This window comes from Bombilactobacillus sp. ESL1187, from assembly GCF_058107155.1.
This window is the reverse complement of sequence record NZ_JBYLTZ010000001.1, coordinates 980,413-1,038,083: the sequence shown is the minus strand read 5'-3', so window position 1 is coordinate 1,038,083 and position 57,671 is coordinate 980,413. Positions and strand designations below refer to the sequence as shown.

The following is a 57,671-nucleotide window of genomic DNA, read 5'->3' as shown; positions in this document are numbered from 1 at the left end:
AGCTTTGCTGATCCCACAGGTAATGAAGAACGGGCTTCAGTCGGAATTGATTATACTAATCAAAATTTATTTTCTTACGCACCTCCCAAACCTACCAAAACTGGGCTCACTGCGAGTGACTTTAGTGCGCCCAACAATGCACTTTATCGCGTACAACAAAATATTCCGAATGCGACTACGGTCGCCAAAGCTTATAACAGTTTTCAAATTCAAGATCAATTAAACTCCCATTTAGTCATCGATCAACAAAATACTCGCGTGGTGGACCAAAATGATCACGTCGTTTCCGGAGCTGGCAAACTATTTCACTTAACTTTTGGTCCTCATAATCAAATTACGGCCACCGCTGATCCCACAGCTTTACAAAATCTTACCGACCCCAGCCAAGCCAATTATTTTTACGATAACAAGTATGTACTCAAAATTTATGGACAACTCGATCCTAAGCAAGCTCTCGATGATTTTCCCAGTAGCGTTGGCACTGATCAAAACACTTACTATGGTGTACCTAATACTGCTCAAGTGTTGCTGAATCAAAACGCAACTGCTACCCCACAAGCCACCGCACAAGTTCTGAGTCCTAATAATTGGTGGTATATCAAAGATCAAACTCTCTATATTCGCGATAATGCTGTGGGCCAATACGTGGGAATGCCACCTTGGAGTCCGCAAAGTTATAATGTGACACAAGTCCATTTCGGGCAAAATGTTACTTTAAATAATACCCAACAATTTTTAGCCCAGATGCCCCAATTAACCGCAGTTACTTTGCCTAGTGATCTGAATACTAGTCAAGCTACCAATTTTTCTCAATTTTTTAGTGGCGACCGTCATTTGGAACAAATCACCGGCCTAGATCATTTAAATTTCACTCAAGCCACGAATATGGCGGGGATGTTCGCGCAAACAGGTCTGGATACTTTAACTTTGCCTAGTAACTTTCAGCAAGCGATCCAAGTGACTAATTTTGATGACTTTTTGACCAACAATCCCCAGCTCACACTCTTAAATTTAGCAACTTTAAAGATGAATCCGGCAGCAACCACGGTGGACTTTTTCGCGAATGATACAGGTTTAGCCAGTTTAACTTTAGGAGCAGACAACAACTTTTTACCTAACACACAAACTAACTTAGCTGCATTACCGCAAGATGACCAGGCGGGCAGCCTGCAAGGTAAAACCGGGAAATGGTTGCACCTTGCTAGTGAGCAAACGTATCATTCTAACGAACTCATTGCCCAATACCAAAGTGACAATCCCCAACATACAAAACAAGCTGCCACTTATATTCCCCAAGTTGGCAACTTATTATACTTGACCCAGATTCCCGCTGATTTAACTTTTGGTCCAATCATCGCTGACAGTAGTTTACTAACCAAGCAATTAAAACCTAATCAAAACCCGCAACAAAACGTGAGTGTCACAGATTTACACGCCAGTTCAATTCAAGGTCAAAATTGGAATGTGCTCATTACTGCTACTGCCTTTACGCCTTCGTCCCAATCCTTACAATTGCAGCTCAATCACCACAACTTAACAACAGATCAACCGTACGAGTTAAATCCCCGCAAGCAAACTATTCACAATCAACAATTCACTTGGGATTTAACGGCTGATTCTCAAGCTGGTTTTACCTTGCAATATGTTCCCGCTACTTTAACAGGCGGCCATTATCAAGCGACGATTCAATATACTATTAAGAATAGCCTCGATTAAGACTCAGGAGTGAAGTGCAATTTTAAAGACGTATAATTTAACAATACTGAACTGGTGACGACTGATAGCGAGCTTAAAGCCATAGCCAAGCCAGCCAAGACAGGGCTTAAACTCAGCCCCCAAAAACTAAAACAACCAGCCGCAATCGGAATGCCTAACAAATTATAAATAAAGGCCCAAAATAAATTAGCCTTAATCCGCCGAAAGATTTTTTGACTCAACACTAAAGCGCGTACCACGTCTTGCAAGTCATTTTTTAATAACACAATCCCTCCAGCCGCAATCGCAACGTCCGTTCCCGAGCCCATGGCAATCCCTACATCTGCTTGGGTTAAAGCCGGAGCATCATTAATACCATCACCAATAAACGCTACCGCGTTGTGCTTTTGTAACTGGGCAATAGTTTGCGCTTTTTGTTTGGGCAACACTTGCGCAATCACTTTTTGCACTCCTACTTGCTGACCAACAGCTTGGGCAACGCTGGAATTATCTCCTGTCAGCATTACAGTTTGGTAATGATGTTGCTTCAACCAATGAAAGACTGCTTGGGCATTGGCTTTTGGTGGATCTTGTAGCGCAATCACGCCCTGAACTTGCTGGGAAGTGCCGACTAACACCAAAGTTTTGGCTTCTTGTTTTAAGTGATTGATTTCTTGTGACCACGGATTTTGGGCGTGAGTAAATAAGGCTTCACTGCCGACTAACACCGTTTGATCTTGTACATCACCCTGCAATCCTAAGCCCGGTAATGTCTTAATAGCCGTCGCTTCTAAGGGTGCTATTTGCTCTTGACGGGCTTTGGTAACAATAGCTTGCGCTAGTGGATGGTCTGATTGCTTCTCTAAAGCCGCCGCTAACCGCAATACTTGCTTGCTATTACCTAAAACGTCAACGACACGGGGCTGTCCTTCTGTAATCGTCCCCGTTTTGTCAAAAACTAAGGTCTGCACCCGATTGACAGCTTCCAAAACAGTACCGTTTTTAATTAAAATACCCACTTTAGCGCCTAAACCAGTACCGACCATTAATGCCGTTGGCGTCGCCAAACCTAACGCACAAGGACAAGCAACGATAATCACGCTCACCGCATAAGTTAGAGCTTGCGTGACACTAGCTTTTAGTCCAACACTCCAAACCCAAAACGTCAATAACGCAACAATTAAGACAACAGGGACAAAGACATTGGAAATTCGATCCGTTAATTTTTGAATCGGTGCCCGACTAGTTTGCGCTTGTTTCACTAAAGCAATAATTTGAGCTAAAAAAGTTTGCTCTCCCACTTTTTGAATTTGTACTTCCAGACTATTATTGCCATTAATCGTGGCCCCAATCACTTGATCACCAATGGTTTTAGTGACCGGTAAACTTTCACCAGTAACCAAAGATTCATCTATAGTTGAAGTTCCTTGAATGATTTGACCATCTAAAGGGACCTTGGCTCCCGGCTTAACTAAAACCACGTCCCCCACTTGTAAGGTGGCTAGTGGCACTTCTTGCCAGTGACCATTTTGCTGTAACAAAGCTGTCGGTGCTTGCAAGTCGAGTAACTGATCCACAGCATTAGCGGCTTTTTGCTTCATATGCTCTTCTAAGACCTGGCCTAACAAAATAAAGACCACGATAAAAGCCGCGCTCTCAAAAAAGACCGCATGCTTCGTTAAAAGCGCATAGACACTATATAAATAAGCTGTCGCTGTCCCGATGGCAACCAACGTATCCATATTGGCATGGTGCAACTTCAATGCCGCCCAAGCACTTCGGTAAAAAGGCCCCGCCGCAAATAATAAAATAATGGTCGTGCAACCAAAGCTAAGCCAGTCAGCTCCGTCAATCATAATGTGTCCCAGCATGAGAAGCATCAAAATTAACAACGGAATTGAAAAAACTACGGCTATCACAAAGCGTTGTCTTAGATTCAACTTCATCTTTTCACCCCAGTTTATTTCACCACAATCTTGCCGTGAAACATTTGCATCCCACAGGAGTACTCAAATTCCCCAGCTTGATCAGTATTAACGGGAATCGTCACCGTTTGATCTTGTGGTAAATGTTGCTTAATACCCCAATCACTAAAAATCACTTCTTCTAAACAGCTGGACGGATCTTTACGAACAAATTCCAACTGTGCTGGTAAATCTTTTTGTAAAGTGACTACTTCAGGTTGAAAGCCGCCGTCGACTTTAATTTTAGCAACCTGGGTCTGTCCCTTAATTTGTGCCGTTTCTTTAGACGTGGTTCTTTGCGCAAAGAACCACCAACTAATTAAACCAATTAAACCTACGACGATGATTGTAATGATTACTTGTAGCATAACTTGCACCTCCAACTTTAATTTACAAATGTAATATAGCACTAAAAACTACAATTGTAAATTTTTAAAACTAGTCATTTGCTCATTGTTCACTCTATTATTTTCCCCCACTTCTCACTGACAATTCATACTCTGGCTTAATTAAACTTTGGTTTAGTGCTAAAATGAGTTGGATACTCAGATCAAAGCATGCGAGGTTAATTATATGATTAAAGCAACGCCGATGACTGATAATTTAAATATTATTGTTACCAAAAATTTAACACTGGATGACCGTAAGCAACTCCAAGAATTTTACCAAATCAAACCGGATATTATTAATTACGTCACCGACTTAGATGAAAATCCCAATTACGACTATGATCCGTTATATCATACGCAATTAATTATTATCCAAATTCCCAAATTGTTAGAAGCCAAAGATTTACAATACACGACTCAACCCGTTGGTTTGTTATTATTCCGCGAAAATTTGTTTACTTTTAATCCAGACAATAGTATTTATTTCGATCAGGTAATTCAGCAAGTTGTTAATAACCGGCCCCAATTAGAACCCCAACAATTAATTTTAAATATTATTTTAAAGTTGATGGATAGCTTTGTGCCGATCATTCATAAAATTACCCAAAAAAGAAATCAATTGGCACATACCTTACGCCAAAAGATTAAAAACAGTGACTTAATTGCGTTATCTTTCTTGCAACAAACCTTAAGTTTATTCTACAGTGGCATTTCCTTAGACGTGAGTGTAATTAAACGCTTGCCTCAGACCCAATTTGTCAAGCACATCAATGAAACCAAAGCCGTCAATGCCGCTTTAATTGATGCCTTAGTTGAAGGTCAACAGGTGCAACAAATGGTAGAAACTGAATTGGGCGTTGTCGAACAAATCTCGAGCACTTTTAATGTAATTGCCAACAACAACCTGAACAGCACCATGAAACTATTAACCGTCTGGTCACTAACCTTAACGATCCCTACGGTAGTTACCGGCTTTTACGGGATGAATGTTGAATTACCTTTTGCCAAATTACATAGTGCTTGGTTACTAATCATTGGCATTATCATCTTGTTGTCACTTTTATTATTACTGTTATTAAAACAACACAAAAAATTATAAGCTGTGCGCACAATTGCTGGCTAAAAGCCCTTCATAACAAGCAAAAAGGAAATGTCCTGGTAAATTTTGAACAAATTTACGAACATTTCCTTTTTTATCTTGCTCTTGAGTGAATAGGTAACTCTCAACTAAAATTTTTTAATTGTCCAAATTATCGCCTGTTGTGCCATGACGAATGCCATAGCCTAAATAAATGATCACGCCAATCGCAAACCAGATTAGAGAAGCAATCCAAGTGATTAATTTTAATTTAGTCATCAAGTACAGGCACAGTAATAACGAAATAATAGGCAAAATAGGATACAAAGGCACCTTAAAGCCATCGTTATGAATATCCTTGCGTTTTCTTAACGGGATAATACCAATGGAAACAAAGGAGAAGGCAATTAAAGTTCCAATGTTCACTAACTCGGCTAAATGGTTCAAATCAACCACGCCACCCATTACCGAAATAATAATCGTGACTACTAGTAAACTATGATTAGGTAAATGATGTTCGTTCACATCGCCTAAAAAGCGTGGCAATAAACCATCGCGCCCGATAGCATAAACTAACCGGGAGCTACTATAAATCATGGTCACCATCATCGTAAACATACCAGCCATCGCGCCAATGGAGATAATGCCGGCTACCCCGTTCAAGTGGAAAAATTGTAAAGCAAAAGCCACAGGATCCGCCACATTTAACTTGGTGTAAGGCAACATTCCTGTTAGAACGGTCGAGACGGCCATGTATAAAATCGTGGCCACAATCAAAGTCCCAATAATCCCAATCGGCAAATTACGCTGCGGATTTTTCACTTCTGGTGCTGAGGACGAGACTGCATCAAACCCCAGATAAGCAAAGAAGACAGTGGAAGCTCCCGCCAAGACACCGTTAGTGCCAAATGGTAAAAATGGTGTCCAGTTCTTAGGCTTAACATAAAAACAACCCACAACAACAAACAGAATAATAATGGCAATTTTGATAACCACCATCCAATCGTTAATCTTCATGGACGTTTGCATTCCGTGCGATAACATCAAAGCAATGAGAACAACCACAATCATGGCTACTAAATTGAAATAAGTTCCTTGACTCGGATTATAAGCACCCGAAATGGCTTTCGGCAAATGAATATTAAAACCACTCAAGAAGGAATTGAAGTACGCTGAAAAACCAACTGAAACCGTCGCAACTGCTAACATGTATTCCAAAATTAACGCCCAGCCAATTACCCAACCGATAAATTGGCCAAAGACGATATTGCCATATGAATAAGCACTACCAGCTACTGGCAGTGATGAAGCAAATTCCGCATAGCACATCGCGGCGGTCGCACAAACAATCGCGGCCAATAAAAAACTCAAAATTACTCCCGGACCGCTCAGTGTTGCGGCAACTGTCCCCGGCATAATAAAGATGCCCGTGCCAATTACTGCCCCAATTCCTAACGCCATTAAATCTTTAGCCGTCATGGTTTTTTGGAATTGTTGATCAGACTCGAGATATTGCTGTACATCTGCTTTTTGGGTCATTTTTTTCCAAATTGACATTTTCACCATTTCCCTTTAATCAAAAATTAATTTTTAGAATAAATTAAATTGTCTGGTCTGTCAAATTTGATTTTTGCTTGGCGGCTAAATTTGATAGGCACCAAAATAAAAGCTTAATTAGTCGACAGACCTAAGCACCCATTATACCAGTTTTTAAAATTAACTATTTTGAAATTGCGTGGTGCTAAATTTATGATTCTAAAAATTACTGGTGCTTATTTTAAATTAAAATAAAATGAGAGCAAGTCTTGACAGTTCGTTCAAAATATATTAAATTAAGTTTATTCCAACAGTTAGGAGTTTTGACCATGAAGTCATTTACTTATCAACAGTTGAATACTTGGTATTATAACTTTCGTTTCTTTAGGTAGTGTTTGCAATCTCCAATACTGGCGAGTGCAAACACTGAACCGTTCGCACCCGCGAGAAATGAAGGCTTATTTGAGATTAGCCCATCAGGCCTTGCAGGTAAAATTGAAACTGCTAGGCCGATATCAAAATTAAATTGAAATTTTTTGAGTCTAGCAGTGAGATAACAACTGCTAGGCTTTTTATTTGGCATTATTAAGAGAGGAATGAATCCTAATGGACATGACAGACTATTTAAATCACAATTTGGCCCAGGTGAAGCCATCTGCTATTTTAGCTTTTTCCACCTTTGCACAAAAAATTCCCAACATCACTAATTTTACGGTAGGTGAACCGGATTTTGATACTCCGGAACATATTAAGCAAGCGGCCATTGACAGTATCAACGCTAATCGCAGCCACTATGCTCCGTCTAACGGCACCAAGGAACTACAACAAGCAGCGGTTAACTTCTTAGCTACTAAATACCAACAACACTTTGAACCGGGTGAAATTATTATTACCGAAGGGGCTACCGAAGCCATTTATACGGCTATTGTTTCCGTGTTAAATCCTGGCGAACAAGTGATCATTCCCACACCGACTTTTCCACTCTACATTGCCGATGTCACCATTGCTGGCGGACAACCAGTCCTAGTTAATACTGCTGCAACCGGCTTTAAGTTAACTCCGGATTTATTGCGCCAAACTTTAGCACAAAATCACAACGTGCGCATGCTCGTCTTAAATTCACCGGCGAACCCTTCCGGTGTAACTTACACCCAAGCAGAACTACACGCTTTGGCGGAAGTTCTGAAAGATCAACCAATTTTTGTCTTGTCTGATGAGATTTACAGCGAACTAAATTATGATCACGAGCACGCTTCGATCGTCAATGAATTGCCACAGCAAACGATCTTAATTACGGGGGTTTCGAAGTCCCATGCCATGACCGGCTGGCGGATTGGCATCATGGCTGCGCCGCAAAAAATCACTGATGAATTGAGCAAGATCCATCAGTTCACAATTACGACGACTGCTACTGTCACACAAGATGCCGCTTACGAAGCCTTGGCTAACGGTTTGGATGACGCTTTAGCTATGAAGGTTGAGTATCAAAAACGCCGGGACTACTTAATTGAGCACTTACAACAATTAGGTTTCACTTGCGCGCAACCGAATGGAGCATTTTATGTCTTTACCAAAATTGCGCCCGATCTTAATCAAGACGATGAAGCCTTTGCTTATGATCTGGCTCAAAATGGACTCGTAGCTGCGGTACCCGGCTCTTATTTTGGTCCTGGTGGTGAACATTACTTACGCTTCAGCTATGCAACAAGCTTAGACACCATCAAAGCGGGTATGCAAAACTTAACTAACTATGTACAACAACAACGACAAGCTAAAGGAGAAAACTAATGAAAATTTTATTATTGAGTGTTCGTGACGATGAAAAAAAGGCGATTAACAATTGGCAAGAACGCCATCCAGAAGTCCAAGTGACAATGTCTGATCAAGAACTCCATCCGGAGACGATTGACTTAGTGAAAGATTATGATGGTTTAGTTATTCAACAACGCAGTCCCATTGAATCCAGTGTTTATCCCGCTTTGAAGGCCGCGGGCCTTCAGCAAATCACTACCCGCACCGCTGGCGTTGATGTCATTGATTTAGCATTAGCTAAACAAAATGGCCTTCAAGTCAGCAACGTTCCTGCTTATTCGCCCCGCTCCGTCGCTGAGCTAACGCTCGCCCATACTTTACGTTTAATTCGGAAGCAAGAGTTGGTTGATCAACGAGTTGCTCAACAAGATTACCGCTGGGCCGGTCTACAAGGAACAGAGATTCACACTTTAACCATCGGAATTATCGGTGCCGGTCGGATTGGTGGCACGTCCGCAAAATTATTTAATTTGCTGGGCGCCCAGGTAATTGCTTATGATACCAAACCTAATCATGAGTTGGATTCGATTTTAACTTTCAAAACGAAAACAGAAGTACTGCAAGAAGCCGATGTATTATGCTTACATGTGGACTTAAACCCCACCTCCGAGGACTTGATTGATGCTCCCGAGCTCAAATTAATGAAACCGACGGCCTATTTAATCAATGAATGCCGTGGACCAGTCGTTGACAACGATGCTTTGATTGCTGCTCTACAAGAAAAGCGCTTAGCAGGTGCTGCTTTGGATGCTGTTTCTGGTGAAGAAAAATTCTTTAACTTTGATTTACGTAACAAACCATTACCAAGCAAACAATTAGAAATCTTGCAGGCCATGGATAATGTCATTATCACCCCTCACGTGGGTTTTTATACTAATGTAGCGGTCCAAAACATGGTAGATATTAGCCTAGACGATACTTTACAGCTCATTAGTACTGGCACATGTGAACACCTCATGAATTAGATCAAGTGATAAGGCAATCCTATTAGATATAGTTTGAGTCACATAAAAAAGGTTCATCCAAATTTGGACGAACCTTTTTTAAAATTTCTATCTGCTCATTAATCCTTTTTATTGTACAAAAAAAGTCACCTCCAGCAAAATGAAAGTGACTTCGCAACAGTCCCCGCAAAAAATGCTAGAGATATTGTAGATTTTTCTTCCTGTCCTTCTAAACTTAATAATTATTTTTTGTCAACAATCTACTAATTTTTGTCTCAGCTTCTATTAATATAGTAGATTTAATTTAATTTGGGCACATAATTCCAACTACCATCAGCCGCATTAATCACTAGCCACGTATAGCCTTCAGCACTGACGGTTTTAAAATAATGCACCGTTTCGCCAGGATTATAATGACCTAAAATCTTGCTTTGCAAACTCGGCGTTAGATGAATACTCGATAAAGTCTGCACCACATAGGTTTGCAAGACATTCGTATCTGCCGTTGGTTCAGGTAATAATAAATAGCAGAGATTCCCCGAAGCACTGCGATATTCTAACCACCAATGATCATTTTGATAAAATTTGCGTTGATATTTAATCAGCGTATGTTCCGGCAATTGACCAATCGTATCCGCCTGCGAATTGGGTTGATCATAAACTGGGATCGCTTTTAAAATATGGTATTCGCCGCTAGTATTAATGATGCGTTTCGATGCAATTAATAAGTAACGCAAATCTTTTGACGCGGAACGATAAGCTAACCAATCACCCGCACTATTCGTGAGTTGTTTTTCATAATGAATGACTTTGCCTGCCGCTAGCGTTCCAATTTTTTTGGCCGTAATTTCGGGCTGATCGTAGACAATCGTCTTCTTTAATAAAGTATAGGCGTGACGTGGTGGTTCATGTTGCACTGGTGTTTGATTAGCTGCTGCTTGACTGGGGATTAATACATAACACTTTTGCCCCCGGGGATTGTAATAAACCAGCCAAGTTTGGCCGGCAATTTGTTCCGTATTAACATAATTAATTGTTTCACCAGCCGCGTACTCACCTACAATCATGCCATCTTCATCAGGCTGCAAGCGAATCGGAGTAACTTGATTGACCGTATAATTACGTGGAACAGCTGCTGTTTCGTTTTGAGGTTGTTGTAAATAATGATACCAATACTGAGCTTGTGTCCCACGTTGCAGTTGCAAAGTAGGCGCTACTCCCCGATAGCTCTTTGCAAAAACCTCCGCTAAAACTTCTGGTTTGGCAGTACTTTGAATATATTGCACCCCCGTCATTTCATAAATGGTTGATGGTTGAAAATGTTGACTGATTTGTAATTCGTAATTTAAAAAGGCACACTGCCCTACAACCGTTTGATAATCCAAGTGCTGGTGCTGACACCAACCCGCTAGTTCCGCTAATTTGGTCCACTGCAACAAACCATAACCTTGATTTTGCAGATTAACTTGCAACTGGCTGACAACAGACATATTGCCTAATACTCCCGCAATCGCCTGTTCACTCCAATCCTTAGCTAATAATTCTTGCCGCACTGTCCGTGCAGTTTTAATTTGAAAGGGCTGATAATCAGCACTATAAACCAAACTGGACATGCGGTAAATACTCTGAGCTGTTACCAATTCTGAGGCATTGTCAGAAGTAGAACTGGTATCAGGGTGATCGTTGGCAGCCGCTGCTTGTTCAGGAGTTAATTTAGGTAAAATGGAAGTTTGAAAATGACGCTTAGAAAAATGCGATGAATTTTTTTTCTTCATTAAATTAAGTTCCTTCAATTAAATTCCTACAAAATAATGAAAGCTCTAGATTTATTTTAATACAAAACAGCAGAAATTGCTGTGCAGTTAAAACAAATAATTAATTATCTAACTAGCAATCATTTCAACAATCCAAGTTTTAAACTTATTTTGACCAATCAAAATCCTAACTGAAACTAATGCACTTCGTTATACTCAACTTATGACAATAATAATTGAGAGGAATGTGGCCCCATGCAACAACACAAATTAGGATTTTTCAGTATTGTTTTACTTGGCGTTAATGGCATCATTGGTTCTGGAATTTTTCTACTGCCACAACAAATCGCTCATTTGGTCGGCAATGGTAGCTTTTTAGTCATTATTTTTGACGCCTTTTTAGTCATCAGTCTTGCCCTTTGTTTCGCCCAAGCGGCGACTTACTTTCATGAAGATGGCGGCGCTTATTTGTATGCCAAAAGTGCCTTTGGCAATTTTGTGGGGTTTGAAGTCGGCTTTATGACTTGGGCCATTTGCATTATTGCTCAAGCAACTATGGGTGCTGCTTTAGCCACCGAACTTCAAGCAATCTTTCCCACTATTTTGCATCCAAAGATTATTGTTACCCTCCTGATTATCACTTTAGCTTTATTAAACATTGGCGGTGTGAAAGTTTCCAAAATGTTGATTAATTGTAGTTCATTAGCTAAATTAATCCCCTTAATCCTTTTTATTGTCGTGGGTAGCTTTTTTATCCACGGGACTAATTTGCACACTCAATGGCCCGCTTCACAAAAGCTCATGCAAAATTTTGCGCCAGCAGCAGTGACCATGTTTTATGCCTGTACCGGCTTTGAAAGTATGGTCTTAGCTGCTGGAGAGATGCAGCACGTCCAAAAGAATTTACCGCGGGCTATTATCGTCGTGATCGGTTGCGTTACTAGTATTTATTTACTCATTCAAATCGTGGCTACGGGCATTTTGGGAGCTCAATTATCCCAAGTTGCCGTACCGCTACAACAAGCTGCACACCAAGTTACCGGTTCGTGGGGACAAGCAGTAATGGCTAGTGGGACTTTGCTGTCTATGCTCGGGGTTCTAATCACTTCGAGTTTTGTCACACCGCGCGCGGCCGTTGCTTTAGCAGCTGATGGTAGCCTGCCACATTGGTTAAATTGGCGCAACCATCACCAAGCGCCAGTGTTGGCCATCATAATTGGCACTGCCTTGACTTTAATCATTACTTGGCAAGGATCCTTCAACTTGTTGGCACAAATTAGTGCCGTTTCGCGTTTTGCTCAATATCTGCCGACTTGTCTGGCCGTTTTAGTTTTTGCTAAAACCAAAACCTTAACCGCTCAACAGTTTAAATTAAAAGGTGGACCCTTTATTCCCTTACTGGCTATTGGCGTTAGTTGCTGGTTACTAACGCGAGTCCCTCATCACCAACTATTGTTAGGCTTAGGTGCATTACTCTTAGGCGTTCCCCTTTATGTCGGCATGAAAATTTACCGTCATTGGCAAGTACGAACTAAATCATAATTTTAACCATAAAAAAAGAAAGCGGCTGGGACACAAATCGTTTAATTAACTAATGTTCACCCTGAACATTAATTTTATTGTCCCTACCTCTTTCTTGACCGTTCAATTTAATTACGCACTACTTTATGATACAAAGCGGCGCCCAGATACAAGATGGTTTCAATAGTAGTAATAAAAAAGGTCACCGGTAAATTGGTCCAATAACCGAGCATTAAACCCAACCACGTTCCCATTAAGGCTAAAACAATGCTTATCATGATTAAACTGTGTACCGACTTGCCAAAGAATTGCGCCGTTGCTGCTGGCAAAGTTAATAATGCAAAGACTAACAGTGAGCCGACAATTTGCGACACAATACTAATCGTTAACGACATCATCACCAAAAAAACTAAATTAATTAACCAACTCAGTCGCACACTATTTTGAGCCCCGACTGGATCAAAGGCATCAAATTTTAACCGTCGATAAATCAACAATAAAACAACACATTCGATAATGGCAATGAGTAAAATTTGGTGTACATCGTGCGTACTGATGCCCACAATACTACCAAATAAAATATTGGTGGCATAAGAAGAGCTGGCTTTGGAAATCGACAAAAACAAAACTCCTAGACCCATAAAAAAAGCGGAAATCAAACTAATAATGGTGCCCTTCAAGGCCTTGGTTTTATTAAAGCAACCCGCAATCAGTGCACTCAAAACTGTAAAACAGAGCATGCCATTTAAAGGACTCCAATTGAGCCATAAGCCAAAACTAGCCCCCGAAAAACCAATTTCAGACATCGTGTGCGTTAAGAAAGATAATTTTTTGGCAGTCACAAAAACGCCAATAATCCCACATAATAATGAAATGATGGTGGCGACGATAAACGCATTTTGCATAAATTCATACTGAAACATTCTAATCACGTCCTTGTAATTCTAAGCGTTTAGCTTGACCATAGTGTTGTAGTAATTCCGGATCATGAGTAATAAAGATAACGGTCGTGCCTTGGTGATTCAATTCTTCAACTACATCCATTACTTCAAACTTAGCTTGTTCATCTAAACTCGCCGTGGGTTCATCCAGAATTAGTAATTGCGGTTGATCCACAATTGCTTGAGCTAAATAAGCGCGTTGCTTCTCACCACCGGACATTTGTCCCATCCGTAATGTTTGCTTTTTCAGTAAATGCACCCGTGTTAAAGCAGTCTGCACTTGGCCCTTTTCCTGAGTAGTCAACCACGGACGCAAAGAATGACTGAGCTTTAGGGTAACAAAATCCTTAGCTGCTAAAGGGTAATCTTCATCCAAATTACGAAATTGCGGAACATAACCAATTTGGTTTAAACTAATACGTTCAATTAACTGTCCTTTAGTTGGCAATAATTGTTTTAAAATCACGCGTAATAAGGTGGTTTTGCCCGAACCATTCGGACCAGTAATACAAAAAAAATCTCCTTGCGTAATCGCAAAAGATAGATTTTGAAAAACAATTTTTTGTTCAAACTGAACACTTAGTTGATCTGCTTGAATCAAAACTTTATTCATGTGCTTGCGCCTCAATTTTTTGAACTTGACGATATTGCCGCTGCATCCATTCTTGGTAAGTTAAATGCGCTGGCTGAGTTTCAGTAACTTTAACAATCGGAACATGATGTTTCTGCGCTAATTGAACTAAATTATCAACCACCGTATTGGTTGTTTGTTGATTAACAACAAAAAAAGCAATTTTGTGTTCGGTAATTAACCGCTGTAACTCTTGCACAGCTTGAGGAGTCGGATCAGAACCTTCTTCAATGGCTTTAGCAAACTGTTTATTAGCTACTTGATAGCCCATTTGGTGTAACGAGTAATTAAAGACGGGTTCACTGACCGCCACTAACTTTTTAGTGCGTTGTGCTTTAATTTGGTGTAACTGGGTTTGTAGAGGTGCTAAGGTTTTTAAATAGCGGGTTTGATTGCGCTCAAAATCGTGACGGTATTGTGGTAATTGGTGACTCAACTTTTTGGTTAATACCACGGACGTTTGTGCTAAAGCCTGCGGGTCATACCAAATGTGCGGATTAGCTCCGAGCGACTTGTGCATCACTTGCCCCACATTAATGGCTTGCACTTGCTGGTTATCTACCAATAATTTATCCATCCAACTGTCATAGCCTAAGCCATTATACACGGCAATTTTTGCTTGACTGGCAGTTTTAGCATCCTGCGTTGTCGGTTCAAAATCGTGCGGATCAGCATTGGGATTAGTAATTAACGATTGAACCTTGGCATGGGAACCAGCAATTTGTCGAGCTAACTGAGCATAAGTCGGCGTAGAAGTAACAATCTGCAGTTTTTGCTGTGTCGCTTGCGGCTGTGAATCTAGCTTTTGACAACCAGTAACGATGAACAAAGTCAAAACTAAAATCAGCCACAACCATCGCCGCTGTTGAACCTTCATCAAAGTAATTCCTCCACTACATAAATTAACATTAGCTAAATAGTAATAATTACTTTTTAGATTGTATCATACTTTATTTTAGTCGTCTAACCAATAACATAGTAATATTTTATTGCGAGTATTTTTCAACAACAACGATCATAATCCATTAAATAATAGTTTTGATAATTATCCCTTCTACCATAAAGAACTATTCTTTCGTAGCTGTATGCTATAATTAAAGCGTTTGAGAAAGCCACTACATAATTTTGAGCAACATAATTATTATCTAGGAGTAATTCAATGGAACCATTACAACTAGCTTTTCAAATTCTACAAGACAATCATCTCAAACTCACCAAGCAACGCCGCAGTTTATTAGAATATTTAGTTCAACACAGCAATTACTACATTTCCTTAGCCCAATTAGATCAACACTTACGGGCAACTTTTCCAAAAATGAGTCATGAAACCATTTATCGTAATGTCAAAGAAATGCAAAACTTAGCGATCGTTGAAACTAAAATGTTCACCAATGGCTTGCGCGTGAAATTCCAGTGTGACTTCACTACCAAAGAACATAGCCACTTCATTTGCCAAATTTGTGGTCGCGCTTATGAAATTCCCTTGCCCAATTTTGAAGTAGCTTTACAGCAATTAAAAAATGCCCAAATTGACTCCTTTCATGTGGAAGTCTTGGGCATTTGTGAAAAGTGTCAGCACCAAAAACTTTAGTACTGCACTCAGATTACTAACTAATTAACCGCAACTATTTGGCCAAAGCTTGCAGAACTTTGATCAGGCGTTGCACACCTTGTTCTAACGTGTCTCTGGAAGTAGCAAAATTCAAGCGAATAAACAGCCCATCAGCGTCAGTTAAACCAAACTCACTGTTCGTTTGGACACCAACGCCACCTTGATCTAAAGCTTGTTGTAATTCTTGTTCAGAAACCTTTAAATAACTGACATCAATCCAAGATAAATAAGTGGCTTGACTGCGCGTTACCTTAGCTGGCGTTTGTTCTTCAATTTGCGTCGTCAAAAACTGTAAATTGGCTGCTAAATAACGCAATAACTCACTCAACCAGTCTTGACCGTTCGTATAAGCAGCTTTTAAAGCGGGCAAAGCAAACGCTGTTGGTAAATCCGGATTCGAAGCATACGCTGCTACTTGTTGCATTGCTGTTTGATAAGTTTCATTTGTAGTGTAGTAATAGGCAAATTGTAAGCCTGCCAAGTTAAACGTTTTGGAAGGTGACTTAAAAGTAATAATGTGATCTTGATATTCAGGACAAACTGTAGCCAATGGCGCATAATGATTGCCGGGTAAAATCAAATCACTATGAATATCATCAGATAAAATAATCACGTGGTACTTCTGACAAATTTGGACAAAATTTTTCAATTCCGCCGTTGTCCAGACCCGCCCGGTTGGATTATGCGGATTACATAAAATCGCCATTTTGACCTGGTTAGCTTTGATCTTATCTTCAAAATCCGCCCAGTCAATTTGATAGCCCTGCATAGTCTTTTTCAAAGGATTAGTGATTAATTGACGTTTGCTCTCCTCCACTGCAATTTTAAAGTGACCGTACAACGGCGTTTGCGTAATAATCGCATCACCTTCGTTAGTTAAACCGCGAATGGCCAATGACAATCCATTGACTACGCCAGCACTATAGCCTAAATTATCTGGATCAATCTGCCAATTGTTTTGTTGTTGCAACCACTGCGCAATTACCTGGGGAATATCCGTCATGTTTGGTTCTACATTGTAACCATAAATTCCTTGCGCGGCTTGTTTTTGAATTGCTTCAACCACGGCCTTGGGTGATTGAAAGTCCATATCTGCAATCCACATGGGAATTACATCGGGATTATCGTAGACATCTTTCGCACCGTCCCACTTAATACTATACGTATTTTTACGTTGATTAACTTGGTCAAAGTTCATATTGATTACTCCTTTTTTCTCAACATTATATGATTAATTTTACTACAAAGATTAGACCATTTTAAAAAAATGAGTTGCTTAAGTCAACATTAATCAAGAATTATTACATTATTTTGTTTTTAATAGTCATTTTTCATCCTAGCCAATCAAGGATCCGCTTGAATGGCTATTTATTTTTATTCGATTTTAAACTATCATTAAAAATGATTAACGTTGCTAGTTATTTTTTAACAATAAAGGAGAAAACATTGCGTTCCAATAATAAAATTTTAGGAACTTTATATGGTCAAGCGATCGGTGATGCGCTAGGCATGCCCACTGAACTCTGGACGCAACAACAAATCCAGGCCACTTTCCCTAATGGAATTAGTGATTTTGTTGCCGGTCCTGCCAACAACGACATTGCCAAATATTTTCAACGCGGGCAATACACCGATGACACTAACCAAGCCTTAGTTATTTTAGAATCTTTGATTCAAACTAATTGGCAACCCGAGACGGACAATTTAGTCCAACATCTTTTAGCCTGGGCAAAAGATGTTAATGCTTGGGAAAATAATATTCTCGGACCTAGTAGTAAAGCTGCCTTAACTTTAGCGCTACATCATCAACCTACAGCTTCTGTGACCGCCACCGCTTTGACCAACGGTGCCGCCATGCGAATTGCGCCGATTGGTACTTTATTTACCCCTGATCAGCAAAATGATTTGGTGCAACTGGTTGTGCAAGTTACTCAGGTTACCCATTCGAGTGATGTTGCTTATAGTGGTGCGTGCTTAATTGCTGGTGCCGTCAGTGCGGCCATGGTCTACACTGATTGGGAACAAATTGTTGATTTTGCGTTGCAAACTAGCGCTCTAGGGTTTCAGCAAGGAGCTCCGACTTGGGCGGCAAACATCAACCAGCGTGTTAAATTAGCCATACACTGGGCCCAAAAATTTCGGCAACAACCACAGCAATTTCGCCAAGCAATCTATGAAGTGCTGGGGACCGGCACAATGCTCTCGGAAAGTGTACCCACAGCGTTTGCCATTGCTTATTATTGGCGTGATGTTCAAAAGTGTGCACTCTTCTGCACTAATTTAGGGGGCGACACCGATACCATTGGTGCCATGGCCACCGCCATTTGTGGCGCTTATCAAGGAGTTGAGGCAATTCCTCCTAACTGGCTTCAACTGATTGATCAACAAAATCCCCAGCATAATTTGCAGAGCATTGCACAAGCAATTAACCAGTTTCGCCAATAAGGAGTAAATCATGACTAAACAAGAACAAATTATTATTCCAAAAAAAGAACGTACCTTGAAACCACTAGCTTTATTTTATAATTGGTTTGCCGCTAACATTGGTATTATGGGATTCGTTTATGGTGCCATTATTGTTAGCTACCATTTGTCAATGTTTCAAGCCGTCTTAGCCGCTTTAATTGGTTCTCTGTCCTTTATTTTTCCGGGTTTTATCGCCATGATTGGGCAAAAAAATGGTATCACGACTTTTAAACTGAGCCGCGCACCGTTTGGTATTAATGGCAATAAAATTCCTAATATCGTAGCGTGGATTAACATGGTCGGTTGGCTCGCCGTTAATATTATTACCGGAACTTTATTATTCGTTGCCATGTTGCAGACTTTGCACTTACCCAAAAATCCCGTCACCATTTTGATTTGTCTGTTGATTTTCACCAGTTTAATTGTCTTATCCGGCTTTTTAAAAGAAGACCTATTAGCCAAAATTCAAACGTGGCTAAGTTGGATTTTTGGAATTTTAACCTTTGTAATTTTTATTTTCTTCTTATTAAAAACCAATTGGCAAACTGCCTGGTCTATGCATCATGGTTCTTGGATCAAAGGTTGGTTGCCTGCAGTCAGCATCATTGCTGCGGGTTCGGGCATTTCTTGGTCTATGGCTGCTGCTGATTGGGGCGCTTACGTCCAACCGCAAACCAATTTGCATAAAACTTTTTGGTCGACGACCCTTGGCGGTGCTTTGCCATTGTTTGTGTTAATGATTGGTGGGATTTTCTTAAGCACTAGTACCCCAACTTTGGCTAATAGTAGCGATCCTTACCAAGTGATGTACAGCGTCTTACCAACTTGGATGGGTGTCTTATACTTCTTGATTGCCGCTGGCGGTTTAGTGCCCCAGTGTATGGTTTCTTTTCGCTCCGCACGGATTAATCTGCAAACCTTTGGCATTAATCTCAAACAATCGAGTTCCTTAATTGTTCATAGTTTGCTCGTTTTTGGAATTGCTATTTATGTTTTATTCTTTTCTGCTGGCTTCTTAAGTAACTTCGAACTTTTCTTAAATTTCTTAGGTATTTGTTTAGTAACTTGGTTGGCCGTCTTTTTAAGTGACTTTTTGTTTAAACGCCAACACGGCTATGACCTCAAGTTGATTCAAACTCAAACTGCTCCCAAATATCGCTGGTTTAATATTCTAACGTGGTTAATTGCTACTGTAAGCGGATTGTTATTTACTAATAATGCTGTTTGGCAGGGACCCTTTGCTTACGGTATTTTTAAAAATAATAGCCTAGGTGTCTTTGTGGCCGCCTTAGTAGCCTTAATCTTAATCGCCATTGAACAGATCTTCAACCAGGGAGGAAAACAAAATGCAGCCTAAAGTCTTAGTTATCGGCGCTGCCTTAGTGGATTTGCTGACCCAAGTATCTAGTTTACCGACTTCTGGCAGCGATATCGGCGCTAGTTCGCCTCAGACCACGGTCGGGGGATGTGCGCTCAATGTTTACAGTGCTTTACAACAGCAACAAATTGCCAGCGATTTACTCGTGCCGCTTGGTCAAGGACCATTTGCCCAAATTATTCAACAGCAATTTCAGCAATGGCACATTGAGCCTTTGTCAGCACGAGGTCACCAAGACAACGGCTGGGATTTATGTTTAGTTGAACCTAATGGAGAACGGAGCTTTTTAACTTTTGCTGGAATTGAATTACAGTGGCAAGCAGATTGGTTTCAGGCTTGTGATTGGGCCAGTTACCAATATATCTATCTTAGTGGCTATGAGTTAGAAAATTCATCTTGTGCTCAGCTAATTTTGCACCAATTACAGACCCATGCCCCGCACACCCCAATTTTATTTGATACCTCACCACGCATTGGCACCATTGAACAAGCTACTTTACAAAAACTCTGGCAATTACCAACTATGGTTCACGCTAATCAAGTTGAATTACAGACCTTGGCGCCCCAAACCACCGATCTCCAACAACAATTAGCGACTATTTTTGCTGTCACCCAACAACCCGTTATCGTAACGTTAGGTGCCCGTGGGTGCGTCATTTACGATGGTCAAACTTATCAAAGCGTTCCTGCTCCAAAAATTAAAACTATCCAAAATACCAGCGGCGCTGGTGATGCTCATTGTGGCGGCCTCTTAGCTGGTTTAATGCAGCAAAAATCGTGGCCTGATACTTTACAGCAAGCTAACCAAGTTGCAGGCACTATTGTTCAAAAACTAAACAGTAATTTTTATTAACCAGCTGCGAGCAAAACCGAATAAAAGCTGAGTACTAACCTAGATTAGACTTTGAAGTTTACTTTTTAACTTGAAAGTCTAATTGTAGTTAGACGCAAGCTTTTGTTTTGCGAGCGCAATTATAACCAACCACGAGCAAAACCGAATACTAACTGCAACTCATGAAACTAGTCAAACACAAATTTATATTATAAAATTAATGAAAAATGTTTAAATATTGAGGGTTATTATTCTATGTTCAATCACAAAACCAGAAAACTGCTACTCGGCATTGTCATTCTAGCAATTATTGCGCGCCTATCATCATCAACCTCGCCCGCTATTGCGGCCATTGGACAAGCTTTTCCACATGCCAATAGTACGGCTGTAGAGTCCATCGCCACGATTGGTGATGCCGCTGCTGTGATTTCCGCTTTAGTCTTTGGTAAATTGTTAGACCACTGGACTTTTAAACAAATTGCTTTAATTAGTGTTAGCATTTTAACGTTGGGCGGCTTATTACCACTTCTTTTTCATCAATCAGTCAATCAATTATTGCTTTGGGGCTTTTTAGCAGGACTAGGAACCGGCGGGATCACGACCATCTTACCTAGTTTACAAGCTTATACCTTACAAGGTGAGCAACTCGCCACCATGCTCGGCAGCGTTGTGGCCTTAGAAAATGGTTCATCAATGGTGATGGTCTTCTTTAGTGGGCTGTTAGCGAGTCACAATTGGCTACACGCTTACTATCTTTTCTTTTTAGCAGCAATTGCTTTAATTATTATTAGTTTTGTCGTACCTAATAAACGTCCAGATCAAAAAGCAGACACCGACGAAAACACTCAAGTTACTCAAACTAAGTTTGGCTCAATTGTCTATTATTTGATTGTGGCCAGCGTCATGATTGCGTTAGAAGCCGTGCTCTATAATAAAAATGCTGTTTATATTCAACATTTCCATTTGGGAACACCCGCTTTAACGGGCCGGATTATGATGTTGGATGGCTTGGCTGCTATTGTGATGGGCCTTGTTATTCGTTGGGTGCGCCAATTATTTAAACAATATCTTTTAGTGGCCAATTTCTTTCTAGTCGCCCTCGGCGGTTTTTTATTACTAAGACTGCACACCACCACTAGCATTGCCATTGCCACCTTTTTAATTGGGAGTGGCAGTGCCCTTACCTTAATGACAGTTCCTTATCTACTCTCTGGCTTAGCCACCGCCAAACATTATCCCCTAGTGATGGGCTGTTTTTCCGCGATTACCAGTCTCGGATTTTCCGGATCCGCTTTATTTTTCAACAATTTAGTTCCTAAATTTAGCCCCAACTTACTAACCGGAACTTACCAATTACAAATTATCATCGCGTTAGTAATGGGCGTCATTATTTTTCTACGCACCTTTTTTCAACAACGGTTAAAAAATTAATTTTACAATCAAGGGTTTTCGTGTCATGATTAAAGTATGTAATTAGAGGAGGATGAGATATTTGGCACAGCCATATAGTGAAAAAGCGGTTGCTGCATTTTTACAATTTTACGTACATCACTTTCAGGATGATGATTTAGAGGTTATTTCTCAATATGATGTCGATCATCATGTCACTGAATTAAATGCTTTTATTGCTCATGATCGCAGCTTTCGAATGAAAGATATTGTTCCAGTTTTAATCAAACAACATTCAGATATTATCAACGCCTTGTTGGAAGACTTGTTAAAGAATGCTGGACTAGAGATGGAACAACTCAATACACCACAATTGTGGGAAAATTGGTATCGTGAAGAAAAAGCTAAAATCAAGGAACCAGAACGTTAAACATAGCTTAAATAAAAAAACTGTCAGTGAACGCCGTAAAAAGTGTTCACTGACAGTTTTTTTTAATGAGAACTATTCCAAAGTTGCCACGACAGCTCCTGCATTGACTGTTTGCAAGTCATTCAATTGAAGTTGTTCTTCTTTTAAATTAGTAAAGATAACAATGACACTCGTATTTTTCTGCTGCTGTTGAATCATGGCCAAATCCATCTGTGCTAAAGTTGTGCCTGCTGTCACACTTTGGCCGGCTTGCACCTTAATCTCAAAAGGGGCACCATTTAATTCGACCGTATCAATCCCTAAATGTAATAAGACTTCATGATCTTGCTGATCCTTTAGAGTAATCGCGTGCTTCGTAGGAAAAATGGATACAATGGTACCATTAACGGGCGCGACTACTTGACCGTCGCTAGGAATCACTGCATAACCTTGCCCCATCATGCCACTTGAGAAGACTCCGTCCTTCAAAGCAGCTAAAGTAATTAATTGCCCATTGGCCGGTGCGACTATTTCATCTGCTACTCTTTTTTTCTTTTTCAAGCCAAACATCTTAAAACCTCCCGTCGATAAATTTCTTAATCCGCGATAAAGCCGTTTTGATTTGAGAGCGCGGCATTGCTAAATTAATCCGTGTAAAGTCTTGACCGTCACCGACAAAGTCCGTCCCCGCTTCTAAGATAACGCCTTGTTGCGTAGCCAACTCTTGCGTAAACTCTGCACCACTAATTCCCAAATCGCTAACTTTGACCCACAAGAGATATGATGATTCCATAGGAATCAATTGTAGCCGCTGATCTGTTAACATTTGTTGGGCTAATTCATAATTCTGTGAAACATAATCGACCATCGCGCGCCGCCAATCGTTCCCCGTTTGATAACCGGCAACAATAGCTGTAATTCCGAAAATATTCGGTGACGTAATCGAATTTTTTTGATAGTTAGCGCGCAAATGTGCACGTAATTGTGGATTAGGAATAATTGAATATGATGTTTTTAAGCCACCGAGATTAAAGACTTTATTTGGTGAAGTCAAAAAGATTAAATTTTGTAAATACTTATCCGGCAAACTCAACGCTGAAGTGTGGTGACCATTATTTAAAATGTGTTCACTATGAACTTCATCGCTAACCATAATTACTTGATGATCCAAGCACAGTTGGGCCACGCGTTCAATTTCTTGTGGCGACCAGATCCGTCCGGAAGGATTATGCGGATTACAGAAAAATAATAAATGTGGTTGTTGAACCTGTAATTGGTGCTCTAAGTCATCCCAAGCAATTTCATAGCGATTATTTTTTAAAATTAACGGACTCATTCCAACCGGCACGTGATTATCGCGAGCGCAGCGGCCAAAAGGACCGTAAGTGGGTGTCAAAGTCATCACACCATGTTGGGCGTCACAAAATTGTTGCACTAAATTATACATCGTCGCCACACTACCATAGCCTAACGTAATCCAGGCTGGATCGACAAAGACTTGGTGTTGCTGTTGTTGCCATTGTACTACGGTTTGATAAAATTCCGGATACGTGTACGTATAACCAAAGGTTCCACGCTGACTAGCTTTCATGAAAGCATCTAAAATTCCTTGAGGGGAACGAAAGTCCATATCAGCAATCCACATGGGAATAAAATCGTCCGGAATAGGACCAAATTCGTGTTCAATAATCGTCCGATCCCACTTGCGACATTTTTCATCATGACGATCAATAATTTCATCAAAGTTATACTCCATCAGCTTGTGTAATTTCTCCTTTACCGATTGATTGCTCTTTTAATACCGCATCAAATTGTTTACGCACTGTGGCAATTTGGGTGCCAATAATCACTTGCACATTTTGTTTATCTAAAATCATAACTCCTAACGCTCCAGCTGCTTTCAATTGTTCTTCATTCACTAAATCTGTATCCTGAACAATCAAACGTAAGCGGGTCACGCAGTTATCGACGTTCACAATATTAGCGGCACCACCAACACCTGCCAAAATTTGTGGCACATCGAATTGCTCACCTGAATCCTCTGTATCTGTTGCACTAGCGTGCTTTTCACGACCAGGAGTCTTTAAGTTATACTTTTCAATGGCCCATTTGAAAACAAAGTAGTAAATAGCGAACCAAACCACTCCGACAATTGGGACAATCCACCAACGAGTAGCGGGGCCTTGCAAGACACCAAAGATCAGCCAATCTAAAATACCACCATCAGTATTACCAATCCCAACATTTAATAAGGCCATCACCATATAACCTAAACCAGACATAATACTATGGAAAATATACAAAGCTGGTGAAATAAATAAGAATAAGAATTCAATTGGTTCCGTAATTCCCGTTACAAACGAAGCAATCACTCCCGAAATCAACAAACCTTTGACTTTCTTCCGATTTTCAGGGAAGGACGTTTTATAAATCGCTAATGCGACTGCTGGTAAAGCAAACATCATCGTAGGCATATAACCTTGCGATAAGAAGGCGGTCGCATGGTGGCTAATCGGCAAGCCGTGTTGCAATTCCTGATAAAAGATATTTAACGCTCCGACAACGTGATGACCGGCCACCACTGCGGTCCCACCAGCTTGCGTAAAACGAATCATCGCTAACAAAATATGATGCAAACCTAGTGGAATCAATAACCGTAAACAAGTACCGTAGATAAATGGTCCAAAGACACCGGCTTTTTGAATCAGCCAGCCTAAGCTGTTAATAGCTGTTGAAAAGATCGGCCAAATCATGGGAATGACTAAGCCCACTAAAGCCATAACCAAGGCTGTCATAATCGGCACAAAACGCGTGCCACTAAAGAATGCAAACGAATCTGGTAACTGCGTTTGATAAAAATGAATATGAATAACATACACAATTAAACCGACAATAATTCCACCTAAAACACCCATTTCAATAGTTTGAATCCCAAAGGTGTTCGATTGACCGGCAGCTTGCATTTTGCTGACAGGAACTAGTTGATGGGTAACTTTTAAATAAAAGTTAATGGACATATTCATCACAAAATAGCCCACAAATCCTGCAAAAGCAGCGATACCTTTTTCTTCACGGGCTAAACCTAACGGAATCGCCATCGCAAACATAATTGGTAAATAAGTAAAGGCAAAGCCACCAATTGTCGACATAAACTGAAAGATCAAGTGAATTGGTGTGATCTTTAAAAATGGTAATAATTTAAGCATACTCGGGCTGGAAAAGGCACTCCCAATTCCTAATAACAAGCCCATAAATGCCAATAACGAAACTGGTAACATGAAAGTTTTACCTAAACCTTGGAAAAACTCCCAAGCAGTAACTTTTTTCTTTGGTTCTTCTTGTTCCGACATCTCGTTACTCCTTCTCTTTTTTTGAATACGATTACAGAATAAAACAAATTTACTGGCGAAAATAGCCCTTTCAAGGATAATGTCGGAATTTACATTTTTTGTAAATGGTTACAATTTTAACAATAAAAAACGAACGACCTAGTAAATCTGGTAACTACAAACAATATTGGTAAATATACTCATCAATAATTAACTCCACTAACCGTAAAAGTGGAATGCGCGTCGACAAATCCAAATCTTGATAATAAATGTTCGGAACTGGCAGCTCAAAAGCTTCGGTGACTTTCCCCGCCAAAGAACTCTGAACATTGCCAATAATGCCAACCGTATTAACCAACCGTTGCTGTAAAATTCCCGCACAACGCCCCATCACCGCGGTTTCTCCGGAACAAGAGATCAAAAATACCAAATCGCTAGGATCAATCGTGGAGACCACCCGATCAATCTCATCCCATTCGGAACGACTCGAAGAATTTTTACCTGCAAACATTAAGCGCCGCGCACCATCCACTGCCACCGTATAAGACGGTCCCAGTCCTAAAAATTCAATATGGTGCGCTTGATTAATTAATTGCGTCACCCGCTTTAACTGTAATAAATCTAAGTCTTCGCGCCCAATCAGAGGAATTGCACCCGAATGCTTTAAAAAATCCCTTTTGGTGATTTGCTCTGCTTGCTCGCCTTCCAACGCTTTGCGCAAATAAAACTTAAATTCCGTTAAATTTTGATAACCCAATTTTTTGATCGTCCGACTAACCGTTGCTGTCGAAACATAAGTTTGCCGCGCAATTTGGGCAATATCCTGCTTTAAAAATTCAGATGCTGCGCGTTTCAAGTAATCAAACACTTGCCGTTCTGCGGTACTTAAAGTTGCACTTTGTCGTTCAATATTTTTAAAAAATAAAGTCATCGCCGTCTCCTTTTGACCATTGTAAAAAAATTCACTTATTTATTATAAAGATTTTGAGCTTTAACTGCAGCAAAATCAATTATTTTATCACTAAAAAAGTCTTCATCATAATCAGTAAGTTCCTAACTATTGATGAAGACTTAATTATATTTAATAATCCAGCACTAAGCAGCCTTAGCACCCATGCTTTGTTGTAATCTTCCCGTCTGATAGTTTAATTGTAAACCGTTTTGCGTATTAAAGACCCATATGTTCAATCTCAATCCTGGAACATCTTTTAAAGAAATAGCCTGCACATGAACCCCTCGCGGCACTAATTCCGTTCCAGAATATAATGGTGTTGCTTGATAATAAACAACATCATCCGGATAATGCTTCAAATAATTGCGCGTCAAAGTTTCGGAGTAAGCCATCCCTCCCGGTGTTTTTTGACTATTGGTGCCAACGTTTTGTGCTCTCGTACCCCAAATAACATTGTCACTATTCATTGATCCCCCCAATGACCAAGCTAATAAATGACTTTTATTGTAAGCATAGCCGTGATAACCATCTAAAGTAACAATCCGATTATTGCTTTGATGACCACTCCATTTTTGCATTGTCTGGTTAAATTGACCATCACTATATTGTCCCGATACCTTTGTAGTAGCCGGAAAATTAGGGCGCTTCATAACTGCCGCAGAATGCTTAATGACATCTTTTTCACGTACAAAGCTGGTAACAGTCTGAGTACGACCAAAACAATCAAAACCTTGATATGTTGTAACTTGTTGATCTTCATTACTACTTTGATAGAATTGCAAATTAGCAGTCTGAGTTTTAATATCTTGCTGGTCTGAAACATTAAATACTGGTTGGTTATCATTCAAAATCGCATAATTTTGTGGATACTGTTTAACTGTATACTTCAATTGTATTAATTGCTGATTTGTTAAAGTTGTAGCTGAAATATTACTGATATTAACAAACCCCAACAACCATAAAAATCCTAACATTAAGAACATTATTTTTGCCACAGGATGCCAATGCTTACTTTGTACTTGAAACATGTCAATCTCCTCTCAAATATATAGTAAATATATACACTGAAAAGCCCGACCATGCAAATAGTGGCAAGCGTTGATGTTTTGAAATAATACCGTTTTGTAATATACAATTTTCAACTAATTTAAAACAAGCAATGAGTAAGAAATTTGTTTAAGATAATTCAATCAAAAGACCGCTAATTTAAATTAATAAAATTTTTCTAGCAATTAATGTTAGCCTTTTCATTTTTTAACAATAAAACTATAATAAAGTTAGATTAAATAAGAAGAAGGCTAAAACATGAACCAAGAGATGATTAATTTTTTAGTAGCACGTAAATCCATTCGTAAATATGATCCGACCCAAACTATTTCCGATGAAACTATTAATAAAATGTTGGAGTTGGCAGCCACGGCACCTTCTAGTAACAACGCGCAGCCCTGGAAAGTCGTGGTGATCAAAGACAAAGCTAAGTTAAAAGTTTTACGCCAGTTGGCTTCTGACCAAGAGCAAGTCGAAACAGCCTCAGCACTGTTCTTTATTTTAGGCGATTTATCCGCTTATCAAACCGAAACTCTAACCGATTTTTCCATTAATCATGGCTTGTTAAACGCCCATGATCAAACGGCCATTACTTCATATCAACAGGGCTTAGAAAACTTTTATCAAACACACCCTGAAGATAAAACTGCGCAAGGTGTTAATTTAGACACTGGTTTATTTGCGATGAACTTAATGCATGTGGTGCGGTGTTTTGGCTATGATTCCGTGGCGATGCGTGGCGTTGATTTTCCTAAAGTCATGGATTACTTAAATATTGATTCCCATTTAATTCCGATTATGTTCTTATCCGTCGGCGTAGCTGCCGAACAAGGGAACGATAAACAACGCTATCTTGTATCGGATTTTGCTCGGATTATTGAATAAGTTTCAAAACTAATTTATCATATAAAACAAACTATAATACTCAGGGAAGTGCAAGCATGATTACTTACAGTAACCAAGTCAACGTACCAGTTGAAACCTATATTGATCTTTTAAAAAGATCCACTTTAGCTTTGCGCCGCCCAATTGAGCAACCCAAAAAGATTGCGCAAGTCTTAAAGGATTCTGATATTCTCTGGACTGCTTGGGATCAAGACCAACTAGTCGGGGTAGCCCGCGCCTTAGTTGATTCTGGCTATGATCTTTGCTACTTAAGTGACCTAGCCGTAGATGCTAATTATCAAAAACAAGGTATTGGTCAAACATTAGTTAACAAATTAAACACACAAATTGGTCCGCACACCAAACTTTATTTATTAGCGGCACCCAAAGCAATGGAATATTATCCAAAGATTGGTTTCGAGAAAGTGGAGAATGCTTTTCAATTAAGAAAATAATCCTTAGTTTATTTAGATTGAAATGATTCATTCAATATGTAAATAAAATAAGATTTTAACTCTAGGTTAATTGAAACAACCTGGTTAAAATCTTATTTTTTATTGCTATCCATTTTATAAAAATTATTATACCAAAAAAGCCATTTTCTCTCGAAAACGACTTTCAGCAAACTATATTTTATAAGAATTGCCGTAAGATTTCACGCAATGGTGGCATCTTAGGAATTTGGAACTTGTCTTTGAAATATTCAAAACCAAACTTCAAATAACCTTCAGCTTCATCTTTAATAATCTTACCTGGTAATGGAGCTTCATCATAAACCGCAGCATTAATTAAAACTGGCTTAGTAGGGTTCTTGTATTGTTCCATAGCTTGAGCAAATTCTTCATCGTTAGTAACATTGATGCCAATACCACCACAAGCTTCAGCAAATTTAGCAAAATCAATATCTGCCAAATCAATGCCGTAATTTTGTTGGCCCGCAGATTGTTGTTCATATTCAATGAAGGCTAACAAATGATTATTTAACACAACAACGACCATTGGCAAATCATATTTAACTGCAGTAACAAAGTCTTGCATGACCATGGCAAAAGCACCATCGCCGCAAACTGCATAAGTTGGGCGTTGTGGCATCGCAATTTTAGAAGCAATGGATCCCGGTAAAGCACAGCCCATAGTTCCTAACCATGCAGAAATGGTATATTTTTGCGTGGACTTAACATCAACAAACCGGGCACCAAATGAAGTTGAAGTCCCCACATCAACGGACCAAACCGTATTAGCTGGTGCCACTTCACTCATTTTAGCAAACATCTTGGATGGTAAAACGCCATTATGCTTCTTGTTCTTAACGTCGTTCATCCAAGCGCGCCAAGTTTGCATATTCTTTTGACAAGCTTTTAAGAATGGCCGATCGCTGATCACTTCGCCACGGGTATTTAATAAGGTTAATGCATCTTTGGTATCTGCCACGATCGCCAAATCAATATTATGACGGTGACCAATTTTACTTGGGTCATTATCAATTTGAATTGTTGGAATCTTTTGGTTGATATAAGGTGCATAAGGATAATCAGTTCCGATTAACATTAATAAATCGGCGTTAAACATTGCTTCATAAGCAGGTTTCGTACCTAATTTACCGATTTGTCCTAACGCATTGGGATGATCATCATCAATGGTTCCCTTAGCGGGCATTGTTTGAATAAATGGAATGGAGTAACGTTCCACAAATTCTTTAGCTTGTTCTTGCGCTTCTTTAGCACCGACACCAATCAAAGCTACTGGCTTTTTGGCTTTTTTGATCATGGCTAAAGCTTGATCAATATCTTTCACATCAGCACTAGGAGCATCCAAACGGAATTGATCAGCCGTTGGTTTAAACGTATCAGAAATTTTATGATCCGGTACATCATCTGGAATCGTCAAAACTGCAACGCCTTTATTCGTATAAGCGGCCCGAATTGCTTCGTCCATAACTGCTGGTAAGGTTTCTGGGTTAGTTACCAAACGATTATAAACAGCAACGTCTTCGAACAATTGTGGTGTATTGACTTCTTGGAAGAAACCAGTATTTAATAAATGAGATTGAATTTGACCCAAAATAGCCACAACTGGTGCGTGATCCATCTTAGCATCATATAAACCATTTAACATATGAATGGCACCAGGTCCACCAATGGACAAGCAAACACTCACTTGACCAGTTAATTTGGCATGCGAAGCAGCAGCTAACGCAGCAACTTCTTCATGCCGAACTTGTGTAAATTTAATTTGATCGCGTTTGCGATACAAAGCTTCAATGGTTGTATCTACAGAATCCCCAGGTAAACCATATACATTATCAATGCCCCAAGCTTGCATAACTTGAACCATTTTATCGGCAGCATTAATTTTCATTATATCTCTCCATCTCCGATTAAATCTGAACAACATCTTGAAATTACATTATTCTACTCTACCACGAATCAATCACAAACAAAAGTTAAATGCCCAATCCTAATTAATTAGGAAAAATTTAATATTTTCACATTCATTTGTGAAGACAGCTACAATCTCCCCCTTCCTGCAAAATTTGGACCACCAATTCTAAAGAATCAACTTAGCACTTTTCCTCAACACCAAACTTTGATATGCTAAGATGTTATTTAGAGGATTTAGCTACTGCCATCAAGGTGACAGTACTGATACTAGTTGGCTCTTGGATTGAAGTTTGATAAGTACTAGCTTGCCAAACTTGAATCCGCCGACCAATTTGAATCGGGTGTGCTTCTGCAAATAATTCACCTTGCTTCACCGAACGTAAATGATTCGTTTGAATTTGTGTGCCGACGGCTACTTGCTCAGCTGGTAAATTTAAATTAGCGCCTAAACTAGCCGCGGTTTCGGCTAAAACACTATTCATACCTCCATGCAACTGGCCGTACGGTTGTAAGACTTGTGCTGTAATGAGTAATTGCAATAAAACCGTTTGGGGAGCTTGGTGTAGGATTTTGATCCCGAGATATTGAATTAAATCGATTGTTCTGACCTCCAGAAAGGAAAATTTTATGACGAATTGGCAAACTATTAAGAATTATTCAGAAATTTTATTTGAGCGACAAGATAAAATCGCCAAAATTACAATTAATCGCCCCCAGGTGCGTAACGCCTTTACTCCGGACACGATTCAAGAAATGATTGAGGCCTTTAACTATTGCCGTGACGACGCAAGTATTGGTGTAATTATCTTAACCGGTCAAGGCGATTTAGCCTTTTGTTCCGGTGGTGACCAAAAAGTGCGCGGCAACGGTGGATACGTTGGTAAAGATAAAATTGCCCGGCTCAACGTCTTAGACTTACAACACTTAATTCGCGTGATCCCGAAGCCCGTGATTGCCATGGTCAAAGGCTGGTCCGTTGGTGGGGGTAATATCTTACAATTAGTCTGTGATTTAACCATCGCGGCTGATAATGCCCAGTTCATGCAAACAGGACCAAAAGTTGGTAGTTTTGATGCCGGTTATGGCTCCGCTTATTTAGCCCGAGTCATTGGCCATAAGCGCGCCAAAGAAGTCTGGTTTTTATGCAAACCTTATAGTGCCCAAGAGGCTTTTGAAATGGGTTGGATCAATAAAGTCGTTCCGTTGGCCGACGTTGAAACGGAAACGCTAGCTTGGTGTCACGAAATTTTAAAGAAATCACCAACCGCCATTCGCTTTATTAAGGCTGCTATGAATGCTGATACGGACGGCCTAGCCGGTCTGCAACAAATTGCTGGCGACTCCACCATGTTATTTTATGAGACAGATGAAGGTAAAGAAGGTCGTGACGCTTTCTTAGAAAAACGCGAACCCGATTTCGATAAGTTCCCCAAGTTCCCATAACAAGCTGTGAACAAAACTGGTTAAAAGCTGAAGACTAACCTAGCCCAATTTAAAAGTCGTTTTTTGACTTTGAATTTGGCGTAGTTAGATACATTCTTTTGCTCTTTGGAGCGCAATTATCAAGCTGCAAACCTAAACATTTGATGATCTTCATCGCACACCTAGTAACCAAAGACTGAAATCCAACAGTGGTTCCAGTCTTTTTTGAGGCTCAGCCTTTAGAAAGAAGTTTTTAATGCAAAACTGGTTAAACAAACGAACGCAATTATCACCTAACAAAATAGCCTTATATTATCAAGACCAGTACTATACATTCCAACAAATTCAACAATTAGTCAAACATCGTGCCCAAAAATTGGCCAACTTATCCATTCACCCACAAGATCATGTGGGGTTATTTGGACACAATACTCTAGATACTTATTTGAATATCTTAGCATTGCAACAATTAAATGCGACCATTGTCTTTTGCAATATTCGCTTAGCCGCGACCGAATTAGTCCAACAATTACAAGATGCTCAAGTAAAGTTCTGTCTGAGTGATCAAAACGACTTACAATTGCCAACAGATAAGGTTCAAATCATTACTCCACATTCTTTATCCACATTAGCGCCCCAACCCTATTCCACTTTCAGCATTCAAAGTGACGATGTGGCTAGTTTGATGTATACGTCGGGAACCACGGGGCAACCGAAAGGTGTGTTGCAAACTTATGGTAATCACTGGGCCTCTGCCATGAACACTTTATTGAATTTTCAAATTACGGCCAGTGATTGTTGGCTGTGCGTGGTACCATTGTTTCATATCTCAGGCTTTTCTATTTTGCTGCGCTCTTTAATTTACGGCATTCCGTTGTATCTAGCAGATAAGTTTGACGCTACCAAGGATAATCAATTACTTTGTCAACAACCAATCACGATTATGTCAGTGGTCCCCACTATGCTCCAGGAGCTCTTGCAAGTTAAAACTACTGCCTACAACTCCCGATTTCGCTTAATGTTTCTCGGGGGAGCCCCCATTGATCAAAAAACTTTACAAGTTTGTCAAGACCAACATATTCCGGTAGTGCAATCTTATGGCATGACCGAGACCTGCTCCAATGTTGTAGCCTTAAATACTCCAGATGCACAACGTAAATTAGGCTCTTGTGGTCAAGCTTTGTTCAGCAATCAAATTCGCATTGCGCCAAACGGTGAGATCCAGCTCCAATCTCCAGCATTAACCCCGGGTTATTGGCAAAAGCCGGAATTATTTCAACAAAAATTAACCGCTGATGGCTGGTTTAAAACGGGCGACATTGGCTATCTGGATGATGAACAATTTTTATTCGTGCAAGGCAGAATTGATGATATGTTCGTTTCTGGTGGTGAGAATATTTTCCCCGCCGAAATTGAAAATCTGTACCAACAATTACCCCAAATTCACAATATTTGTGTGACCCACCAGTCTGATCGTCACTGGGGTAGTGTTCCCGTTGCTTATGTCGAATTGAACCAGCCCGTCACTGCCGCACAATTAACCGCCTATGGTCGCCAATATTTAGCACACTATAAAGTTCCCGTGGAATTTCGGCAAGTCGCAGCTTTACCGAAAACCAGCAGTGGTAAACTAAAACGGCAGGGACTCGAACAACTAAAATTCCAATTGCTTTAACAAAAATTGCCCTTGATTATGAACGTGATTCACACAAAGAGGAGTTATTGACTATGAAACAATATTATCGCCAATTTAATTGGTATCGCTGGCTCAGAATTATTTTTCTCGCAGTCACCGGAATTGTTATTTTAATTAATCCCGATAAAAGTTTAAACGCGATTTTATATTTAATTTCTGCTTACCTGATCGGTCTAGGATTAATCGCTTTACATGATGGTTGGCTCTTATCCAAAAGTCATAGCGACAATAATAGCCCGTACACCACTGCGGTAGTTTCTTTTTTACTAGCAATTCTCATCTTTCCCATTGCCCACCTCTTGCTTCCACTCTTACCCGTTATTTTAGGCATTGTCTTATTAGTTAACGGCGTCAATCAATTTTTTAACGCCCGCAGCAATCGCAAATATATCAATGTGACTCCGTGGTGGGACTACTGCTACTCTTTGTTATTAATTATTTTAGGCATTGCCTTAGTCTTTAATCCCTTTGATATGTTGCGCTTTTTCTTTCGTTTATTAGGCGGCGGTTTAATCATTTTAGCCGTCATGGAATTTATCAATACCCGTATTTATAAAAATAAGTAGTAAAAAAAAGATTCGCCAAAGTAGGCGAATCTTTTTGATTACTTCAATTTTGTAAAATTTATTTCTTTGGTTCAAACACTAAGTGTTCATTAACAAAGGCATTTAAGCCCAAATCGCTTAATTCCCGACCATAGCCAGAGTTTTTGACGCCACCAAATGGTAATTCTGGTAAAGAAGCCCAGCCAGAATTAATAAAGGACATCCCCGTTTCAATTTTCGCAGCCACAGCTTTCGCATGATCGACATCACCTGAAAAGACCGTATTGCCTAGGCCGTAACTTGAATCGTTCGCCAAATCAATCGCTTCTTGTTCGGAATTAACTTTATAAACCGAAGCAACCGGACCAAACATTTCTTGATTAAAGATCGGATTATCTTTGTCAATGTCAGTTAAAATTGTTGGTTGGAAGAAGAAACCTTTGCTGTCAATTGGTTCATTACCATAAACTAATTTGGCACCATGTTCGATAGCCGTATCAACTTGTTGCTGTAATTTTTCTTGCGCACTCTTTGAACTCAAAGGTGCTACAACCGTTGTGGGATCCATGGGATCACCAATTTTAGCATTCGCAAAAGCTTCCTTTAACATGGCAACAAAACTGTCATACTTATCGGCCATGACAATGAAACGTTTGGAAGAAGTGCAGACTTGTCCCGCATTATACAACCGTGCATCCGGGGCAATCTTCTTTAATTCAGCGTCATCAGCATCACTTAAAATAATGAAGGCGTCGTTACCACCTAATTCCAAAGTCGACTTCTTCAAGGCGTCACCGGCTTCTTTCGCTACTGAAGCGCCACCACGTTCAGAACCAGTTAAGCAAACCCCAGCTACGCGCGGATCATGAATGGCTTTTGACACCAAGTCATAACTAATAAAGAGGTTGGTTAATGCGCCTTTCGGGGCACCAGCTTTTAAAACTAAGTCCGCTAATTTTTGGGCTGAAGTTGGGCAAATCGAAGCATGCTTCAAAATCATGGGGTTACCAACAATAAAGTTCGGAGCAAAGACCCGCACTACTTGATATAGTGGAAAGTTCCAAGGTTCAACTGCCACAATAATTCCAGTTGCTTGTTTTAAGTAATAAGCTTTACCAGCAGGGGTTTCTAATGGAACTGACTGCATTAATTCTTCACCGTGCTGCGCATAGTATTCGGCAATGGCCGCACACAATTGCACTTCGCCTTTAGCCTCCGTCAATAACTTACCCATATCATAGGTCATTGCCTTTGCTAACTCATCTTCATTTTCTGTGAGCGCTTGCGCAATTTGGTGTAAAATTTGGGCACGTTCAGCCACTGGTTGGTCGCGCATTGTTTTGTAGAGTTGGTGACCAGTAGCTAGTGCTGCTTCAAGGTCAGCTGGTGTTGCATCATCATACTGTTTTAATAGTTCACCTGTATAAGGATAGATTGTTTGATATGCCATAAGAGACACTCCTTTCAAAATTCACAATATCATTATAATACTATCTGTGCTATTCAGCGACACTAAAGCGTTTATTTTTAGGTCATAATATCGTTTACTAAGTTTTAACTTATAAAAAATATAATCAAATTCAATTCACAAACTTGAAAAACCAGCTTTTATTTTCAGGATATCTTAATCAGACTGAGCCCCCGAATTTTTTTGTAAATTTAAACGTACAATGTCACAGCGTATTTTATCCTTAACTCTAAATAAGAACATAAAAATTAATTTTGATTATTTTTAGTGGACAAAAGCCACTACTTGTTATTATAATAAGCCAAAAGGGAGGTGATATGGGAATGGATCCCAACTCAGCTGAGTTAATTCGGCATTTCAACCGACATTATACTTTACTATTAGGCATCCTAGATAAGCAAGTTTTTGATACTGACTTAACTTGGCCCGAGAGTCGAATGCTTTTAGAGATTAGTTTTCATTATCCAGTCACGCCGATGAAGCTGTCTCGGTCGTTACATCTGGATAAAAGCTATACTAGCCGTTTAATCAATCAACTTGTGCGCAAACAGGAAATCACAAAAGAACCTTCTTCAACGGATTTACGTTCGGTGGATATCTTCTTAACTTCCCATGGTCAGCAAACTGTGGCTTACCTTAATCAAAAATCGGATGCACAAATCCAAAAAATTATCGCTTCTGTTCCTGAACAGCAGCAGACCCAGTTGTATCAAGCTTTTAAATTAATCAATACGATTTTGTTTGAGAAATGAGGTAAATTTTATGTGGCAGGCAAAAAATTTCGAGACATTAACTCCTTACGAACTATACCAAATCTATTTTTTAAGAACTAAAACTTTTGTCGTTGATCAAAAACGAATCTATCAAGAAGTTGATGCTCACGACTTAACGGCTTGGCATGTCTTTAACATTGTTGATCAGCAAGTTATCGCCTATGCGCGCATTTTTCCAGAAGGCGACCATCTTACTTTCGGCCGTGTGGTAACTGATCAAAAATATCGTGGTCAAGGCTTAGGACGAGAATTAATGGAACAGATCTTCCAAACCATTACAGCACAATTTCCCGGCAAACCAATTGCTATTGAAGCACAACAACAAGTTGAGGCGTTCTATCAAAAATTCGACTTTGTCAGTCAAGGACAACCGTTCATCTTTGAGTCAACACCACACATTAAGATGGTTCATTCAGCATTGTCCTAACGCCATCGAACTCCAGACCAAATTGCAACTAATATGACCCCCGAAGTTGTCCTAGCTTCGGGGGTCACAGCGTTACTCACATTTAGTTATTGTATTGAAAAGCATTTTTAAAAATTATTTTTGACCGTAATATGCATTATCACCATGTTTTCGGTAATAATGTTTATCCAACAAATATTGCGGCAAATGACAATTAGCTCGGGTTAATTGCATCGTATGATAGTCTTCAGCGGCCACTGTTTCCAGCACTTTGGCATTATAGACAGCATTTTGAGCATCATTTCCCCAAGCAAACGGTCCGTGTTGACTCACTAATGTTCCCGGAGTCGCCTGATAATCCAAGTGGCGCTCCTTAAAAGTTTCTACAATGGCTTGACCGGTATTTTCTTCATAACCCGCTTCAATTTCTTGTTGGGTCAAAGCCCGCGCTGCCGGAATATCATTGTAAAAAGTATCCGCATGGGTCGTATTTAAAGCTGGAATATCCATTTTAGCAGCCGCAAAAGCAACTGCCCACGGTGAATGGGTGTGCACAATCCCACCAATTTTGGGAAAAGCATTATACAAAACCACATGCGTAGGAGTATCACTTGAAGGATTCAAGTCACCTTCAACGACTTGCCCTTGCAAATTAACCACCACTAAATCTGCTGGTTGCAAAGCATCATATGCTACTCCCGAAGGCTTAATGACAAAGAGACCTTGCTTACGATCAATGCCCGAGACGTTACCCCAGGTAAAAGTCACTAAGTCTAATTTCGGTAATTGCATATTGGCTTCATAAACTTCTTGTTTTAATTGTTCTAACATGTTAACCCCCCTCAATTAAAAATTTGCTGACAACTGGGATTTCAACTAATCCTCAACTTTTAGCACCTGTTTTATAGAGCAGCTTGCTTTAAGCCCACTTGCGCAAACAATTGGTCAAAAAATTCCTTCGCTTGGCGCACTTTAGCCACGGGATCAGCAGCTTTTTGACTCCACATTTCTACTGTAAAACTTCCAGCATAACCGAGTCGCTTAAAAGCGCGTAAGCACCCTTCAAAATCTACGTCACCTTGACCAAAGGGTACTTCTTTGAACTGGCCCGGACTAGTAGTAGTTACTTTTTTAGTATCTTTTAAATGAACCGCCACAATTTGTTTCATATTGATCTCTAAATCAGTAATAACATCATTTTGCGGCCATGCTGAAATATTGCCAATATCCGGATATCCTTGCAGCCATGGACTAGCAATTTGCTGTTTAACTTCTTGAATTTTACTCAAGGAATTTAAAAACGGATCATCCATCGTTTCAATGGAGAGCATGACTAATCTGGAGGCTGCCATATCGACACAGCGTTGTAAATTTTCAATAAATAGTTCATGACTTAACGGAGTCTTTTTATCATAATAAACATCGTAGCCCGCTAATTGAATATTTCGAATGCCTAAGTCTACCGCTAAGTCGAGTGCTTGTTGCATCATAGTCAGCGCCTTTGCTTGAATTGCCGGATCCTTCGCTCCCAAAGGGTAACGCCGGTGTCCAGACAACATTAACGTATTAATATGACTATGCGTTGCCCACAAAGCTTGCCGAAATTCTTGCCGTTCCTGACGGCTCCACGTTAAACGTTTTAAGCGCTCATCACTTTCATCAATCGAAAATTCCAAAAAGTTAAACCCTAATTCATGTACCAATTCAAACGTTTGTTGCCACGTTAAATTTTGCGGTAATGCTTTTTCGTAAATACCTAATGGATTAGTAATCATTTTGTACCTCCCAATTGTTGCTGTAACTGCACTACGGCTGGCCAACTAGTATTTAAAGCTTGCACTAATTCTTGATAGACTTGATATTTGGCTTGATACACAGCACTAGCTTGTAAATCTGGTTCAAAGCGTTGCTTAACGTGTGTCATTTGGTGAACGGCCGTTTTAAAGTCGGGCCAAGCCCCTTGAGCCACCGCACAACAAATGGCACCTCCTAACCCGCCTAATTCCGTAGCTTGCGGAATTTCCACAGGTAATTGCAAAACATCCGCAAACATTTGCATCCATTGCATTGAATTAACCGCTCCACCAGACAAGCGAACAACTTGTGGCTGCGTGGTGACTTGTAATAACTGTTGGACATGGGTCTTATGTGCAAAACAAATACCCTCATAAACTGCCCGAATCAACTCAGATTTACTGGTATTACTCCGTAAACCGATTAAGGCTCCCTGCGCATCGGGATGCGCATTACTCCCGTACAGAAATGGCAAGAAGAAGACCTGCGCATAACTCGGATCGGTAACCTTTAAAAAATCTTCTAAATAGTCATAGATTGAACGCTGTTGTTTCTTTGCGTTAAGCGTTTCATCAGCTAACAACATTTTAATCATTAAAGCCAAATTGCCGGCTGATGTCGGGCTAGAGGCTTCGACTAAATTTTGTTGTGTCACAAAGAGCGAATTCATCAAACCTAATTGTTGGGGGGCACGCGCCGAACCCACTAGTAAGTTCATATTCCAAGTACCTGCAATCATACTTAATAAACTTTCATCCAAAACGCCCGTCGCTAACGTACAAGCATCAATATCAAACATGCCCCCAAAAACTGGTGTTTGGGGCTTTAAGCCGGTCACTTGCGCGGCAGCTGCGGTTAAATGCCCACACATCGTGGTTGCTTGCACTAATGGTGGCAAGGCTGCTTTGATTTCGGGGATCCCAAAGAAGTCAAGTAGGCGCTCATCATACTGTTGCGTTGTCAAATTGAGCAAGTTATTGCCCGAAGCATCACCGATTTCTTGATAGATTTCTCCCGTTAACAGGTAGCGAATAAAATCCTTATTGGAGAAAACGGTCCCAATTTGTTGATAAACGGCCGGTTGATTTTGTTTGAGCCAAGCTAATAAAACGGGCGCTTGACTAGCCATGACGTGTTGTTGACTAATGGGATAAATTTGAGTAACTTGCGCTTCAAATTGTTGTGCTAGCTCAATAGCTCGCTGATCAGTCGATAAAATACCATTATGAAAAATTTGCTGGTGACGATCTAAGAGATATAGCCCTTTGCCATGTCCTACAACCGTCACTGCGGCAATTTGTTCAGCGCTTAAGGCTGCTTGTGTCAGAGCTTGCCTAATGGCTTGACCCAAATGTGCCAATAAATCTTGCAGTTTAATTTCTTGAAAACCCGCATCTGCTCGGACTTTTTGAGTGGGAAACGCACTAACTGCTACCTGTTGCCCGTTCAGGTCACAAATCACTACTTTGGTTTTGGTACCACCATTATCAATCGTTAAATAATACTGCATGACCTATTCCTCCTAATCCAGCAAGATTTGGTAAACTGCCACTTCATTCGCCTCGCGATTAGCCGCTAACAAATAAGATTGTTGTTGCTTTTGATATACCAAAACATTACTGGGGCCAACACCAGTTTCAATTAATTGCAGTTTTAAATCGGGATGCTCAATTAACGCTAAGCCTTGTTGCCCAGCTCGCCAACCAAATAAGAAATACTCTCGACTACCAATCGGCCCGCCAAAAAGTGCATGTCCAAAGGGGGTGGGAGTGGTTGTTTGTTGCAATAACTGAAAATGTTGATCATATAAGCGTAAATGTGCCCCGTGAAAATCCGTAATGGTTAAATACTCTGGCGCACCATCTTGATTAATATCCGCACAACAAATATCGGACGTCGCGGCTGTGGTCAATTGCTGTAACTGCCACGACTGCGTTTCAGTCGGCCAACTTAAACGAAAAACTCCTTCTCGACCCGTGATTAAAGAACAAGTCGCTAAACGCTGATAACCATGATTTTGCGTAATGCGTTGTTTGAGTGCGTGCAGGTTAAGCAGGCGTGCTTGATCATCATCATATTCCCCCACCCAAATTTTACCGGGATCTGACCAATCGTTCGTCTTTTGTTTACTGTTAGCAATCGAGCAACCAACATACCAAAAGCCCGTTTGCCCGGTTTTGGGAATAATATCAAAGCGGTGAATATACGGACACTCACCGACAATTGTTTGTTGCCAACCGTGTCCCGTAAAAGTTTCTTTGACAATCCGACAGGTGGCTGAGTTAAAGCCGGGATAAAACTTTTGTGTTGCTAAAAAATTCAAAGTGCCAGGAATAGCAACTAACGTCATCGTGCCCCCAATATTGGGCCAAACAGTGATTTTTTGCCAATGATGATTTAAATCATAGGCATAACAAGGTTGGTCTTCTTCGGAAGCAACAATCAAAAAATCCTGATTTAAAGCTTGTAAGTGTAACAAAGCATAACAGTGATCCAATTGATCACTAAAAACTTTTTTAAATTTCATTTGGAACACCTTGCCTCTATTCAAAAATAAAAGAAGGTTAGGACAACAATTTGCCCCAGCCTCCTATGAATCAGACGAACATCTGCTAAAGCTTGCGATTAACTTTTTATTTAAATTTACTGATTAACTTGATTAGGCGCACTGTGATCTTGGAAGTAATTAATCAAGTTAGTCGAAGCTTCTTGCGCGATCGCCGTGCGCGCTTCTAACGTACCCGTCCCGGCATGTGGACTTAAGACTACATTATCTAAGTCTCTTAGAGCTTGTGGAATATTGGGTTCTGTTTCAAAAACATCTAATCCCGCCCCCGCAATTTCGCCGGTTTGTAAAGCTTTGATGAGATCATCTTGCTTAATTAATACTCCCCGAGCGGCATTTACGATATAAGCAGTTGGTTTCATCTGCTGAAAAACAGCTGCATTAAAAATACCAATGGTCGATGGTAAGGAAGGCGCATGTAACGTAATCACATCACTTTGCTGAACCAAAGTCTCAAAATCAACATATTTCACGGCTAATTTTTGTTCCAAGTCACTATCTAATCGACGTGCATCATTATAGATAACTTGCATGCCTAAAACTTGGGCAAATGCTGCTACTTGCGAACCAATGCGGCCCATACCGTAAACCCCTAAAGTTTTACCTTGTAAGCTCATGCCCATGTATTTCTGCTCGGAAACATCAACCCAGTCGCCGCGCCGGACCAGTTGATCATAAAAATGTAAGCGCCGCACCGTTGCCAAGATCAAGGCAATCGTCATTTCCGCCGTTGGTACACGCACCCCTTGGGGACAATTAGTTACCACAATACCTTTTTGTTTCGCATACTCAATATCAATATGGTCAAAACCTACACCATTAGCGGTAATAATTTTCAAGTTAGGACCCGCATCAATCAGTTCGCGATCAGCTTTGGTGCCCATTAATAACAGACCATCGTATTCTTTTAAATGCTCCAAAATCCAGGCGCGCGTTTCAATTTCTGGTTCATAGGTCACATCAAACGTGGCTTTTAATTCCGTTAAACCCGCTTCCGGAATAATTCCTGTGACTAAAATTTTTGCTTTACTCATTAATTGATTGCTCCTTTATTAATTCATCAGTGAACCCATTAGCTTGAAGTTCTAGTTGCACTCTCAACTAGCTTTATTTGTCTAGTACGTAGCTTAGACTAGTCTGAATTATTTTTTAAACACGGGATCTTCGGCTACCCGCATGGCTTGCACATTTTTTTCTTTAAAGTAAATGCGTTCGGCATTGTTATACATCACATCTTCTAATTCACTAGGCGTAAAGATATCCGTCGCTTCTAACCAAGTTGCTAAATTATGATAGGAGTTAAAAGTTGAAGACCACGGAGAATCTGTGCCCCAGAAAATCCGTTTAGCACCTAGGACACTCTTAGCTAAGCGCACATCTTTTTGACACCGTGGAAATGGAAATTCCGTCTCCCCTTCAATGTCTTGAATAGCTGATAATTCGGTCGCAATATTGTCATACGGTTGCCATTGGGTTAATGCATTTTCTAAACGATCCAAATGATCCGCATTCGGGAAAGATAAGTGACAAACCACAAAATCTAACTGTGGATAGCGCTGTGCTAAGGTGGCGATTGCTTCGGGTTCATAACTAAATTGAGTATAATCACCATAATCAGTCGTAATGACAAAACCAGGATAGTCCGCTAAATAGTGCAAAATCTTACCCACTTCTGGATTAGTATCTAAGCGAAATGGTTTGTGATAACCGTGCAGACCGCCACCTTCACTAATTTCAAACTTTAAAGCCCGAAAGCCTAAGTCTTCGACATGCCGCCGCACAATTTGCATCGCATTTTCAGTAAAAGGATCAACCGAAAAAGCGGCCACAAAACGCTCAGGATACTTTTTAACTGTTTGGTAAGAATAATAGTTTTGGTAACCATTCAAACTACCTTGTAATAAAACCGCCTTATTAATACCGTTGTCATCCATCACTTGCAATGCTGATTCGGCTAAGAAATTATCATCACCCCAGCCATCAGGAATTAATTTGACTAATGTACCATCATCCCAAATCGTTTGCCCATGACCTAAAGGCGTCATGCGTCCTTTGCCGTTTAAGCCAGCAATTGACCGTACTAAATGTAAATGTCCATCAATTTTTTTCATCATGAAACTTCCTTTCTCAAATCAATACTCAATTTTTTCTTGACTACCAGCGTAACCAGCATTTTTATCCGCCATCTTGTTCAAATAGCGCCAAATCTGTGGCCGATATCTGCGTAATACATACAACAGTACCAAGTAAACAACAATTACTAAACCAATCCACAGTGGATTCTTCGAAATAAAGGCAGCAAAGACTAGTGCATTCAAGGGCCGTGCCATCAAATTAAAACTCGTAATCAAGACAATGCCAGCTGGAATTGCCGCACCGTAATGTGACACAGCTCCCGTATAAATGCTGCCTAACCAGCTAGAAGCATACAAGCCTAAACTAAACCAAACAATGCCGTTCGCGATTACTTTTAAAATATTGCCCCGTGTTAAGGCGACAATGGATTCCACCATGAACGGCAAGGAAATCAAGTCCACAATTGGCAAAGTTTTATTTCCCGGTAAGATAAAGGCGATTAACACCATAATTGGAATTAAGATCACGCCCGAAATAATGGTTGCAGGTTCACCATAACCAACGCCATCATCAACGCCCAAGAACCACCGCTTTTTATCTTTGACCGGATCAACTTGACTCGCAGTTTGCGTTTGTTGCTTTTTGCGCTTGTCAATTTCATCTGCCAACGGCGTAAAGGCTTTGGAAAAGACGTCCGTAATTAATGGGAAAATTGTCATGACCGCTGACAACTCAATCGCAAAGGATAAGATTTGCCCCCAAGCTTTTAAAGTCCCCAGTTTCGTTAAGTTACCCAAAATGCCAATCAATAAACCTAAAATAGCTCCTAACGTTGTCGGTTCGCCAAAGACACCCAGTTTATTTTTAAAGTATTCCGGAGTCATCTTAACCTTGTTAAAACCTAATAAATTCCACAATGGATCTAAAATAATAGCCGGAATCACTTGCTCAATATTATGTAGCGAAGCGACTGATGCATTCTTCACCCCATAATAATCAGACCAACGATCCGCTTGGACTTCTGCTAATAATAGTGCATATAGTAACATAAAGAATGATAGTCCCAAAGATAACCAGAAGTTATGCGTAACGTAATAACATAACGTGCCCCAAATCATAAAACCAAAATTATTCCATAAATTCGAAGCCATAAAGATTTTAGTCACACCGAAAGCAAATAATAACAACTCCGCAATTAAACCAAAAACGAAGAAACTTAAACCAACTGATGAACCAAACGAAGCTAACGAGCCTGCTTGCCAGCCAATATCTACGACCGGTAATTTAATTCCCGTTTGGTTGACCATTTGCTTAATGATTTTCGTGACAACTGGTGTAAAAGCTTGAATAATCCAACCAAAGCCAGTTAAACCAACTCCTGCATAGAACGCACTCATCATCGCTGTTTTAACTTTTACCCGTAAACAAACTGCGACAATAAAAATCATGATCGGAACCACTACGCTAGCACCAAAAACTTGAAATATTTGATTGACTGTTTCTAACATAACTTCACCTTCCTTACTGCGCTAACAAATGTTGAATTTGTTGTAAATTTTGCGCTAACGTAGCCTGATCAGTGGCATATTCCAAACCAATTTGCTCAACTTTCGACACTGTCGGCAAAAAGTCTGACCATGAAATTGATCCTTGCATTAAATCCGTCGTCACTTGTTGATTTTGAACATTTTTCAAATGCAAGTAGTTCGTGACTGGCTGTAAAGTTTGCCAGGCTTGAGTAATACTAGCATCTAGCCAATACCAGTTCGCCACGTCAAAACAATAATGAACGTTTGTCAATTGTGGGGTGAGACTTTGAAAGAACTGTGCAGTTTGTGTCAAATCACTTTGAGTCGGGGTTTGATTATTCTCAATCTCTAATTGACAATCTGCTGGCAAAATTTGCGCTAATTGCGTTGCCCAATTAGCATTCGTAGGCGCAAATTCACCTAAATTCAGTTTTAACGACTGTGCCTGTAAAGTTTGCTGTAAGTGGACATACTGTGACAATTTAGGATTTAGTTGTCCGGCTTGAAACAAAACATCATTAATACTCAAATACAACGGCAAATTAATTTGTTGGGCTTGTTTTTGTAGTTGTTGTAAAGCTAATGGCTGCAAATCCAACCATTCACTACGTAACTCCAGCACATCAAAACCCAATAATTTAGTTTGTTGCATAATTTTTTGATATGGCACCTGTGCTTGAATCAAGTGCTGAAAAACAACAGTATTGGCAATATATTTTGGCATTTTATCACCTCCTTTAATTTTTTGTGAAATAAATATCAATATTAAACGATTAACCTTTTAACTTAACGGTTAAAGGTCATTTACCATTTGCCCGCACGAATCTGCTATACTAAAGATAAAAATTATCTCTGTTCGAAGGTTACATTATGACAAAATTAACAATTAAAGATATTGCCCAAATGGCAAACGTTTCAACCGCCACTGTCTCTAATTTTTTAAACGGTAATTACCAACGAATGTCATTAAAAACGCGACAAAAATTAGAAACCATTGTTCGCAGTACTAACTTTGCTCCTAACGGTAGTGCCCGCAATTTGGCCCGCAACGAAAATAACACTATTGGCATTTCTCTCGCCGACATTACTAATCCTTTTACTTCGCAAATGTTATCTGGTATTTACGATCAATGCGATCGGTTCAACTACCGCGTTCTTTTTACCAATTCGAACAATCGTGAACAAAAGGAAATGGATAATATTATCCGTTTAACTAATGAGAAAGTGGCAGGCATGATCGTCGATCCAGTCAATCCGGATAGTCCGGTCTATAAATCACTGTCGAATCAAACAACTGTCATGGTTGACCGCCAACAAAGTCCCTTGAATATTGACACTGTTGCAACTGATAACGTCGAATCAGTCAAACAATTAGTTGCTAAGATGAAGCAGAAAAACTATGATTTATACTTTGTCACTTGGCCCTTTCAAAACATTAGTACTCGGACTCAGCGCTTTGAAGGTTTTTTAAAAGCCACCGGTTATCGCAACACGGTCGATCACTTGTTAACCGTGCCACATAACGGCTTAGATCAAGAATACGAACAATTCACAAATAATCTAGCCACCATCATGCACCAACAACGCAATAAAAAGATTGGTTTTTTCTGTATGAATGCGCGGGTACTACTACGGTTATTAAAAGCTATGCAAACACTCAATTATAGTTATCCCGCAGATTATGGAGTTGCAACCTACGAAGAGTTTGATTGGATGCAAGTGATTAATCCAAAAATTAGCTGCATTCGCCAAGACTCCTTTTTAATTGGGCAAACCGCTATTCAATTATTACATCAAAAAATCACTACCAAAGATCACAGTTCGCAAGCACCACAATTAAAACTTATTCCCACCAAACAGATTACCGGCGACAGTTTTTAAACCAAATACCGATTTGGTTGAGCAAATTTAGTTAACCGTTTAACTAAATTACAATCTTATTGTATTCGTTTTCCTCCAATTGTCAACCTTAATTTTTCAGCGTGTTGTTTCTAATAACTTGCTGATACTAAAAAAGTCGCAGATTCCTGCGACTTTTGAACTGTACAAATTTTTAATTTACTGGATTAGCGACTGGTTCGGAAGTTGCTTGTTGTTCCTCTTGATATAATTTCTTGTCATACATCTTCAAAAATGGATAGTAAATGACTAGTGACACGACTAAATTCAACAACGCCACTGCGGCAGCCATCAAATTGCCACTTGTTCCAATAAAAGCGCCAACACCCACCGGCAAAATCCAGGCAATCGCGGCGTTAACATAACCCACAAAATGTAGTTTAATTGCCACATAGGCAATGGAAGCTAAGACCATGGGATTAACGATAAACGGAATAATTAAATATGGGTTATAAACAATCGGTGCGCCAAAAATCACTGGTTCATTAATATTAAAGATGGCTGGTAAAATCGCTGTTTTTCCTAAAGTTTTCAATTGCGCCGATTTGGCCACAGTTAGCATTAAAATTACTAAGCCCAGCGTACCACCAGCGCCACCAATAAAGACCCACATATTAATAAAATCGCCGGCAAAAATATTATGCTGACCATTAATATTTTCGGTTAAAGCCACTAATAAAATGGGGTTTACAAAACTATTCTTGATAATTGCCGTCCCGTGAACACCAACAGCCCAGAGTAAGTGAATCAATAATAAAATTACCATCATGCCTAACCATGATCCGGTCAGATTTTTGACAAAGCCAAATGGTGCAGATAATAGTTGATGTAAATCGGTCCCCATTAAGCCTAAGATAATATCTAAACCAATCATTACCACCGCCACTAAAATAGCGGGAATTAACGAGGCGAAGGAGCGACTAACACCTTCCGGGACCCCTTGGGGCATTTTAATGGTGACATTTTTATTGACACACAAACGGTACAGCTGCATGGCAATAACTCCCGTAATAATTGCAATAAAAATTCCGACGCCACCAAAGCGAGTCAGCCAACCATTAACCATGGATACTCCACCAGCTAGATAGTTATGGGCGGCAACCACTTTATCTGCACCCACAGCGGATCCTTTTTGCCAAGAAATACTAGGAATGGTTAACAAAAACGCAAATAATGACAGTAAAGCTCCGGTAAACGAATTAAGTTGAGTTTCTCCAGCTTTGCGATATTGTTCAATGTAATAATACCCTAAAGCCACTGCGTAATAGAGTGCAATGGAACCCAAAGCCATGGTATTGCCCAACATGTAAAAGCCACTAAATTTCATAATGGTATTTTTGAAAAAATTAGCCGCAAAGGGAAAAATTTGTGGCAAATTATTTAAAATTAGAAAGATAGACGCCACAATCGTAAAGGGCACCGCTGCCAAACTGGCATCCATGATGGCCCGAATGATTTTGGTATTGGCTAATTTATTGAGCGGCGGTAACAAGTACTTATTTAAAAAATCAAAGATTGCTTGCATTACTCGACTCCTCGCTGTTTAATCACTTGCTGATACCAGAAATAACTATCTTTGGGATAACGGGCCAGCGTTTTTAAATCTTGCTCTGTCCGATCGACATAAATTAAACCATAACGCTTTTTCATTCCTTCATGCACACTCACTAAATCTAAGGCTGACCACGGTAAATAACCTTTGACAGGCACTCCAGCTGCCACAGCCTGTTGCACACTAAAAATATGTTGTTTGAGATAATCAATGCGGTATGGATCATGAATTTGGTGATCACTGGTCAATTCATCATATGCCCCTAAGCCATTTTCCATAATATAAATTGGCAATTGATAACGATCATTAATGACTTCCAGTGTCGTTTGTAAACCTAAAGGATCTACTGTCCAGTTAAAATCATTTTTCTGTAGATACGGATTGGTCAAGCCTTTATAAAATCCTGCTTCATAGACGTCTTCTGATTGCTGATCGCTGACGCCACTGAATCGGTCTTGGTGCGTCTTGGGATATTCAACAGTCACACTCGTGTAATAATTGATTCCCAAAAAGTCTGGAAAGTTCTCGGTTACCAAAGCTTGATCTTCTGGTAAAATTTCCAAATCAATGCCGGTTTGGTGTAAATAAGATTTAAACAGAGGATTCAGCCGCCCACGTACCGAAAAGTCTAAATACGCCCAGTTCCGCACCGCATTAAAATATTCCGCCGCACGAATGTCTTTCGGATCAGCACTCCCCGGATAAACGTAAGAAATATTAGGCACTGGACCAATTTGAGCCTGCGGTAACATTTGGTGGCATAAAGCAAAGGCCTTTTTTTCAGCAATCATTAGATTATAAAAAGCTTGGTAGCGCTGCTGATGAGTATAAGTAAAACCTAAAATTTTGCGATCAGCTAACAACATAATGTTAGGTTCATTAATGGTTAACCAATAATGAACTTGATCACCAAAATTTTCAAACAAAGTTTGTGCATATTGCTCATAGGCTTGGACCGTTTGTCGATTAGTCCAACCGCCTTGGTCCTGCAAGCTCTGGGGCAAATCAAAGTGATACATTGTCACCATCGGTTCTATATCAAAGTGATGCATTGTATTAAACACGTCTTGATAATGTTTAATCGCTAACGGATTAACCGCACCCACACCTTGGGGAATAATGCGCGTCCACGGGATCGAAATCCGTAACGCCTTAACTCCCATCTGAGCCAATAATTCAATATCTTCCTGATAGCGGTGATAATGATCACTAGCCACTGTAAAATCAGCAATTTGTGGATCGCGTTGGCGACAGTCTTGCACCGAAGCAGACTTGCCATCTTCACTAGCCGCCCCTTCGGTTTGGTGGGCTGATAATGATGCCCCCCATAAAAAATCTTTATCTAGCATAATAACCCCTTTATTTTAAGTATATTAATTCAGAATCATCTGTCATACGAAGCATTATGAAAGCCTTACCATGCTTTGTCAAGTAAGTGCTGTCCTTCACCAAACAAATATCGTATTCTAACGTAAAAACTTATTTTGTACAACAAAAAAGCACCTAAAATATAGGCACTCCATTGTAATTTTTTAAAGTTAGTTATTGTTAAGCAACAAATTCTATCCCTGTCGCCTAATGAAATTGCTCTCCCTTAGTGGTCACCGTATCATGCAACACTTGCCGTACCGCACCCGGGCCAGCAATTAAGCGTTGAAAGTAATTTTCAACCTTAGTACCCACGCCAATTGCATAGAGATCATTCCCAAAACTACTACGATTACTTAAGATGGGCTGTAAAACCTGGTGCACATCTACATCAGAAACTCCTAACTGTACGTCTTGTACATAAGCTTTTAAGGTTGCCAATTGGGGATCGGGACTTTGCACAAACTGCTGTCCTTGGTCATCTACACCCATTAAGTAACGACACCAGCCCGCTAAAATTAAAGGAATAAATTCCAAAGTTTGCGGATCGCGTGTGGGATCATCTACATAATGTTGCAACGTTACTCCATAGCGGATCGCTAATAATTGTGACGTATCCGTGGCAATCCGATATGGAGTATCTGGAATATTTTTATTAGGCAAACGCTTGTCAATTAATTCTGCAATAAACTTTTGTGGATTAATAATCTTGGGATCTTTGACTACAGGCAGAGCTTCACCATAACCCAAATTCTTGATTAAACCTAATAAATCGGCATCAGCCACTTCATCAGCAATCGAAGTAAAGCCTAGTAACGAGCCGAAGATTGCTAAGGCAGTATGCAAAGGATTCAAGCACGCCGTTACTTTCATTTGATCAGCATCATTAACCGTGGCTCGGTCAGTCATAATAACCCCCGCTTGTTCCAACTGCGGACGCCCATTTGGAAAGTTATCCTCAATGACTAAATAGTGCACTTCCTCAGTATTGGCAAAGGGCGCAATCACGGTAGTTTTAGCTGTGGTCAAAATTTGTGTATCACTAAAACCACTTTGTTGTAATTGTTGGGCTACATCAGCACTTGGACTGGGCGTAATCCGATCAATCATACTGCACGGGAAGGTGATTAACTCAGGATTAGTCAAATAATCAATAAAATCGGCTGCTACCAACTGATTATCAACCCAGCCTTTGGCAATTCGTAAAACTTCCGTTTGCAGTTTTAAACCATTCTGTGAAAAGTTATCGGTACTGACTAACGCTAGTGGTAATTGACCAGCTTTAAAACGTTCATATAACAAGTGCGCCACAATGCCCATATTGGTGATTGGTGCCTCCGGTCCGTGAGCAATGTCTGCCTGGGCTGCCTTGGTTAAGTTGCCGGCCACATCAACTAATGAATAACCTTTTTCCGTAATTGAAAAAGTCACCAATTGTAGTGTTGGTGCCACAAAATAGTTCGTCAATTGCGCCCACTGCTGGGCATCATGATGATCTACAAATAGTGAAGCGGCCACACTAGCTAACAACTCTTTATCTAACGTGCCATCCTCTTTGAGAACAACACTAAGCATCCGATTATTGGCCGGCTGATAAATTTTTTCAATCACTTCGGGGTCAAAAGTTTCCGCCACAATGATTCCGCGGTCTAATTCCCCCTGATTTAATAAATCTTGAGCAATCTTCGCATGAAAACAACGAAATAAATTGCCGCCACCAAAATGAATCCAAATGGGGGCTTGGAGCGTTTTTTGCGTGAGCGCAGTTTGATCGTATTGGGGAACGGTAATGCCCGCCTCTCGAAAACTTGTTGCTTGTTGTTGATAATCATCCGTCAATCGAACCATGTCATTACTCCTTTAAGTTTAGTTATGCTTAAGTAAATATTAGCCAAGTAACTCAACTAGTAGCTGCTGCTCTGACTAATTGGTTGGATATTCCTAGAAAGACAGTTACGCTCGCCATTGTTTCTAGAATTAAGCTCAATTTCGCGTAATCGCTTTCTAAAAATATCTTTTATTATACCATTTTTAATTTTAGCTATAAAACATTAAAAGAGCCTAACTTCGATCACCGATCGAACATTAGACCCTTAAATCATTTAAAACATGACCACTAATAATGACATTAGTCAGTTACATTCAAAGTGACTGTTCCAAAATCATCCGTAAATTTTGCTTCCCAAGTTCCCGGTTGTAAGTGTGGCGGCAAGATAAATGTTCCGGTTGACGCATGCGTCCCCGCTGGGAAACTAAAGCCTTGCTCAGACAATTTTTTAACTAACCATTTTAAAGCTGTCACTGGATTACCCAAAACTTCACTGCCTTGGCCATGGGCTTGTTCCTCACCATTAAAAGTTAAAACTGCAAAAACGTGAGCTAAATCCGCTAGCTTTAAGGTAGCACCATCTTTCACCTTGCCACCCACGACTGCGCCCCCAACAGCCGTATCACTTAATACTAAATATTTATTCAGATCCGGGAACCAGTTCGTAAACCGCGCATCAGGCACCTCCATATCCGCAGCAACATAACAATTTTGTAACAACTCGGTTTCTGACATTGTAGGGGTCAGCGGTCGTTTAGCAGTAAATTCAAATTCAACTTCGACCAAAGGCTCATTGTAATCTTTCAAACTCAAGGTGGTTCCAGAATCTAAAAATTTGTCCGCTACCTGCGCGCCATAAAGTGGTGAATCAGCATCAAACATTCTTTGCGTTTGCTCTGAAGTTAAAGATACCTTATAACCAGCCGTAGGCTGCCCCTTTAATTTCATCACTGCTTGTTGCACCTCATATGCTGTGTCAAAATCATTGACCACATCAGCATAATCAAAACTTTGGAGTGGTTGATTGTCCTTAAATGCTTGGTATAAATCCTTAGCTAATTGGTTTTGTTGTTCTGTCAGTGTCATGATACTCTCTCCTTTGTTAGAGAAATAAAAAAGATCCGCGGCTTATATTTTAAGCAGCGGACCTAAAAATGAATCATCAGCTGCCTACCAAATTGGCTTTGATAGGCACCACAAGTTGTCAGCACCTATCATTCAATAATGATAATGCTGATAATAATTCGTGTAGTTGCTTGTACTGATGATGTCATTGTTTTACCCCTCTTTAGTATTTTATAATTTAGTTATAAAACTTTAATTTAGAAATGTCAACAGTTAATCTAATTCAATTTCAAAACTAAGTAACTATTGACAAGTCTTCAAAGTCAAAATGGAAAGCTTAAATATATTTTTCCACGTCAACGGTTTTGATAATTGTCGCAAATTCTTGATCCAAGGTAGCAATTGACACATCCTGAACTTCTTGGGCGCTATAACTTTGACCACGATAATCCTTAATTGCAAAAGAAGCCGTTGCATCTTCCACTAAGTAAGTATCAAATCCTAAATTTCCAGCCATTCGCGTAGTGGTGGATACGCAATGCGGCGTGGTCAAGCCACAAATGAATAATTTTTTAATTTGATGCTCTCGTAAAATATTTTCTAATTTAGTTCCAATAAAAGCACTGTTCACCGTTTTCTCCAAAACAATTTCCGAAGATAAAGGTTCGGCCTGCTCTTGAAATTGGAAACCAGGACTTTGAAAATAAAACCGCGATTGCGGATCATCACTAATATGATGTACGTTAATAACTAATTTTTCTTGCTTACGAAAAATTTGTAACAACTGTTGCACATTATCTTCAGCAAATTCATTATTCCGCGCTCCCCAGCTACCATCGCGAAAAGTTTTTTGTACATCAATTACCACTAATGCTACATTTTCCATATCAAATTCTCCTTATTGATTAACTAAATTTTAGAGATTAGTTTATATTTTAACTATAGCGATGTCTTATATATCTTTGAAAAGCTCAGCATTAGATTACATACTCAAGGTATTACTAAAATTCTGCAACAAATTTAAAAAAAGTGGAGACATTATTTTTCAAGGTTCATTTAATGATTTGTGAAAGCCTGATACAACTACCAAACCATATCATAATATCTTTCAAATATCTCAATCAAAATTTCTAAACACACTACAACACTAGTTACTGGGGTAAAAACATTTTAATTTGACAATAAATACCCTGATACTATCACTTTAGACCAAAGTTTACCACACGTTTTCAGCTGTTCAAATCTGACTTACCAATTATTTCTGCAACTGAATAGATCACTACCATTCACAACACTATACGGAAAAAGCTGTTCATCAACTTACGATAAGCAGCCTTTTTATTTCAAGAATATTAAAGATGTTACTTACTAAAATCAATCGCTGGATTTTCCTGATTAACAAGCCAAGTTTGCGTTTGGACTCCTAAATATTTCTGTAGTAGATTTTGCAACAATTCTACAGCTTGCTTTTGATCATCCGCACGTTCAGGATTAACATTTTCTAAATAGAAAATAATGTTCTGGGAATCATCACTAATTGAAACACGGTCACTATCCCGCCAATTCCAGCAACGACAAACAACTGACTCTCCATCTTGATAAATTACTTCACCTGGCAAAGCTTCCTCAGCAGAATCTTCCCCGATTGGGAAAAAGTGCTCGCCACCTTGAGCAATCGTTAACTCTAAATGACCTTGCAACAAATCCATGTCCTGTCCACCCAAAGGAAAAGCCCATGTCAAAGATACAATATTATAAAGATCAACAATCGGATTAATCGAACCGACACCTTTACCTTGCTTAGCCCGCTTCAGCAGATTTTCAACTGAACTACGCGCTCCTTTTTTGGTTTTAAACTTGTGATAAGCTTGCCGCCAATCTTGAACTACCGGATTTTGGCCAATAGCATCCTCTGGCAACCATTTAACAGCATTCTGGTTAGCTTCAGCCAACAACTTTGGCATATCAGCTTGCGAATGATTATCAACATCTTTGGCAACAATTACCGAAATACTGGCCTCTGGAAATAATTGCCAGAGCTTTGGACTAACCGTAAATTTGGTTAACATAGTTTTCTCTCCTCTGAACACCAGAAATAAATCATTTTCTCTTCACAATTCATATTATAGACTAGCTTTTCCAGACGCCAAATAAATATCTCAAACTTTGTTGCAAATAAAAAAGGACGCCACAGGCGTTAATAAATCTGCGGAATAAATTCCTAGTTTTACTCACCTGACGTCCAATATAAAAAGTAAAGCGGTATTTTTAAATTACATAATCAATAATTTCTAAAACCCTTTTCTTGAAAAGAAGCTATTATCTAAACAAAAGACCATACATCTGTTTGTAGGTACTCTGATATGGTTCATCTAACAAATTGATGTCCGCCAACAAAGCTTTTTTCACTGGCGATTGTGCTAATGGAATATTTTGTTGGTCTTGTTGATTCATCAATTGGGAACATTGATTACTAATTTTATTGATCAAAATTTGTTGTGGATCATTGTTTAAAGCATTGTTCTTTAAACCAAACTTAGTCACAGTCCACTTGTTCATGTTATTAGTTTTATCAACAATGTTATCTGTCGAAGTTAAGCGATTCTTCGTTTCTGCGTGATAAATCTCCAGTGTATCATCCGGGTTTAAAGCAAAGGTCACATTCCCCTTAGTGACACCAGCACCTTCAATGGTCTTAGTAAAAGTAGTCTTATTGTTGCTGTCTTTCACAGTTATTTGTGCATACTTTTGACCCTTGTAATAAGAATGCGGTGTGGTATTAGTAATTGCCAAAGTTGCCTGGTGCTGATTTAAATTTGTCTTCAAGGTGGCAAACTTATTGTCATTGACACCCAGAAAATCTAATTCCTGATTAGTTAAAGAACTAACACTAACATTTTTCAAAGTCAGTGCTGTATTGTTGTTCGCTTCTTTCACATAAACGTAGTTCTTATTCGGCATGTATTGCTGCATGGCTTTTCCAGAGAAAGCTAAGGTGTAAATACCGTTCGGCACATTCTTAAAGGTAATAGTCTTAGCCGTGATTGGTTGCGAAGCCACCACTTTAGCACCGTCCTTTAAAGCAACCGTTGTACCCTTTAAGTTCTGGATGTCATCAGTAGTCAGATTCAACGTTAAGTTACCAGTTAAGTTTAACGGGGCAATGTCTTTGTTTTGAACCATTTCAAAATTGGAATTAATTAAAATGTTTTTGTCTAATAATTTCCGCGCAGTAGCTAGTTGAGCTTGTGGTACGACATCAGCTAAGGACGCCACAGCTGGATAATTAGCAGCTCGATTTTTTTCTTGTTGTGAACCATTAACGCTTAAGCCCCAACGTTGTAATACCGGGGTAAAGTCCTGGTGACTATTTTCACTGTAAACTCGGTTCATCAAGTCTGGTAATGGGTAGTCACTCTTCTTAAATCCTGGCTGGTTGGCTAATTGCCGATATTCTTGGTACATCTTAGTAAAGGAACTGTCACCAGCTTTTTGCTTGAGCATGGTTAATAGAATTAATTTACCGCGTAAATCAACATCAGCATAACCACCTTTGTCAGTCACTAGGGTTTTGTACAGACTATTTTCTACAGCATCTTTTTTACCATAGTTAAAGAGCCAGCCAATTTGATCAGCTTTCTTACCGTATTTAGTATATTGATATTGCACGCCAAACAAATTATTAGACACTTCACCAGTATACATACCGACGCCATCAAAACCAGCTTGATAACCGTGCGCAATTTCGTGTAAAGTAGCCCAATCAAGTTTGGTCAGCCACATTTTTACGGATCTGGAAGTATTAGCGGCCCACTGATCGCTATAATAAGCGCCACCAGAGCCATGAGCGTCTGCTTTTAAGAAGTAACGATTTTGACCGTTCATGTTGGTTGGTGTAGATCCGTCAAAACCGGCCATTTTGTTATAAAAAGCAAAAATCTCAGTATAGTGATCAATTAATTCGTCTAGGTTTTTGTAATCAGTTAACTTTCTCACAGCTTCTTTATCGCTCTTGGGAATTAACAATTGAAAGTCTTTGCCCTTAATTAAAGCAAAATTACCGTCGTATTGGTCCCAAGTCTTGAAAAAGGCGGTTTGATCACCTTTGTAGGTATAAATTGGTAACGGCTTTTGCGCTCTCGTATCTTCGATTTCATATTCTAAAGTCGCAGATGTCTTGCCATAAGGAGTATCGACAAAGGGTACTAATGGTGAATCTGCACTCACAGTTGTCCAGTTGGAACCGACCGTCACACTTTTTTCCATTTTCGAATCATAACCCAGTAACCGCAAGGTTAAGTTACCAGTAAAGTTAGGATTAGTTTGCCGAACTTTCAAGACCGTATTTTCACGCAAGATAAATCCCAAATCTTGGCGATCATGATACTTACCCTTACTCATACCCGCATTTTCAATCCAAGTTGGTTCGGGCAAACTAGTAATGGTTTGCGTTTTGGTAGCCGCCTTAATATTCAGCGCGCTACTAATAAAGAAAAAGAACATCAACAAAAATAATCCTGATATTCTTAAGAAATTTTTCTTCACTTTGATTCCTCCAAAACATAATTTTTTAAACTGCTCAGTTTTCCAAAATAACAGCAGCAAAACAAAATGCTGCGCTTCTCTATGATAGAACTAAAACAAAAATGATTTAACCATTAAGCACTGGCGGTCTTCAATTTTTAAGTGTCCATTGCCAGCTTACCTGATTAATTGATTATTATTTTTGATATATCAAG

At 39.8% G+C, this 57,671-nt stretch carries 50 protein-coding genes (1 of these 50 running past the window's edge); 19 read left to right on the top strand and 31 right to left on the bottom strand.

The features are described from left to right. Positions 1-1,716, top strand: the 3' portion of a protein-coding gene (locus AC3B5B_RS04980) for a hypothetical protein (RefSeq protein WP_489769481.1). Its footprint begins 840 nt before the window's first position; 1,716 of the gene's 2,556 nt are visible here — the last part of the coding sequence; its start codon lies off the left edge, out of view; it ends in the stop codon at positions 1,714-1,716. Here AC3B5B_RS04980 and AC3B5B_RS04975 read toward each other — a convergent pair. Then, positions 1,713-3,635, bottom strand: a complete 1,923-nt coding sequence (locus tag AC3B5B_RS04975; RefSeq protein WP_489769852.1) for a copper-translocating P-type ATPase — start codon at positions 3,633-3,635, stop codon at positions 1,713-1,715. The two genes, AC3B5B_RS04980 and AC3B5B_RS04975, sit on opposite strands and share 4 nt — an antisense overlap. A 20-nt stretch (positions 3,636-3,655) precedes the next feature. After that, positions 3,656-4,027, bottom strand: a complete 372-nt coding sequence (locus AC3B5B_RS04970; protein WP_489769480.1) for a cupredoxin domain-containing protein — start codon at positions 4,025-4,027, stop codon at positions 3,656-3,658. Positions 4,028-4,232: 205 nt separating this feature from the next. Here AC3B5B_RS04970 and AC3B5B_RS04965 point away from each other — a divergent pair, with 205 nt between their 5' ends. Continuing rightward, positions 4,233-5,147: a magnesium transporter CorA family protein gene (locus AC3B5B_RS04965; protein WP_489756691.1), complete on the top strand. Its 915-nt coding sequence runs from the start codon at positions 4,233-4,235 to the stop codon at positions 5,145-5,147. A 138-nt stretch (positions 5,148-5,285) separates the two neighbouring features. On the opposite strand, the gene AC3B5B_RS04960 is transcribed toward AC3B5B_RS04965, so the two are convergent. Further along, complete coding sequence (locus AC3B5B_RS04960; protein WP_489769479.1) at positions 5,286-6,683, bottom strand: amino acid permease; 1,398 nt, start codon at positions 6,681-6,683, stop codon at positions 5,286-5,288. A 585-nt stretch (positions 6,684-7,268) separates the two neighbouring features. Here AC3B5B_RS04960 and AC3B5B_RS04955 point away from each other — a divergent pair. Beyond that, a complete protein-coding gene (locus tag AC3B5B_RS04955) occupies positions 7,269-8,450 on the top strand; it encodes an aminotransferase class I/II-fold pyridoxal phosphate-dependent enzyme (protein ID WP_489769478.1) in 1,182 nt (393 codons plus the stop codon). Continuing rightward, complete coding sequence (locus AC3B5B_RS04950; protein ID WP_489769477.1) at positions 8,450-9,439, top strand: D-2-hydroxyacid dehydrogenase; 990 nt, start codon at positions 8,450-8,452, stop codon at positions 9,437-9,439. Before AC3B5B_RS04955 ends, AC3B5B_RS04950 begins: the two co-directional genes overlap by 1 nt. 278 nt (positions 9,440-9,717) lie before the next feature. Here AC3B5B_RS04950 and AC3B5B_RS04945 read toward each other — a convergent pair whose 3' ends face one another. Next, positions 9,718-11,193: a phage tail tip lysozyme gene (locus tag AC3B5B_RS04945; RefSeq protein ID WP_489769476.1), complete on the bottom strand. Its 1,476-nt coding sequence runs from the start codon at positions 11,191-11,193 to the stop codon at positions 9,718-9,720. 234 nt (positions 11,194-11,427) lie between these two features. Here AC3B5B_RS04945 and AC3B5B_RS04940 point away from each other — a divergent pair, with 234 nt between their 5' ends. Next, the gene (locus AC3B5B_RS04940; protein ID WP_489769475.1) at positions 11,428-12,714 is read left to right on the top strand and encodes an APC family permease; all 1,287 of its coding nucleotides are present in this window, start codon (positions 11,428-11,430) and stop codon (positions 12,712-12,714) included. A gap of 107 nt (positions 12,715-12,821) precedes the next feature. On the opposite strand, the gene AC3B5B_RS04935 is transcribed toward AC3B5B_RS04940, so the two are convergent. Genes AC3B5B_RS04935 through AC3B5B_RS04925 form a run of 3 tightly spaced genes read right to left on the bottom strand, consistent with a single transcriptional unit; the run spans position 12,822 to position 15,142 of the window. Next, on the bottom strand, positions 12,822-13,616 hold the full coding sequence (locus tag AC3B5B_RS04935; RefSeq protein ID WP_489756697.1) for a metal ABC transporter permease: 795 nt from the start codon (positions 13,614-13,616) through the stop codon (positions 12,822-12,824). Position 13,617: 1 nt separating this feature from the next. Continuing rightward, positions 13,618-14,247 carry a metal ABC transporter ATP-binding protein gene (locus AC3B5B_RS04930; RefSeq protein WP_489769474.1) on the bottom strand — a complete coding sequence of 210 codons (630 nt, stop codon included), beginning with the start codon at positions 14,245-14,247 and terminating at the stop codon, positions 13,618-13,620. Continuing rightward, the gene (locus AC3B5B_RS04925; RefSeq protein ID WP_489756699.1) at positions 14,240-15,142 is read right to left on the bottom strand and encodes a metal ABC transporter solute-binding protein, Zn/Mn family; all 903 of its coding nucleotides are present in this window, start codon (positions 15,140-15,142) and stop codon (positions 14,240-14,242) included. Before AC3B5B_RS04925 ends, AC3B5B_RS04930 begins: the two co-directional genes overlap by 8 nt. 282 nt (positions 15,143-15,424) lie before the next feature. Between AC3B5B_RS04925 and AC3B5B_RS04920 the strand changes: the two genes are divergently transcribed. After that, a complete protein-coding gene (locus AC3B5B_RS04920) occupies positions 15,425-15,856 on the top strand; it encodes a Fur family transcriptional regulator (RefSeq protein ID WP_489769473.1) in 432 nt (143 codons plus the stop codon). Positions 15,857-15,890: 34 nt separating this feature from the next. Here AC3B5B_RS04920 and AC3B5B_RS04915 read toward each other — a convergent pair whose 3' ends face one another. After that, entirely contained in the window at positions 15,891-17,075 is a 1,185-nt protein-coding gene (locus tag AC3B5B_RS04915) for a MalY/PatB family protein (protein WP_489769472.1), read from the bottom strand. 248 nt (positions 17,076-17,323) lie between these two features. On the opposite strand from AC3B5B_RS04915, the gene AC3B5B_RS04910 reads away from it, so the two are divergent. The 5 genes from AC3B5B_RS04910 (at position 17,324) to AC3B5B_RS04890 (ending at position 22,372) form a co-directional block, all read left to right on the top strand. Then, positions 17,324-18,322 carry an ADP-ribosylglycohydrolase family protein gene (locus AC3B5B_RS04910; protein WP_489769471.1) on the top strand — a complete coding sequence of 333 codons (999 nt, stop codon included), beginning with the start codon at positions 17,324-17,326 and terminating at the stop codon, positions 18,320-18,322. Between the two features lie 10 nt (positions 18,323-18,332). Further along, positions 18,333-19,700 carry a purine-cytosine permease family protein gene (locus AC3B5B_RS04905; protein ID WP_489769470.1) on the top strand — a complete coding sequence of 456 codons (1,368 nt, stop codon included), beginning with the start codon at positions 18,333-18,335 and terminating at the stop codon, positions 19,698-19,700. Beyond that, positions 19,690-20,574: a PfkB family carbohydrate kinase gene (locus tag AC3B5B_RS04900; protein WP_489769469.1), complete on the top strand. Its 885-nt coding sequence runs from the start codon at positions 19,690-19,692 to the stop codon at positions 20,572-20,574. The genes AC3B5B_RS04905 and AC3B5B_RS04900 overlap by 11 nt, the downstream gene beginning before the upstream one ends. 234 nt (positions 20,575-20,808) lie before the next feature. Next, complete coding sequence (locus tag AC3B5B_RS04895; protein WP_489769468.1) at positions 20,809-21,984, top strand: MFS transporter; 1,176 nt, start codon at positions 20,809-20,811, stop codon at positions 21,982-21,984. A 52-nt stretch (positions 21,985-22,036) separates the two neighbouring features. Continuing rightward, positions 22,037-22,372, top strand: coding sequence for a hypothetical protein (locus tag AC3B5B_RS04890; RefSeq protein ID WP_489769467.1), 336 nt, complete (start codon positions 22,037-22,039; stop codon positions 22,370-22,372). A 72-nt stretch (positions 22,373-22,444) separates the two neighbouring features. Here AC3B5B_RS04890 and AC3B5B_RS04885 read toward each other — a convergent pair whose 3' ends face one another. The 5 genes from AC3B5B_RS04885 to AC3B5B_RS04865 form a co-directional block, all read right to left on the bottom strand. Beyond that, a complete protein-coding gene (locus AC3B5B_RS04885) occupies positions 22,445-22,921 on the bottom strand; it encodes a PTS sugar transporter subunit IIA (protein WP_489769466.1) in 477 nt (158 codons plus the stop codon). A 1-nt stretch (position 22,922) separates the two neighbouring features. Beyond that, positions 22,923-24,107 (bottom strand): MalY/PatB family protein, encoded by a 1,185-nt coding sequence (locus AC3B5B_RS04880; protein WP_489769465.1) that lies wholly within the window; start codon positions 24,105-24,107, stop codon positions 22,923-22,925. Beyond that, a complete protein-coding gene (malX, locus tag AC3B5B_RS04875) occupies positions 24,097-25,701 on the bottom strand; it encodes a maltose/glucose-specific PTS transporter subunit IIBC (RefSeq protein ID WP_489769464.1) in 1,605 nt (534 codons plus the stop codon). The genes AC3B5B_RS04880 and malX overlap by 11 nt, the downstream gene beginning before the upstream one ends. 154 nt (positions 25,702-25,855) lie before the next feature. Continuing rightward, positions 25,856-26,611, bottom strand: a complete 756-nt coding sequence (locus tag AC3B5B_RS04870; RefSeq protein ID WP_489769463.1) for a MurR/RpiR family transcriptional regulator — start codon at positions 26,609-26,611, stop codon at positions 25,856-25,858. A gap of 164 nt (positions 26,612-26,775) precedes the next feature. Next, a complete protein-coding gene (locus AC3B5B_RS04865) occupies positions 26,776-27,660 on the bottom strand; it encodes a DNA/RNA non-specific endonuclease (RefSeq protein WP_489769462.1) in 885 nt (294 codons plus the stop codon). A 277-nt stretch (positions 27,661-27,937) separates the two neighbouring features. Here AC3B5B_RS04865 and AC3B5B_RS04860 point away from each other — a divergent pair, with 277 nt between their 5' ends. Together AC3B5B_RS04860 and AC3B5B_RS04855 are read left to right on the top strand one after the other, a co-directional pair. Beyond that, on the top strand, positions 27,938-28,564 hold the full coding sequence (locus AC3B5B_RS04860; RefSeq protein WP_489769461.1) for a nitroreductase family protein: 627 nt from the start codon (positions 27,938-27,940) through the stop codon (positions 28,562-28,564). 56 nt (positions 28,565-28,620) lie between these two features. After that, positions 28,621-29,019 (top strand): GNAT family N-acetyltransferase, encoded by a 399-nt coding sequence (locus AC3B5B_RS04855; RefSeq protein WP_489769460.1) that lies wholly within the window; start codon positions 28,621-28,623, stop codon positions 29,017-29,019. Between the two features lie 178 nt (positions 29,020-29,197). On the opposite strand, the gene AC3B5B_RS04850 is transcribed toward AC3B5B_RS04855, so the two are convergent. Both AC3B5B_RS04850 and AC3B5B_RS04845 read right to left on the bottom strand, forming a co-directional pair. Next, on the bottom strand, positions 29,198-30,922 hold the full coding sequence (locus AC3B5B_RS04850; protein WP_489756719.1) for a pyruvate oxidase: 1,725 nt from the start codon (positions 30,920-30,922) through the stop codon (positions 29,198-29,200). Between the two features lie 244 nt (positions 30,923-31,166). Then, positions 31,167-31,535, bottom strand: a complete 369-nt coding sequence (locus tag AC3B5B_RS04845) for a PaaI family thioesterase (RefSeq protein WP_489769851.1) — start codon at positions 31,533-31,535, stop codon at positions 31,167-31,169. Positions 31,536-31,572: 37 nt separating this feature from the next. Between AC3B5B_RS04845 and menB the strand changes: the two genes are divergently transcribed. The 3 genes from menB (at position 31,573) to AC3B5B_RS04830 (ending at position 34,629) form a co-directional block, all read left to right on the top strand. Beyond that, complete coding sequence (menB, locus tag AC3B5B_RS04840; RefSeq protein WP_489756720.1) at positions 31,573-32,388, top strand: 1,4-dihydroxy-2-naphthoyl-CoA synthase; 816 nt, start codon at positions 31,573-31,575, stop codon at positions 32,386-32,388. A 235-nt stretch (positions 32,389-32,623) separates the two neighbouring features. After that, positions 32,624-34,042, top strand: a complete 1,419-nt coding sequence (locus AC3B5B_RS04835) for an o-succinylbenzoate--CoA ligase (RefSeq protein WP_489769459.1) — start codon at positions 32,624-32,626, stop codon at positions 34,040-34,042. A 53-nt stretch (positions 34,043-34,095) separates the two neighbouring features. Beyond that, positions 34,096-34,629, top strand: a complete 534-nt coding sequence (locus tag AC3B5B_RS04830; RefSeq protein ID WP_489756722.1) for a DUF308 domain-containing protein — start codon at positions 34,096-34,098, stop codon at positions 34,627-34,629. A 58-nt stretch (positions 34,630-34,687) separates the two neighbouring features. Here AC3B5B_RS04830 and AC3B5B_RS04825 read toward each other — a convergent pair whose 3' ends face one another. Further along, positions 34,688-36,058: an NAD-dependent succinate-semialdehyde dehydrogenase gene (locus AC3B5B_RS04825; RefSeq protein ID WP_489769458.1), complete on the bottom strand. Its 1,371-nt coding sequence runs from the start codon at positions 36,056-36,058 to the stop codon at positions 34,688-34,690. Positions 36,059-36,399: 341 nt separating this feature from the next. On the opposite strand from AC3B5B_RS04825, the gene AC3B5B_RS04820 reads away from it, so the two are divergent. Both AC3B5B_RS04820 and AC3B5B_RS04815 read left to right on the top strand, forming a co-directional pair. Continuing rightward, positions 36,400-36,828 carry a MarR family winged helix-turn-helix transcriptional regulator gene (locus AC3B5B_RS04820; RefSeq protein ID WP_489769457.1) on the top strand — a complete coding sequence of 143 codons (429 nt, stop codon included), beginning with the start codon at positions 36,400-36,402 and terminating at the stop codon, positions 36,826-36,828. A 10-nt stretch (positions 36,829-36,838) separates the two neighbouring features. Further along, positions 36,839-37,276 carry a GNAT family N-acetyltransferase gene (locus AC3B5B_RS04815; protein WP_489756725.1) on the top strand — a complete coding sequence of 146 codons (438 nt, stop codon included), beginning with the start codon at positions 36,839-36,841 and terminating at the stop codon, positions 37,274-37,276. 114 nt (positions 37,277-37,390) lie between these two features. Here AC3B5B_RS04815 and AC3B5B_RS04810 read toward each other — a convergent pair whose 3' ends face one another. The 8 genes from AC3B5B_RS04810 to AC3B5B_RS04775 form a co-directional block, all read right to left on the bottom strand. After that, the gene (locus AC3B5B_RS04810) at positions 37,391-38,086 is read right to left on the bottom strand and encodes an L-ribulose-5-phosphate 4-epimerase (protein WP_489756726.1); all 696 of its coding nucleotides are present in this window, start codon (positions 38,084-38,086) and stop codon (positions 37,391-37,393) included. Positions 38,087-38,157: 71 nt separating this feature from the next. Then, positions 38,158-39,030 carry an L-ribulose-5-phosphate 3-epimerase gene (locus AC3B5B_RS04805; RefSeq protein ID WP_489769456.1) on the bottom strand — a complete coding sequence of 291 codons (873 nt, stop codon included), beginning with the start codon at positions 39,028-39,030 and terminating at the stop codon, positions 38,158-38,160. After that, positions 39,027-40,559 (bottom strand): FGGY-family carbohydrate kinase, encoded by a 1,533-nt coding sequence (locus AC3B5B_RS04800; protein ID WP_489769455.1) that lies wholly within the window; start codon positions 40,557-40,559, stop codon positions 39,027-39,029. The genes AC3B5B_RS04805 and AC3B5B_RS04800 overlap by 4 nt, the downstream gene beginning before the upstream one ends. Before the next feature lie 12 nt (positions 40,560-40,571). Continuing rightward, positions 40,572-41,576, bottom strand: coding sequence for a hypothetical protein (locus AC3B5B_RS04795; RefSeq protein WP_489756729.1), 1,005 nt, complete (start codon positions 41,574-41,576; stop codon positions 40,572-40,574). 116 nt (positions 41,577-41,692) lie between these two features. Next, positions 41,693-42,649, bottom strand: coding sequence for an NAD(P)-dependent oxidoreductase (locus AC3B5B_RS04790; protein ID WP_489769454.1), 957 nt, complete (start codon positions 42,647-42,649; stop codon positions 41,693-41,695). Positions 42,650-42,757: 108 nt separating this feature from the next. Continuing rightward, positions 42,758-43,726 (bottom strand): amidohydrolase family protein, encoded by a 969-nt coding sequence (locus AC3B5B_RS04785; protein ID WP_489756731.1) that lies wholly within the window; start codon positions 43,724-43,726, stop codon positions 42,758-42,760. A 21-nt stretch (positions 43,727-43,747) separates the two neighbouring features. Continuing rightward, a complete protein-coding gene (locus AC3B5B_RS04780; protein ID WP_489756732.1) occupies positions 43,748-45,199 on the bottom strand; it encodes a PTS transporter subunit IIC in 1,452 nt (483 codons plus the stop codon). 13 nt (positions 45,200-45,212) lie between these two features. Continuing rightward, positions 45,213-45,944, bottom strand: a complete 732-nt coding sequence (locus AC3B5B_RS04775) for a hypothetical protein (RefSeq protein WP_489769453.1) — start codon at positions 45,942-45,944, stop codon at positions 45,213-45,215. A gap of 146 nt (positions 45,945-46,090) precedes the next feature. Between AC3B5B_RS04775 and AC3B5B_RS04770 the strand changes: the two genes are divergently transcribed. After that, positions 46,091-47,101, top strand: coding sequence for a LacI family DNA-binding transcriptional regulator (locus AC3B5B_RS04770; protein WP_489769452.1), 1,011 nt, complete (start codon positions 46,091-46,093; stop codon positions 47,099-47,101). Positions 47,102-47,273: 172 nt separating this feature from the next. Here AC3B5B_RS04770 and celB read toward each other — a convergent pair whose 3' ends face one another. The 7 genes from celB to AC3B5B_RS04735 form a co-directional block, all read right to left on the bottom strand. Beyond that, positions 47,274-48,644: a PTS cellobiose transporter subunit IIC gene (celB, locus tag AC3B5B_RS04765; RefSeq protein WP_489769451.1), complete on the bottom strand. Its 1,371-nt coding sequence runs from the start codon at positions 48,642-48,644 to the stop codon at positions 47,274-47,276. Further along, a complete protein-coding gene (locus tag AC3B5B_RS04760; protein WP_489769450.1) occupies positions 48,644-50,020 on the bottom strand; it encodes a glycoside hydrolase family 1 protein in 1,377 nt (458 codons plus the stop codon). Before AC3B5B_RS04760 ends, celB begins: the two co-directional genes overlap by 1 nt. 226 nt (positions 50,021-50,246) lie before the next feature. After that, positions 50,247-51,887, bottom strand: coding sequence for a mannitol dehydrogenase family protein (locus AC3B5B_RS04755; RefSeq protein WP_489769449.1), 1,641 nt, complete (start codon positions 51,885-51,887; stop codon positions 50,247-50,249). Between the two features lie 280 nt (positions 51,888-52,167). After that, positions 52,168-52,953, bottom strand: coding sequence for a 2-keto-4-pentenoate hydratase (locus AC3B5B_RS04750; RefSeq protein WP_489769448.1), 786 nt, complete (start codon positions 52,951-52,953; stop codon positions 52,168-52,170). Between the two features lie 316 nt (positions 52,954-53,269). After that, complete coding sequence (locus tag AC3B5B_RS04745) at positions 53,270-53,818, bottom strand: cysteine hydrolase family protein (protein ID WP_489756739.1); 549 nt, start codon at positions 53,816-53,818, stop codon at positions 53,270-53,272. A 475-nt stretch (positions 53,819-54,293) separates the two neighbouring features. Beyond that, a complete protein-coding gene (locus AC3B5B_RS04740) occupies positions 54,294-55,001 on the bottom strand; it encodes a B3/B4 domain-containing protein (protein WP_489769447.1) in 708 nt (235 codons plus the stop codon). A 250-nt stretch (positions 55,002-55,251) separates the two neighbouring features. Further along, a complete protein-coding gene (locus AC3B5B_RS04735) occupies positions 55,252-57,477 on the bottom strand; it encodes a putative mucin/carbohydrate-binding domain-containing protein (protein ID WP_489769446.1) in 2,226 nt (741 codons plus the stop codon). Positions 57,478-57,671 lie beyond the last annotated feature (194 nt).

Coding starts and splice junctions, on each gene's coding strand:
- AC3B5B_RS04970 (WP_489769480.1), bottom strand. CDS start 4,027: ATGCTACAAGTAATCATTACAATCATCGTCGTAGGTTTAATTGGTTTA.
- AC3B5B_RS04965 (WP_489756691.1), top strand. CDS start 4,233: ATGATTAAAGCAACGCCGATGACTGATAATTTAAATATTATTGTTACC.
- AC3B5B_RS04960 (WP_489769479.1), bottom strand. CDS start 6,683: ATGTCAATTTGGAAAAAAATGACCCAAAAAGCAGATGTACAGCAATAT.
- AC3B5B_RS04955 (WP_489769478.1), top strand. CDS start 7,269: ATGGACATGACAGACTATTTAAATCACAATTTGGCCCAGGTGAAGCCA.
- AC3B5B_RS04950 (WP_489769477.1), top strand. CDS start 8,450: ATGAAAATTTTATTATTGAGTGTTCGTGACGATGAAAAAAAGGCGATT.
- AC3B5B_RS04945 (WP_489769476.1), bottom strand. CDS start 11,193: ATGAAGAAAAAAAATTCATCGCATTTTTCTAAGCGTCATTTTCAAACT.
- AC3B5B_RS04940 (WP_489769475.1), top strand. CDS start 11,428: ATGCAACAACACAAATTAGGATTTTTCAGTATTGTTTTACTTGGCGTT.
- AC3B5B_RS04935 (WP_489756697.1), bottom strand. CDS start 13,616: ATGTTTCAGTATGAATTTATGCAAAATGCGTTTATCGTCGCCACCATC.
- AC3B5B_RS04930 (WP_489769474.1), bottom strand. CDS start 14,247: ATGAATAAAGTTTTGATTCAAGCAGATCAACTAAGTGTTCAGTTTGAA.
- AC3B5B_RS04925 (WP_489756699.1), bottom strand. CDS start 15,142: ATGAAGGTTCAACAGCGGCGATGGTTGTGGCTGATTTTAGTTTTGACT.
- AC3B5B_RS04920 (WP_489769473.1), top strand. CDS start 15,425: ATGGAACCATTACAACTAGCTTTTCAAATTCTACAAGACAATCATCTC.
- AC3B5B_RS04915 (WP_489769472.1), bottom strand. CDS start 17,075: ATGAACTTTGACCAAGTTAATCAACGTAAAAATACGTATAGTATTAAG.
- AC3B5B_RS04905 (WP_489769470.1), top strand. CDS start 18,333: ATGACTAAACAAGAACAAATTATTATTCCAAAAAAAGAACGTACCTTG.
- AC3B5B_RS04900 (WP_489769469.1), top strand. CDS start 19,690: ATGCAGCCTAAAGTCTTAGTTATCGGCGCTGCCTTAGTGGATTTGCTG.
- AC3B5B_RS04895 (WP_489769468.1), top strand. CDS start 20,809: ATGTTCAATCACAAAACCAGAAAACTGCTACTCGGCATTGTCATTCTA.
- AC3B5B_RS04890 (WP_489769467.1), top strand. CDS start 22,037: ATGAGATATTTGGCACAGCCATATAGTGAAAAAGCGGTTGCTGCATTT.
- AC3B5B_RS04885 (WP_489769466.1), bottom strand. CDS start 22,921: ATGTTTGGCTTGAAAAAGAAAAAAAGAGTAGCAGATGAAATAGTCGCA.
- AC3B5B_RS04880 (WP_489769465.1), bottom strand. CDS start 24,107: ATGGAGTATAACTTTGATGAAATTATTGATCGTCATGATGAAAAATGT.
- malX (WP_489769464.1), bottom strand. CDS start 25,701: ATGTCGGAACAAGAAGAACCAAAGAAAAAAGTTACTGCTTGGGAGTTT.
- AC3B5B_RS04870 (WP_489769463.1), bottom strand. CDS start 26,611: ATGACTTTATTTTTTAAAAATATTGAACGACAAAGTGCAACTTTAAGT.
- AC3B5B_RS04865 (WP_489769462.1), bottom strand. CDS start 27,660: ATGTTTCAAGTACAAAGTAAGCATTGGCATCCTGTGGCAAAAATAATG.
- AC3B5B_RS04860 (WP_489769461.1), top strand. CDS start 27,938: ATGAACCAAGAGATGATTAATTTTTTAGTAGCACGTAAATCCATTCGT.
- AC3B5B_RS04855 (WP_489769460.1), top strand. CDS start 28,621: ATGATTACTTACAGTAACCAAGTCAACGTACCAGTTGAAACCTATATT.
- AC3B5B_RS04850 (WP_489756719.1), bottom strand. CDS start 30,922: ATGAAAATTAATGCTGCCGATAAAATGGTTCAAGTTATGCAAGCTTGG.
- menB (WP_489756720.1), top strand. CDS start 31,573: ATGACGAATTGGCAAACTATTAAGAATTATTCAGAAATTTTATTTGAG.
- AC3B5B_RS04835 (WP_489769459.1), top strand. CDS start 32,624: ATGCAAAACTGGTTAAACAAACGAACGCAATTATCACCTAACAAAATA.
- AC3B5B_RS04830 (WP_489756722.1), top strand. CDS start 34,096: ATGAAACAATATTATCGCCAATTTAATTGGTATCGCTGGCTCAGAATT.
- AC3B5B_RS04825 (WP_489769458.1), bottom strand. CDS start 36,058: ATGGCATATCAAACAATCTATCCTTATACAGGTGAACTATTAAAACAG.
- AC3B5B_RS04820 (WP_489769457.1), top strand. CDS start 36,400: ATGGATCCCAACTCAGCTGAGTTAATTCGGCATTTCAACCGACATTAT.
- AC3B5B_RS04815 (WP_489756725.1), top strand. CDS start 36,839: ATGTGGCAGGCAAAAAATTTCGAGACATTAACTCCTTACGAACTATAC.
- AC3B5B_RS04810 (WP_489756726.1), bottom strand. CDS start 38,086: ATGTTAGAACAATTAAAACAAGAAGTTTATGAAGCCAATATGCAATTA.
- AC3B5B_RS04805 (WP_489769456.1), bottom strand. CDS start 39,030: ATGATTACTAATCCATTAGGTATTTACGAAAAAGCATTACCGCAAAAT.
- AC3B5B_RS04800 (WP_489769455.1), bottom strand. CDS start 40,559: ATGCAGTATTATTTAACGATTGATAATGGTGGTACCAAAACCAAAGTA.
- AC3B5B_RS04795 (WP_489756729.1), bottom strand. CDS start 41,576: ATGAAATTTAAAAAAGTTTTTAGTGATCAATTGGATCACTGTTATGCT.
- AC3B5B_RS04790 (WP_489769454.1), bottom strand. CDS start 42,649: ATGAGTAAAGCAAAAATTTTAGTCACAGGAATTATTCCGGAAGCGGGT.
- AC3B5B_RS04785 (WP_489756731.1), bottom strand. CDS start 43,726: ATGAAAAAAATTGATGGACATTTACATTTAGTACGGTCAATTGCTGGC.
- AC3B5B_RS04780 (WP_489756732.1), bottom strand. CDS start 45,199: ATGTTAGAAACAGTCAATCAAATATTTCAAGTTTTTGGTGCTAGCGTA.
- AC3B5B_RS04775 (WP_489769453.1), bottom strand. CDS start 45,944: ATGCCAAAATATATTGCCAATACTGTTGTTTTTCAGCACTTGATTCAA.
- AC3B5B_RS04770 (WP_489769452.1), top strand. CDS start 46,091: ATGACAAAATTAACAATTAAAGATATTGCCCAAATGGCAAACGTTTCA.
- celB (WP_489769451.1), bottom strand. CDS start 48,644: ATGCAAGCAATCTTTGATTTTTTAAATAAGTACTTGTTACCGCCGCTC.
- AC3B5B_RS04760 (WP_489769450.1), bottom strand. CDS start 50,020: ATGCTAGATAAAGATTTTTTATGGGGGGCATCATTATCAGCCCACCAA.
- AC3B5B_RS04755 (WP_489769449.1), bottom strand. CDS start 51,887: ATGGTTCGATTGACGGATGATTATCAACAACAAGCAACAAGTTTTCGA.
- AC3B5B_RS04750 (WP_489769448.1), bottom strand. CDS start 52,953: ATGACACTGACAGAACAACAAAACCAATTAGCTAAGGATTTATACCAA.
- AC3B5B_RS04745 (WP_489756739.1), bottom strand. CDS start 53,818: ATGGAAAATGTAGCATTAGTGGTAATTGATGTACAAAAAACTTTTCGC.
- AC3B5B_RS04740 (WP_489769447.1), bottom strand. CDS start 55,001: ATGTTAACCAAATTTACGGTTAGTCCAAAGCTCTGGCAATTATTTCCA.